Source organism: Myxococcus sp. RHSTA-1-4 (assembly GCF_020037125.1).
In the GTDB taxonomy this organism is placed as follows: Bacteria; Myxococcota; Myxococcia; order Myxococcales; family Myxococcaceae; genus Myxococcus.
This window is the reverse complement of the sequence record NZ_JAIQDG010000016.1, coordinates 113,745-169,475: the sequence shown is the minus strand read 5'-3', so window position 1 is coordinate 169,475 and position 55,731 is coordinate 113,745. Positions and strand designations below refer to the sequence as shown.

Genomic DNA, 55,731 nt, shown 5'->3' with positions numbered 1-55,731 from the left:
CCGCGCTGTCGTCCGCGTCGTACGCCTGCACGGCCTGCCGCCCCGCCTCGCGCAGCCAGGCGGCGTAGGACGCCGGTGACATAGCCTGGAGCACGCCGCGCATCTTGTAATGGCTGGTGCCGCAGTGCTGGAAGCAGGCCACCTCCCACGTCCCCTCACGCGCGGCCTGGAACCACGTCTGATTCACACGGCCCGGAATCGCATCCAGCTTCACGCGGAAGTGCGGCAGCGAGAAGCCGTGCACCACGTCCGTGGACACGAGCTGCACCCAGACGGGCACTCCCACGGGGACGCGCAGGTCGTTCCACGTCACCACGTCGTCCGGAGTGCCGAAGCGGCCGTCCTCGCCGGCATGGCGCGCTTCCCAGGACCACTGGTGCGCGTTGATTTCAATCCGCACCGTGCGCGGGTCTTCCGCGGGCACGTGGAAGTTCCACAGCACGTCCCGCAGGTAGCCCTCCGAGCCGAGCAGCAACGTCCCATCCACCACCACGAAGGCCCCCAGCGCGAGGCTCAGTACCCACGCTCGCGAACGCCGCGTTCCTCCGTCGGGCGCGGCCCGCTTCGCGCCGCGGAAGCGCCAGACCGCCAGCACCAGCCACCCGAGCACCACCGCCGCCAGCACCGCGTCGAAGCGGTGGCTCCATGCGAGCAGTGCGTCGATGCGATGCCCGTGCGCGCTCGCATCCTCGGGGAGCGCCAGCGTCCACGCTCCGGGCGGTGTGCCGGTGGAACCGGACGTGACAGGCTGTGCCTTCACTGTCGCTCCTCACGCGCCGCGCGCCGCACCGCCCAGATGCCCAGGCCCACGAGCAGGAACGGCGCGAGCACCAGCCCGCCCAGCAGCAGGACCGAGCGCACGGGCGACTCCGGTGCCCGCACCGCGCAGGCGGGACATGCGAGCACTTCCGCCGGGAGCAGGAAGAGGAACACCACGAGGAACGAGCCCCCTACGGGGAACGCCGTCCCGGCCCTCGCGGCCCGAGGGCGAAGGGCCATGTCACGGCCGGAGGTGGAGCGCTCGCCGGGCATTTCCACCTCCCGGCTAGCACGCGGCCCCGGTCCCCTCAAGACACGGACACTCGCGGCTCCCTGATGCGCAGGGGCTCGCGGAGTCGCCGCGCGGGCCCCGGAAGCCGCGGCGGCCAGTGAGCCGTGCTTCAGCGGGAGCCTCGCGGCTGCCGCTGCATGACTCGGGGCATGGAGGCGAGGTTCAAGCGGCTCGTTCGCGCGACGGAGGAGGGAATCGTACGATGCGCCTGGAAGCCGCCGCTGAATGCAGGGTGGTGCCGTACGTCCAGGACTCGAGGGAGCGCTCATGGCCAATGATGAAGGGAGGGACAGCATGCGCGGGTGGAGCCCTCTGCCGGTCATCCTGGGCTGCATCCTGCTGAGCACGGGAGCCTGGGGCCAACCCGCCGATGCGGGAGTTCCGAGCCCCCCTGAGTCCCTGGATGCCGGGCAGCCGTCCCCTGGAGCCCTGGGCGCATCCGGCGTTCCTGATGCCGGGCAGACGTCTCCTGGAGCCCTGGGCGCATCCGGGGCTCCGGATGCCGGGCAGACAGCTCCAGGCAGCTTGGTCCCTTCCGTGACTCCCGACGCCGGGCTGCTGAACCCAGGGCAGGTGCAGGTGACGCTGCATGGAGTGCCCGTCACGGTGACGGCGTCCTCGGTGTTGGTGGATGCGAAGGCGCCCGGCCGCTACGGGCCCGCCAACCTGCTGGACGAGGACCCCGGCACCCTCTGGGCGGAAGGAGCGAAGAGCACCGGGGCCGGGGAGTGGGTGGAGCTGAGCTTCCCACCGGATACGCCGGTGCATGCCTTCCTGGTGACGCCGGGCAACCCGAAGTCCGCGAAGCTCTACAAGGCCAACGCGCGTCCGAGGAAGGTCCGGTTGGACCTGAGGCTCCACGACGGGCGCAGGATGGGCTACGAGCTCGACTTCCCCCGCGACTTCCCGGCCGGTGGCGCCATCTACGTGAGCTACGAGCGCCAGTTCGCCGTGAAGTCAGCGCGGCTGACGGTGCTGACGGTGTGGCCCGGAAGCCGGTACCGGGACCTGTGCCTGGGCGGCTTCGTCCCGGTGTTCCGAGGCCCCTGGGAACGCTACCTGAAACCATTCCTGGGAGAGGGGCGCGAGCTGGCTCCCACCCTGGCGAAGTTCATGGAGGACCCAGGCGACGTTGTCGATCTCCTGCCACCGAAGACAAGCGGTGTGGCCGCCTGGTTGCGGACCTACCCGGAGGTTCCTCATAGCGGACGTGTGCCTTCGCCCGTGGAGGAGTTCGATCTGCTCAACGGCCCTTCACGTGAATGGAACCGCTACCGAAGGGACCTCGACAGGGCTGCTGCCGGTGCGTCGCACCAGAGTGAGCTGTTCCGTCTCCTTCCTGAACCCGATGGAAGGGGCTACGTGTTCGCCCCCATGGGCCCTCCCAAGGGGCCAGACTCCTACTCGAACTTCCGGGTCCACTGGGCACGGGTCGAGGACGCGTGGCGCGTGGTGGAATTGGACGTGACCTACCGGGAACAGACCGCCGACGACTAGGGGCCCCACTGTGTCTTCGGGCCCACGACTACCTACCCGGCGAGCCAGCAGCAACTTTCGGTGACTTGCCTTTGTTCGACGCCGACTTGGAAGGGGGCTTCTTCGCGGGCTTGGGCGCCAGAGGCGGCGCATCTTCGGGGAAGAGCGTATTCCAGTCGCGCTCGCCCAGCTTCGCCACGAACGACTCCATGTTGGCCCGCGTCGTCTCCGCCAGCATGTAGTCGAACGTGAAGCCGCACGTGCCGAAGTCACAGGGCTCAAGCCGGTCTTTGAAGAACGCATCACGCCTTCTTTTGATGTGTCTGGTGTGCTCGTCCTGCACCCAGGCGTCCCTGACCTCGGTGAGCTTCATTCGCAACTCCTCCAGGCCTTTGTCGAGAGCCCCCTTGAGCGTCTTCTCCAGCGCCTTCTCGAAGGCCTTCTTCTCCCTCGTCGGCTGGGGCGCTCCTCCTCCGGCTGCCGTCTTGACGTTCTCCTCGAACAGCAGTGCCTCGATCATCTTCTGGCGCGTAAAGCTCTTGAGCAGCTCGAAGTTGCTGGCGCTGTCGTAGCTCGGGTTGGGGAAGACCTTCTGGAAGACGCCTCGCACCTGTTTGTCGAAATCATCCTGAGTGACGCTCTCGTCGAGGAGTTTCGTGGCCGTCTCCACGAGCTTCGGGTCAGGGGCGGGCTGTGGAGTGACGGCCTTCGGGTCAGGTGCGGACGGCGTGGCGGCGTCCGTGCTGGTTGCCGGAGACAGAGCGGCGTCATCCGTGGCCGGCGTGGACTCGGCGGGTTCAAGCGGTGGCGGTGGAGCGAAGGCCTTCGTGACCGCGTCCCTGGCCTCTTCGGCGAAAGCAGTGGGAAGTTTGAGGAGGAAGGTGCTCATCATCGAGCCGATGCCCTTCTCGACATCCGCCACCGTGAGCTCCGCGCAACAGCTCGCCTGCCGTGACGGGCACTGGGCTCGCTTGGACAGCATGGCCAGCCGCAACAGGTCGCGGAAGTCCTGGGGCGAGCGGAAGACCTGGCACCCCTCGGAGAAGTCGTTCACCTCGCGGCCGCGCCGCCAGGAGCCTCTCTCTCCGTCCACCGAGCGGTGGATGTTGGTGCCGCTGGCGGTGCCGAAGGTGACAATCACTTCGTTCGCCGTCAGCCGCAGCGTCCTGGGCGGTGGTGGGGTAGGAGGAACCTCCGCCGGAGGGGGCGCGGCTGGAGCGGTGGTGGGAGCCGCGGTGGTGGGGGCCGTGGCTGACGGTGGCGACAGCGCCGGAGGGAGCGGCGGAGGCTTGAAGGCGAGCTGGAGGCCCCACTTCATCGGGGACGCGTCATCTTCCATCACCTCCAGGTGGGACACCGCGTTTCCTTCCACCTCGAAGTCCTGCGTCTCCGCGCCGCTGGCGTCCTCGAGCCGGATGAACCTCTCGGTGGCATTGATTTTCGGCTTCACCTTCGGGTTCCCGCTGACCAGCAGGTCGAGCGCCGCCCGAGCCTGTTGCTTACGGACTTCGGCGATCTCCGCCGCGTAGGTCTCGATTCTGTGGGCCGTGAGCTTGCTCGCCACGGCCTTGTTGAAGGCCACCTTCTCCTTGGAGGTCTTCCTCGGCATCGTCTTGCCGAGCTCCTCCTCGAACTTCTCGCGCAGCGTCTTCTGGGCCTCGGCGTCTTTCTCGGCGAAGGGGGCGCAGATGGCCGCATCCGTACGTGCTTCGTACGCGGCCTGCGCGGCGTTCAGGAAATCGGAGACGGGGTAGCGCCGCCGGGCGGGAATCGTGCCTCCGATGAACTGCAGCGCGGCGTACGAAGTGGGCGGGTTGAGCGAGCCCTTGTGGAGACCCACCCGGTAGTACCCGTTATAGATGCCGGGGGCGATGGCCCCCACGTCGTTCGGGAGCAGGGTGACGTTGTCGAAGTCAGGCAGCTTGCTGCCCTCGGCGTCCTTCAGGGAGGGCTTGTCCTTGTCGTAACCCGGCTCCGTGGTGATGGGGAAGACGAGCACCCGCCAGTGCTTGCACACCGGGCACGAGACATCCACGCCGGGAAGCGGCCAGTTCTTCGGGGGTGCCCAATCCTTCTCCAAGAGCACCGCGTCCACGTACGCCTGCGCGTCCTTCAGGTTCTCCGCGCGCAAGCCCTCGGCATCGAGGACGGTCTTCTCCCCCTCCTTCAGCAGGGCCGGGTCGTAGAGCACGACGAGCAGGTCATCGAACCGGTTGGAGAGGGAGCGCTCCCGGCGCAGGCCCACGAGCTGGAGTGTGAGCGGGTTCGTCCGCAGCAGCTCCAGCTCCTCGTCGTCCTGCAGGTGGAACTTCTGGTTGCCCGGGTCCACCTTCTTCTGCTTCCGCAGGCTCTCGCTCGCGAACTGCCTCAGCAGTCCCACCGCGCAGTCCGAGCACTGCGTCTCGCTCAGCGTCGCGTGGTGCGCCCGGTTCTCCGGCGCCGTCGCGACGGCCGCCTTCTTCTTGGGCTTGTCCTGCTTCGGAGCGTCCTTCGCTGCCTTCTTCTTGCTCGCCTTGGCTGCCATCGGTGCCTCTCGAACGGACGGGTTCAGCTCCCGTGCAGCTCCTCGAGTTTCCGGAGGGTCTCCGCGTCCAGGCGGCCGGTGACCTCCAGGCCGCTCTGGTGCTGGAAGGCGCGGATGGCGCTGCGCAGCTCCAGCGTCATCCTCCCCGTGGGCTCCAGCACATAGCCCAGGTTGATGAGCCGGGCCTCGGCACCGGAGACGCCGTCGTCCGGGGTGTCCTTCATGGGGCGCAGCGTCCCCAGCTCCAGCTCCCAGCACTGGCCCTCGCACTCCAGCTCCACCTGGCTCACGCTGAAGGGGACCATCTCCTCCAGGCAGCCCGCGTCATCCGTGTTCCCCTCGATGACCTCCTGCTCGAAGGTGAGCAGGTAGGACCTGCCGGAGAGCGGCGCCCCTTCCGCGTCCGTCAGCGCGAAGCGCAGGTATCGGCCCGGCGCCTTGACGGTGAACGTGTGGCTCCTGCCGGTGACGAGGTTCGGCTTCTGCTTCGGAGTGCCCTTGTCCGGGATGACGACGGTGTCCCCCGGGTAGAGCACATTCGGATTCGGGCGCTTCTGACGCAGCTCCGCGTTGTCCGGGTGCTCGTAGAGCCGCTTGAAGTCCGCGAAGCCATGGCGCCGCGCGATGAGCAGGAAGCACTCGCCCTGCTTCACGACGTGAGTGGTTGGCATCTCTTCCCCCTCCGGTGACATCCCCGGGCAGCTCCCCCGCTGCTCCAACGAATGCTAGCTCACGAGGGTGACCAGCAGGGAACGGGCCGTCTCGCCCCCCGGAAAGCGGGCTTCGGCATTTCTTCCCAGGCCCTGCCGCCGCACGGAGCACCGGGGCCCAAGAGCGGGCAGGAACCCACGCGCACGTCCGCCAGGCGCACCGGCCATGCGGAAGACCCGCGGGTCCAGTCCATGACCAGCTCCTCCCGGCCCGCCTGCCCTCAAAGCGGTCATGCGCCGCCTACATCTCTGGAGTAGCCAGGATGTCGCGGGAGAGCGGGCCGTGCTTGTGCCGCCCCCCGCCTTCCGTTACCTCGGGGCCCCATGACCGCCGAATCCACGCTCCCGGCCCGCCCGGCCCGTCTCACCCAGCGCCCCGGCTTCTGGGGCGGCCTCGCCGTGTTCATGCTCGGCATCGCGATCGCCTCCGGCGCCACCCTGCTGCGCGGCCGGAGCGAGCCGCTGCCCCAGCTCGGCGCCCTCCCGGAGTTCTCCTTCACGCGCCACGACGGCCAGCCCTTCGGCAGCGCGCAGCTCCGGGGGCGGCCCTACATCGCCAACTTCATCTTCACGCGCTGCCCCACCATCTGTCCCGCCTTCACGCGGAAGATGGCCGGCGTGCAGGAGCGCACCGCGCACTTCGGAACCGGGCTCCAGCTCGTCTCCTTCTCCGTGGACCCGAAGTACGACACGCCCGAGCGCCTCACCGAGTACGGCCAGCGCCACGGCGCCGACTTCGCCCGGTGGAGCTTCCTCACCGGCGACTACGAGCAGCTCAAGGACACCATCGTCCACGGATTCAAGATCAGCATGGGCCGCGAGGCCGGCGCCCCCGAGGATGACCTGCTCTCCATCTTCCACGGCACCCACTTCGTCCTCGTGGACCGGAACGGTCAGATTCGCGGCTACTACGACAGCGCGGACAGCGATTCCACCGATCGGCTCATCCGCGACACCGAGCGACTGGCTCGCGAGGAGCGCTGAGCGAAGCGGGGGCGGACTCGCGGACCCAGGCGTCCCGGCCAGCACCAGCGGAGCCTCCGTCTCACCGCGCACGGCTCCCCGGACGCACTCCCGGACCTGGGCGTCCGTCCCGCCAGCACCGGCGGCGTCCCACCGCCACACCGCGCCCCCGGGCATGGCAGGGGAGAGACGGGCGGCCTCGATCGCGCCCCGCTCAGCACCGGCGGCGCCCACCACCGCCTTGCCCCGCACACGCTCACGGAGTGCCGGAAGGGGCGAGGGGCGGCCTCGGTCGCGCCCGCTCAGCACCAGCGGCGCCCACCACCGCCTCACCACGCACTCGGCCCCCGGAACGCCGGGAGATTCGGGCGCTCCCGAGCGTGCCGCGACGTGCGAGAAGGCGTCCTCCCTCTCCGGGGTGTACCGCGCGCGCCACCCGGAACGCCGGGCGCCCCGAGTGAGTGCCGCGACGCGAACGGCGGCTGTCCTCTCCGGGGCTCACCACGCACGCATCCGCCGGGACGCCAGGCGCCCCGAGCGAGTGCCACGACGCGGACGGCGGCTGTCCTCTCCGGGGCTCACCACGCACGCATCCGCCGGGACGCCGGGCGCCCCGAGCGAGTGCGGCGACGCGGACGGCGACTGTCCGCTCCGGGCTCACCACGCACGCATCCGCCGGACCACCGGGCGCCCTCGAGCCCGTGCCGTGACGCGCGCGTACGGCGCCCGCCCTCCCGGGGACGACCGGGGCCGCCAGCCGCCGCGAGCCTCCGTGCCCCGCAACGCCGGAGGGCCGGCCCCGCACCTTCGCGGGAGACCGGCCCTCGGGCTTGCTGCTCTGTCGCGCCAGGGGCGCGAGCGCTCACTCCACGAAGCGGGCGTGGTTCTGCGCGATGATGTTCTGGAAGTTCTGGAGGCCGATCGGGTTGTTCGTGAACGCACCGACCTTGTCCGCCGCCGACTTCACGGACTGGGCAATCTTGGTGATGTCCTCCAGCTTGGGGGCCAGCTTCGCCAGGAAGCCGAGGCCGCCCAGGGGGCCGGAGCCCAGCAGGGACGACGCGCCCTGCTTGATGAGGTTCTCGGCGATGGGGCCCAGGAACTTGCCCACGAACGGGAGCTTGCCGACCTTCTCACCCACGAACTTCGCGATGGGGTCCGTCAGCGCGCTGATCGGCTTCTGCAGGAACTCCATCGCCTTGCCAGCGATGTTCGCGATGCCGCCAGCGACCTTGCTGACCGTGCTCGCGACCTTGCCAATCGTCTGGGTGACCTTGCTGAAAGCCTTGGCTACGCCGCCCATGGTAGTGCTCCTTCGATATCTGGAAGTTTGAGGAAGTTTTGTGCCGGAGATGAAGCTCAAAGGGATTCTCGGAAACCCGGCGGAATTGTTTCGTGCTGATTTATCAGCCGGAATTTTTTTCCCCGGCACATCCCCTCGGGCACCGAGTTACGCGCGGTTACCGCCGCCGCCGCCGCCCCGCTTGAGCTGATCCTGCAGGGCCTTCTGCGCGGCGGGGTCCTGCGGACCGGTGGGGGCCTGCCCCTGGGGCGCCGTCAGGGAGGGCTTGCCGGCGCTACCCGCGCCCCCCTGGGTGAATTTTGACGCCTCGAAGTCGGGAGGCGACCCGGGCAGCTCGCCCTTCATCCCTTTGATGAGGATGTTGGCGGCCTCCTCGGCGGACATGGGGGTGAAGCCGTTCTTGCGCAGCTCCTCGTCGGAGACGACGGCGACCTCGGCCTCCTTGTCCTTGTCCTGCGCGTACTTGAGGACCAGCTCCACGTAGTCCTCGAGCTCCATGCTCACGGCCTGGGCAATCTTCTTGGTCTCCGGGTCCTTGAGCAGCTCCGCGCGAACCACTTCGATGGGCCGCTTGAGACCCCGCTTCGGCTTGGCGGCGTTTTCCTGCGTCATGTCTCGCTCCGGGAAAGGGAGGAAAGGGCTATGAGCCGACTCTAGCTCAGATTTCCCGGCTCACACATTCCCCCCCTGGTCCGGGCCGGAAACCCGGGCCAGCGCGCGCTGATACATCTCCAGGTCCCCCGGAGAGAAGAGAACCACCGTCACCTTCTCGAGCTGGGGCAGCCGCGCCAGCGCCGCCTGGATTTCACGCAGGGCGATGGGCGCGGCCCGGTCGATGGGGAAGCCATACGCGCCGGTGGAGATGGAGGGGAAGGCCACCGAGCGCAGCCCGTTCGCTTCCACCAGGGCGAAGGCACTCTTGTAGCAGCGCGCCAGCACCGCCTCCTCGGCCTGATTCCCGCCCCGCCACACCGGGCCCACGGTGTGGATGACGTAGCGCGCGGGGAGCCGGTAGCCCTTCGTCAGCCTCGCCTGGCCCGGGGGACAGCCGCCCTGGGCGTGCAGGGTGCGGCACTCGGCCAGCAGTTCCGGGCCGGCGGCGCGGTGGATGGCGCCGTCCACGCCCCCGCCTCCCAGCAGCGAGCTGTTGGCGGCATTGACGATGGCGTCCGCGGCAACCTTCGTGATGTCTCCCTGGACCAGCTCCAGCTTCACGATTCCTCCTCGCGTGGATGCGGCGCTCCCTCGGACGGCACGCTGGCGCACCGGCTGACGGATGGCACCGGGCCCGCGGTGCCGCTTCACCCCGGTGGCCGGGTGACTACCTTTGACGGCAACCGCAGCACCCCCGGGAAGCGAGGAGCGACATGGACAGGTCCAAGCGTGGGCTGGTGGACACGGTGAAGCGAGTGGCCTTCCGGGCCGGCACCCGCGGCGCGCGGGCCCTGGTGGAGGGCGCGGTGTTGACCGCCCGCACCGTGGATGCCCTCCAGGCCCGGCTCTGCGGGACGCACGCCGCCCAGCACGCCACGGCGGCCCGGGGAGGCTCCGCCCCCTCCACCACGGAGCTGCGTCGCGCGGCCGTCCCCCCTCGCGGCGTCATCGAGAGCGGCCGGCCGATGAAGCCCGCCACCACGCGCCGCAAGTCACCGGCCCGCACCGCCTCCGCCGTGGAGACGACGGGCCGCAAGAGCCTCCCCTCTCGGGCCCCCGCCGCGAAGCGGGGCACCCCGAGGACACCCCCGGTCAAGGTGAAGCGCGGCCAGAAGCACCGCCACTGAGCCCGGCTTCAGCGCGCCACGTTCCTCGACGCCGCCGCCTTGCGCGAGATGGAGGCGACCGTCTTCCGCTTCGGGGCGATGCGCGTCACCGTCCCGGGCTTGCGCGAGTCGAGCGCCGCGCGCGCCTTCTCCTCGGCCGCCTTCGCCGCCGCGACCTTCGCCGCGAGCTGCTCGGCCTGCACGGCCCAGCGCCGCTTCAGCAGCTCGCGCAGGCCGTCCTGCTGGAGGTCCACCTGCGCCTGGTGCAGGCGGTAGTGCAGGTCCTCGCGCAGCGTGCCGCGCGCCAGCGCCGCATCCGCCGCGCCGGACAGCCCCACCACCACCTTGGGCCGCTCCTCCTGCATCTGCAGGCAGCGCAGGATGGCGAACTGCGCCTCGCGCCCCAGCTTCGCCACGTCGGGGATGAACACCACCCCGTTGGGCTGCCGGAGCGCTCCGGGCAGGTCCGCCGCCTGCTTCACCTCCACCAGCTCCACGTCGAAGTTGCGGGCCGCCTCCTGGGCCCAGGAGCGGCGCTCATCCTCCGTACCGCCATGGATGAGCAGCGACGAACGGTTGCAGACGAGCTCTTCTTCACGATAACCGCGCGGTGTCACCGGATGACCCCCTGCTGTCTGGAAAATCGTGCTTGCAGGGGAGTCTAACGCCCCAGGGGGTCCTGCGTTCAACGGGCGAGGCGTCCCTTCGGGTCGGTCGGCTCGCGCCGCACCTGAAAGCCCTTTCATGTGGACACGGGTGCGCCACCCTCCAGGCAGGGCCCCCGCGCTCAGGTCGCGGGCACCACCATGACGGGCCGGCGGCAGCGCGCCACCAAATCACGGGCCACCGTGCCCTTGAGGGCGTCCGGCTCCCGTGAGGGCTCCGGCGGGAGGCCCATGCACACCAGGTCCACCCCCTCGCGCTCGGTGGCCTGGCAGATGGCCAGCGTCACGTCGTCTCCGGAGACGCCCTCCACGCTCCAGCGCACCGCCTGCGCGCCCTCGTCGTGCGGCACCAGCCCCCAGAGCCGCTGGAGCACGCCGTCTCTCGCACGCGCGGGCTCGGGCAGCACGCCGTAGTGGTCCTGGAAGCCCACATCGCTCACCTTGCGACGGTGGACATGGAGCAGGTGCACGCGGCCGCCGGGCCCCACCAGCGAGCGCGCCTGGGAGATGGCCCGCGCGCTGGCCTCGGAGAAGTCCACCGGCACCAGCACGCTGCGAGGGGGCGTGGCCGGGCGCGGCTCGCGCAGCGAGGGCGGCACGCACACCACGGATTGCTCCGCGTGCCGTAACACGCCCGCGGACACCGAGCCGTGCCACAGCCGCCCCAGCCCGCCGCGCGCGTGCGTGCCCACCACCAGCAGGTCCACCCGGCGCGCGTGCGCCACGTGCAGCAGGTGGTCCGAGGGCCGTCCGAAGCCCGGCTCCAGCACCACCTCCACGCCGCCCTCGCCCATCAAGTCACCAACATGCTCGCGCACCTCGCGATGCAGCACCCGCTCCACCGCCGGGTCCAGCACCTCCATGCCCCGCACCGACGAGTCCAGCACCTCCACGTGCACGGGGGTGTGGATGCCCAGCCGCTCCCGCTCCTCCAGCGGCGAGCACACGTAGGTGGCCAGCACGTCGCACGGGCCCACCCGGCGCAGCTCGCGCAGGAACGTCACCGCGGCATCGGTGGTGACCGAGCGCGGGTCCACGCCCACCATCACCAGCAACCGCCGCCGGCCGCGCACCCAGTCCACCAGCGCCGTCTCGCGCCGCACCGCCAGCACCGGGGCGCAGCCGTGCCGCGCCAGCCGCTCGGGCATGGAGGCCCGCCGCCACGCCGAGGTGCGCCAGCTCCCCGACGCCACCACCACCCACCGCGCGTGCTGGCACTCGTCCTCGCTGAGCACCTCGTCCGCCGAGGCGGCGGGGCGCGGGAGCGGCCGCACCACTCCCGCGACGGGCCTCAGCCGCTCGCTCTCCCCTTCCAGGTACCGGGGGAAGGCAGACGGCGGGACGCCCGCCTCGCCGGCGAGGGGCTCACCTTCCACGACGCCCAGCAGGAGCAGGGGCTCGCCCAGCTTCCCGGCCAGGGTCGCCGCCACGTTCGCCGCCTCCTGGGACTCGGGGGAGAGGTTCGTTGCGCAGACGATGGCCATGGCCGCCCTCCTTCGACGGGTGGACGCGTCACCCGTGAGAGAACAGATGGACATCGCACCGCCAGGCGGCGGGCCCCTCCTTCACGCTGGCCTGCTCCAGGGCCCGCCATCCGGCACGGACTGGCTCGCTCCCTCGCTCGCCGGCCCGGGGGCGGCCGTCACTTCACCGGCGCCGCTGCGTGGCCGTCGGTGTTGGTGTGGTCCTGCTCCTCGCCGCTGCCGCCCCGGTCGTCGCTCTTGCCGAGGGTGGCCAGGAAGAAGCGCTCGCCGTTGCTGGTGTAGCGGTACGGCCGCCCCCACGGGTCCACCGGCAGGGACGGCAGGTACTTCGGCACCAGCAGCTCCCGCAGGTCCGCCTCTTCCGGGAGCGTGTTCCCGTCCGCGCGGTAGCGCTCCAGCGCGTCCTGCAACACCGCGAAGTCCTGGTGGATGCGCTCGGTGTGCACGGCCTTCGAGCGCGTGAAGGCCGCCACGAGCACCGCCACGATGAGAGCCAGCGCGAAGACCAGCCCCACCCAGAGGATGGGGGAGCGGCGGGAGGGCGGAGGCAGGGTGTCGGCGGTGGAGCTCATGGGCCCGGCCTTATAACGCGCGGTACAGCGGAACGGGCTGCTGCTTTCCCTTCAGCCGCACCGGGGGCAGGTCCTCGAAGGCCGTCTCGTTGGCGTTCACCAGCTCGCGGGTGCGCTCGCCTACCAGGATTTCGCCCGGCCCGGCCAGCGCGCACAGCCGCGCGGCCACGTTCACCGCGTCGCCGATGCAGGTGTACTCGGCGCGCACGGTGCTGCCGATGTTGCCGGCCACCACCACGCCCGAGTTGATGCCGACGCCCAGCTCCAGCACCAGCGGCCGGCCCTCGCGCCCGTTGGCGGCCCACTCCGCCTCGGCCTCGATGCGCAGGTCCGCCATGGCGTCCATCATCATCTTCGCGCACTGGAGCGCGCGCAGCGCGTCGTCCGTGCGGGCCACCGGCGCGCCGAACACCGCCATCAGCCCGTCGCCCAGGAACTTGTCGAGCGTGCCGCCGCAGGTCAGCACCGCGTCCGACAGCCGCCCGAGCACCTGGTTGAGCACACCCACCACCTGCTCCGGCGGCAGGCTGTCCGCGAGCCCGGTGAAGTTGCGGATGTCGGCGAAGAGCAGCGTCACCTCGCGCTTCTCGCCGGTGAGCACCACCGCGTCCGCGCTCTTGAGGATTTCGTCCACCACCGCGTCGGAGGTGTAGCGCGCGAACAGCTTGCGCATGCGCTCCGTCTCGTCGGTGCGCCGCACCACGCTCTCGATGCGCGCCGCCAGCTCGTCCATGGACGCGGACTTGTTGACGTAGTCGTCCGCGCCGGCGCGCAGGCCGCGCACGCGCTCGGCCTCGCGGTCATTGGCGGTGAGGATGATGACGGGCACGCCGCGGCTGGGGCCCTCCTTCAGCCGGCGGCACAGCTCCACGCCGTCCAGGCCGGGCATCTCCAAATCACTGAGGACGATGGCCGGCTGCAGGCGGCCCATGCCCTCCAGCGCCTCGAACGGGTCCTGGAAGCAGAGGACCTCGTAGCCCAGCGCCACCAGGCCCTCCTGCACGAAGGCGCAGGCCAGGGGGCTGTCGTCCACCACCACCACGCGGCGGCGGCCGTCAACGAAGGGACGCGGAGCCTCCTGGCGCCCGGCGATGCGGTTCTGCAGGCTGAGGCCTTCGTAGATCTGCTTGTAGGTGCAGTGGCCGAGCTCCACGAGGATTTCGCCCAGCTTGCGGCCGTCGCGGCGCTGGCGGGCGAGCGCCTCCTCGAGCTGCGCGAGCGTCACGTACTTGAGCCCCACCAGCAGCTCGCCCAGCGCGGGCTGCAAGGGGCTCTTGTCCTGGTGAAGCCCGAGCGCCTCGCCCAGCGCGTCCTGAATCTGCTCCCGCGTGACGTAGCCCAGGGAGATGAGGGCCTCGCCCACCCGCTGACCGGTGAGGGCCTGGAGGGCAAGGGCCTCCTGCACCTGGCTGGGCGTGACGATGCCCAGCTTGAGCAGCAGGTCACCGAACAGGGGGCTCGAAGCACTCATGGAGGTGGATCATACATGACATGGGCGGTCAGCGGCCCGGCATCCTCGGCCCGGCCCGGGGCGCCCTGCCGGGGGGAGGAGGAAGGAGCAGTTCCACGCGCCGGTTGGCCTCGCGTCCGAGGGAGGTCTCATTGGAGGCGATGGGGCGCTCCGGCCCGTACCCCCGGGCATCCAGCCGGTCCGCGGGGACGCCCTGGCCCACGAGGTACTCACGCACCGCCTCCGCCCGGGCCTGGGACAGCGCGCGGTTGGCGTCCGCGTCGCCGCGGTTGTCGGTGTGGCTCTCGATGAGGACCGGGGTCAGCTCCGGGTGGACCAGGAGCACCCGGGCCACGTTGTCCAGCAGCGGGAGCGAGCGCGCCTGGAGGGTGGCCGCTCCGGGCTCGAACACGAGGCGCTCGCGGAGCTCCAGCCGGTCCGGACGGATGATGACGAGCTGCGGCTGCCGGGGCGGGCACCCCTGGTTGTCCCGCGGGCCCGGTTCGCGGGGACAGTTGTCCCGGTGGTCCGCGACGGAGTCCCCATCCCTGTCGCGCTCGGGGCAGCCGCGCAGGGAGGGAAAGCCCTCCTCGCGGGGGCAGGCGTCGTCCGCGTCGGGGACGCCGTCATGGTCCTCGTCCTGCTCGGGGCAGCCGTCACGGGAGGCCGGGCCGGCGTCCTCGGGACACTTGTCCGCCGCGCCCTCCAGGCCGTCCCGGTCCAGGTCCTGCACGGGGCAGCCCTGCCGCTCCGGGACGCCGGCCACGCGGGGGCAGGCATCCCTCGCGTCCTCCACGCCGTCCTCATCCACGTCGCGCATGGGGCAGCCCTCGCGGGACGCGGGGCCGGCGTGGCGCGGGCACTTGTCGGCGGAGTCGTCCACGCCGTCACCGTCGGTGTCCTTCGGAGGGCAGCCGCGCGTCCTCGCGGTGCCGCGCGTGCCTGGGCAGGCGTCGTCGGCGTTGAGCACGCCGTCACCGTCATCATCGAGCGTGGGCCGGTCCTCGGGGGCGTGGCGGCACGCGGGCGCGAGCGCCCCCAGCACGGTGGCGAGGAGGGCGAAGCGAAGGAGGGCGTGCGTCATGACGGAGGCAACAGAGCGCAGGGGACACGACGTGTCCAGGAGGTGGGTGGTGGAGGTCAGCGGACCGCCACCTCGCGGAAGGTGACTCCGTCCAGCTGCAGCCGCTTCACGGCGTCCACGAAGCGCTCGGTGGCGATGATGACCGCGGACCAATCGGCCAACCGGAACAGGTCGAGTTCCGTGGGCAGTGTCGTGGCGTCGAGGATGTACGGGCGCGGGAGGCTGTGGTTCTTCGCGCCGCACCGCTTACACGTCCTTGCGTCCTCGGGCAGGCAGTCCGGGTGGAACTCACCGCGAAGCTCCAGGTGCGGCTCCAGCAGCTCGGGTGGGTTCTTTCCCCGGAAGCGGACTTCCAGGGGGCAGCCATGGAGCCCGCGGATGCCCGCCTCCTGCAACCGCTCCAGGGCCTCCCTGCGCATGTGAACGAAGCTGGGGTCATGCATGAAGAGCTGCCCGAAGGTGCCCGAGGCCTTTCCGACCATCGGCCCCAGCGCCATTCCTGGCATCAGCACTGCTCCGGGAGGAAGCAATGGGCGGAGCTGCTCGCTCAGGCGGAGGTACTCGTCGAGAGGCTGGGGCGGCCGGTATGCGTACTCGTGTACGTTCGGCAGTGCCGTCAGGTCCACACAGGGATGGCGCAGCGTCTCATTGCCAAAGACTCCGGGTCCACAACCCGGGCAGTCGAGCACCGCTGGCAGATACCACTTGTAGATACCGCTCAGGCGGCCCGTGTAGGACACCGACCAGTCGGCTTTCAGCTCGTAGAATTTCAAGCGCCACCCACGAGGCAATGCATCATCGGAAGTGCCGGTAATAGGGCACGACGGGTCCGGTCAACTCGAAGCGGTAGATGAGGGCTCCGGCGTGGCGGAAGATCTCCTCGCGCGGCACGTTCCTCAGCTGATTGGACCGGATGAACTCTCTCCACGCCTCATTCCACAAGCCCCCGGAAGGCCCTCCGCCGTGGATGCGTCGATGGACGTATTCCGGGATGAGCAGGGTGTACTCGTGAATGTTGATGCCACGTCCCTTGAACCACTGGGCCAGTTCCTCCGCCTGGGGGAAGATGTGATGCTTCTGCAGGCGCGGCGCCGGCAGCAACGCGAAGGGCACGCGTGGCGGAGGCGGGCGCGGTTGCGACGCCGCGTACCACTGAAACGTCATCACCGGCTCGGCGCCTCGGCGCACCGCGGGGGACCACCGCCACACGCGCCCCGGCCGGACCGGCCCCATTGGCAGCCCCGGCCGCATGAGCAGCACCGGCTCCACCTCCAGCCCGGAGCGCTGGGGTGCCTCCTCCGGAACCTCCACGTCCTCGCACCGGAAGAAGCCGCACAGGCGCTCCTCGCACGCCAGCACGACGCACGAATCCTCGCCCGGCGCCTCACACCCCTCCGCGGGCGCTGCTTCCTCCCAGGCCCTCAGCGCGGGATGCGACGTGGAACACGCGGTCAACAGCCACGCGGCAATCAGCAGGGCCAGTCCAGGGACTCGTCTCATGGGCCCTGGGCTCTCCCTGATGCACCGTGGGCAACGAAGTGAAAAGCCGGCCCCGGACACGCCGAACCTTCTTCAGCGCACCTCGATGGTGCGAGTCAGCCAATCAGTGCCGCCGCGCTCGTCCCGCGCGACCACGTAGAACGTGACCTGCTGGGGCTCGGAGGGCGTGGTGTACTCGGTGCCGGACTCACCGGACTCCCCCTCCACGGGCTGCACCGAGCGGAAGAACTCCACCTCGCCCGAACCCGTGGCATGCCAGGCGAACGTGACACGCTCCGTCACCTCGCCCTGCGCTCCCACGTACGTCTCCTGGCTCCCCTCGGCCAGCACCGGCGTGAGCGCCACCTCCGTGCCCGCGGGCAGCGGCCCCGCGAGGGACTCGCCCTGGTGCAACACATCAGCCAGCCGGGGATTCTGGTTCGGCGTGTCGGTGAGCCGCGCCGTCATGCGGCGCAGGCCTCGCTCTCCGCCCTCGGGCGTGCCGCTGCCGTCGCTCACCTCGTAGCCTACGTAGAAGGACACGCCGGCCTCCAGGCGCGCACGTACCGCCGGGTCGCCCGTGTCGCCGCCCACCACCTGCTCCAGCAGCGCCCGCACCGAGGGGTCCTCCGGCGAGAGCTGTCCCTCCGGTAGCTCCACACCGTCCTTCCCAGGGCACTGGAAGTCCGCCGCGTACACGTTGCCCGGCCGGCACAAGGCGTACGTCACCGTGAGCGGCCGTGCATCCGGCGCCACCGCGAGCGCCTCCAGCCGCACCGCCAGCGGCGCCCCTCCCTCGGGCGGAATCACCAGCTCCGCCGGCGTGCCGCGCACGGCCAGCACGCGCACGCGCGTCACCTGACTCTGCTTCTCCAGTTCGTTGCCACACCCGGAGACCATCAGCCCCACCGCCAGCACGGCGGCGCGAGCCCTCGCGAACCCCTGGAGCATGCCCATGGCTAGAAGCTCCCCTTGACGCCCAGCACGGGCAGGATGGGCAGCCCGCGGAAGTACTCCCGCTGGCTGTAGTTGTAGCTGTAGGTGACTCCCTCGAAGGCCGCGCGGTTGTACGCATTGGTCAGGTCGAGGAAGAGATTCAGGCTCCAACGCTCGTAGACCCACGTCTTGTCCACGCGCACGTCGAGCTGGTGGAAGGCCGGCAGCCGCTCGCTGTTCACCGCGCCATAGAACGGCACGTAGATGTCGGCCAGGTCGTCACGCACCGAGCCCACCACCGGCGTGGTGGGGTTGCCCGACGCGTACCGGAAGCGCGCGCCCAGCTCCCAGCCGCCCGGCAGCTTGTAGGAGCCCACCAGCGTCAGCACGTGCGTCTGGTCGTTGTCGAACAGGCGCGACGCCGCCCCGGGCCGGTCCACGCGCTCCGAGCGGCTCACCGTGTACGCCAGCCACCCGAAGAGCCGGTCCGTCAGCGCGCGGCGCACCAGCAGCTCCGCGCCGTACACCGTGCCACGCCCGTCATTCGCGAGCCGCTCCGGCACGAGCTGCCCGCCCCGCTCCACCGTGCGGCTGGAGGTGACCACCAGCCGGCTGAGCCGGTTGTAGAAGCCCTCCGCCGACACGAACCACTCCGGTGACGGCTTCCACTCCGCGCCCAGGCTCGACTGCAGGCTACGCTCGGCGAGCAGCTCCGGGTTGCCCACCTCGAGGATGGGCTCTCCCTGCGTGGGGAACACGTGGTACAGGCCCGTGCCGCCCTTCAGCGTCCACTGCTCGTTGAGCGCGTAGCGCGCGGCGAGCCTCGGGCTGAACACCCGCCGTGGGTCCGCCTGGTCCGTGTAGACGTAGGACTCCGAGCGCAGGCCCGGCACCACCAGCAGCTCCGGCAGCGGCTTCAGCCGGGCCTCCACCCACGTGGCCGGGTAGTACTGCGTGGCGCGCTTGCTCTGGATGCGCGTGTACTCCCGCACCGCGTCGGGCAGCTCCGGCTGACCCTCGCGAGAAATCGTGGTGGAGGTCTCCGACGTCAGCTGCGCGCGCTGCGCGGAGATGTCCAGGCCACCGGCCAGTGTCACCGCGTCGGACAGCGGGTACTCGGCGGTGGTGCGCAGCGTCCCCTCGCGGTAGCGCAGGTCGATGCCCCCCACGCCGGGCGGGTTCACCAGGACGATGCCCCAGCCGTACATGCCAATCGTGTCCAGGCGCAGCTTCTCGCCCCGGTAGCGGTGGCGCAGCCTGAGCTGCGTGAAGCCCGTCCGCAGGCGGAAGTCACCGGACGCCGTCGGGTCGTCATCGGACGGGCGCTCGAAGACGAGCCCCAGCTGGTCATCCGAGGTGAGCGTGAGGAAGTCGAGCGTGTGCCGGGACGAGGCGCGCCACTCCACGCGGGCCTGGGCGTCGTAGTAGCGCGGCGCCACCCGGAAGCCGTCGGTGACCTCCTCCGGCGCCAGTCCCAGCACCCCGTCGATGTAGCTGCGCCGGCCCGCGACGGCGACGCTCACGTCCTTCGCCACCGGCGCCTCCAGCACCATGTTCGCCTCGATGAGGCTCACCGAGGCGGTACCGCCGAAGCGGTCCGTGCGCGGAGCGCGGCTCTTCACGTCGATGATGCCGCCAATCGCGTTGCCGTACGCGGCCGGGAAGTTGCCGGGCAGGTAGTCCAGCGACTCCAGCAGGTCGGAGTTGTAGACGCTGTTGAGCCCGCCGAAGTGATACAGCAGCGGGATTCGCACCCCGTCCAGGTAGACGCCCGACTGCTGCGGCCCCGTGCCGCGGATGACGATGTCCCCACCGTTGAAGGCAGGCCGCGCGATGCCGGGCAGGTTCTGCACCACCTTCAGCGTGTCACCCTGGGTGCCGGGCACGCGCTGCACCTCGGCCACCTGCAAGGTGGTGCGAGTCACCTCCTTGCGCTCACGCTCGCTGCGCACCACCGTCTCGAAGGGGCTGAAGATGCGCTTCTGGACGTAGTACGTGGCGCGCGTCTCCTCGCCCTCGGCCACCGTCTCCTTCGTCTCGAAGCGCTGGTAGCCGGCGAGCACCACCAGCACCTCATGGGTGCCCTCGGGCACGCCGCGCAGGGAGAAGCGCCCCTCCCCGTCCGTCGTCGCGGACAGCCCCAGCGAGGGCAGCGCCACCTCCGCGCCCACCAACGGCTTGCGAGTGCCCCGCTCCAGCGCGAGCCCGCTGAAGTTGACCGGCGCCTCCGGCACGCCGCCGTCCGCGCCCGGCGCCTCGGCCACCGGCTCCTCGCGCCAGACGAACTGGTACGCATAGGTGATGCGCACCGGCGCGGGGACACCGTCCACCTCCGCGGGCTCGAACTCGAACTGGCGGACCGCGGCGACAGCCGCCTCGTCGAAACCGTTGCCGGCGGGCTCCACCACCTGAACGTCCGTGACGGCGCCGGTGTCGGAGATGTCCACCTGGAGGACCACCGTGCCGGAGAGCTGTTGCCGGAGTGCCTCGGGCGGATAGGGCGCCTCCACCTGCCGCTTCAGCTCCGGGGCCCGGGTGAGCACGCCGGTGGCGGCCCCCGCGTCGGCCGGGCCCGCGTCCGGGGCCCCCTGCGCCAGCACCACCGCCGGTGCGAGCAGCAGCACCAGCAGGGCGAAACGGCGCCGGCCCCATTCTCCAACCCGGGTGATTGATTCTATCAAGGTGTGCCTCCAGGCCTTTTCAGCCCGTTTCGAGGCACAGGACGGCTGAGCGGAAATTCCGTTACCGGCCCGCCGAATCAGGGCCGGATATCTTCATCCATCCGGTTCCAGAAACCTCCCCGCCCCTACTTCCGAGGCACCTTCACCCCGCGCGCGCCCTTCTTCTTCACGGAGGGTGCCCTCCGGCGCCGGGTCCGGGAGCGAGGCACCGGGCGCCCACCGTCCACCGCGTAGGCCCTGAGGAACCGCTCGACGTGGTCGTCGAGGAACCTGTCGAGCGCGAGCGGCCGGCACCGCGAGCCCTCCAGCCCGTGCTGGTGGAGCAGGGCGAACATGAACGGCGTCACCAGCTCCAGCGCCGCATGGCGGAGGTCACAGGGGAGCAGCTCGCCCTTCGCCACATGGAGGGCGATGCGCGCCTCCGCGGACTGGAGCGTGGGGTCCAGCACCTCGTTGAGGTAGGACGCGCCCACCTTCGGGTCCACCAGCCCGGCCGTCAGCCCCAGGGTGTGCATGGGCCCCAGGCCGCGAGACCAGCCGCCCTGGAAGTACTCCAGGAACCAGCGCAGCGAGGCGCGCACGCCTCCCCGGTCGGCCGTGGCGCCCTCGGAGATGTAGCGCTCGCCCACCTCGCGCAGGGCGGTGAAGACGGCCTGGAGCAGCTCCTCGCGCGTCTTGAAGTAGTGCCGCAGCGTCGCGGGGTTGAGCCCGGCGCTGGCCGCCAGCTCCCGGAAGCTGGCCGTCGCGCCCCCCACGCTCAGCAGGCGCTGCTGGAGCAACCGCAGGATGGAGCGCCGGGTCTCCTCATGGTCGTGGTTGCGGCTCCCCTTCGGCCTCGGCATCGCCGCCGACTTAACGGCCCCATGCCCCGGGCCGCAAGTCCCGTTTCTTCACCGCGCGGGTGGAAATATGGACACACCTATGCCGCCCCGGACGCCGCCTCCACGAGCGGCAGCTCCACGGTGAAGGTGGAGCCCTGGCCCGGCTGGCTCTCCAGGCGGATGCAGCCGCCGTGGGCCTCGATGATGCGCCGGGTAATCCACAGCCCCAGGCCCAGCCCCTTGAAGTGCTGCACCGACGCCGAGCGCTCGAAGCGCTCGAAGATGCGCTCCTGCTCCTCCGGCGCCACGCCGATGCCCTCGTCCCGCACCGCCAGCACCGCCATCGGTCCCCGCGCGCCCACCGTCACCAGCACCGGGCGGCCCGCGCCGTACTTCGCCGCGTTGGACAGCAGGTTCACCAGCACCTGCTCCAGCCGCAGCCGGTCCCACTGCCCCATCACCCGCGCATCCGTCTCCAGCCGCACCTCGCTCCCCGCGCGCGCCAGCTCCTCGGACATGCGCGCCGTCACCTCGCGCGTCAGCGCCGCCAGGTCCACCTCCTCGCGCTGGAGGCTCAGCCTCCCGGCGCTGATGCGCGACACGTCCAGCAGGTCGTCGATGAGCAGCCCCAGCCGCTGGCTCGCCCGCGCCGCCTTCTCCGCGCGCTCCGCCAGCCCGTTGGCCGCCATGGCCTCCTTCGCCATGCGCGCCAGCAGGTGAATCTGGAGCTGGAGCGCGTTGAGCGGCGACTTCAGCTCATGGCCCGCCACCGACAGCAGCTCGTCGCGCGCCTTCACCGCCTGGGTGGCCGCGCCGTACAGCCGTGCGTCCTCGATGGCCAGCGCCGCCCGGGCCGCCAGGCTCTCCAGCAGCGCGCGCTCCTCCAGGGTGTACTCGCGCCCCTGCGCCTCGCGCATCACCCCCAGCGTGCCCAGCACCCGGCCCCGTGCGCCCAGGGGGACGATGATGAGGCCGTGCGGTCCGTAGCGCTCCAGGAACGAAACGACCTCCGGCACCCGCTCGCCGTGCAGCTCCTCCGCCTTCAGCCGGGGCACGAAGAGCGTCTGCCCGGTGGCGGCCACGCGCCCCGACAGCCCCTCGCCCAGCCTCGGCGGGTCGCGTTGCAGGGACTCCTCCAGCATCACGCGCGCGCCGGGGTTCGGGTGGTGGAGAGACACCACGTTCAGGTGCTCCCGGTCCTCGGAGAGGAGTTGGAGCACGCACGCGTCCCCAATCGCCTCCGACACCTTGCTCGCCAGCACGTCCAGCACCGTGGGCAAATCCAACCCCGCCTCGGCGATGAGCTGGCTGACCTGCACCAGCACGTGGAGCCGCGCCGCGCCGCGCCGGCTCTCCTCCTCCGCCGCGCGGGCCTTGCGGAACAGCCACGCGTTGTCGATGGCCAGCGCCGCCCGCCCCGCCAGCTCCTCCGCCAGCGCCAGGTCCGCGTCGTCGAACGGCGGCCGCTCCTCGTTCCGCACGAAGGTAAGCGCCCCCTGCGTGCGGTGGCGCGCCACCAGCGGCGTCACGATGAGCGAGCCCCCGCCGGGCCCCGCGTCCGTCCCCCGCGGGCGGGTCACCATCCGCGAGCGCCCCGTGGCCAGCACTTCCGCCAGCAGCGAGGCATGCACCGGCCCCAGGACCTCCCCCTCCCCTCCAGCCCCCGGCTTCGAGTGCATCCACTCCGAGTCCCGCGGCGCCTCACGCGAGTCGGCGTGCAGCACCACCAGCCGGCGCACCACGCCGTCCTCGTACGCATCCACGGTGCACCCGTCCGCGAAGCTACCCAACGAGAGCCGCGCCACGCCGGCCACCGTCTCCTCCCACTCCAGCGAGCTGGCCACCAGGGCGCTCGCATCCACCAGCAGCCGCAGGCGCTGTCCCGCCGCCTCCGCCTGGAGCCGCGCGGTGCGCTCACGCTCGTACAGCCGCGAGCGCTCCAGCGCCTGGCCACACTGCCGCGCCAGCCCGGCGATGGACGCGCGCTCCAGCGCGGAGAAGCGCTTCGCCTCCGCGAAGCCGAAGCCCAGCGTTCCGAAGACACGCCCCTCCACGTACAGCGGCAACACCACCAGGGACTGCACCCGCCCCGAGGCCACCAGGGCCGTGAGGCGCGGGTAGCGCGCCCGCACCTCGTCCGCGCTCTCCAGCCACACCGGCGCGCCCGCGCGGACCGCGTCGTAGCCCGGCAGGTCCTTCCCGCCCCTGGGCAGCACGCGCATGGACGCCACCACCTCCTCGGGCACGCCCACCGACGCCGTCAGCTCCACCGCCGTCCCGGCCGGGTCCACCAGGTGCACCATGCCGGCCACCGCCCCCACGGCGGGCAGGCCCAAATCCAGCACCACGCGCGCCACCTCGTCGCGGGTGAGCGCGCGGCCGAAGGCCTCCGTCACCGCCTGGAAGCGGCCGAGGCGCAGCACCTCGCCCTCCTCCACCTCCGCCCGCGCGAGCAGCACGGACTGGCGGGTGGTCTCCGCCATGCGCTCGCGCTCCAGCGCCAGCGCGGCCAGCCGCGAGTAGAGGCTGAAGCGCTTGATGTCCTCGTCCGCCGGTTGCCGCGCCTCGCGGAACAGCACCGCCAGCACCCCGGCGGCTCCCCGGCCCGAGGAGAAGAAGATGGGCAGCGACAGCAGGGCCCTCGCGTCCAGTTGCTGGAGCACCTCGGGCTCGTCCGCCAGCAGCGCGTCCCGCCGCAGCTCCACCGCGACGTACGGCGCCGGCGTGTCGGAAGGCCCCGGCGCGGACGCCAGCAGCCGCTGCGCGCAGATGGTGGCGGCCTCCTCGGGCACGCCGGGAGTGACGAGCGTGCGCAGGCGTCCCGCCTCGCCCCACCAGGACACGAAGGCCCCGGGCGCGCCCAGCGTGGCCGCCGATTGACGCACCAGTTCCTCCAGCACCGCCACCACGGGCGGCGCCGCCGCGAGCCGCTCCAGGGCCCGCGACATGCGGTCCACCGCGGCCACCAGGCTGCTCTCGGGCACCTTCATGCCCCACTCCCCCCGGCACGGGCCGTCTACGCCCCTGCCTCACATACCAGTCTCCCACGTCTGGGGATTCGGGGAAACCCGGGGCACCCTCCCTGGGGGCACAACGTGCGCCACCAACGCTCAGTGCTCGAACACCTTGAAGAAGGCGAAGAAGATTTCGAGCACGATGAGCAGGATGATGATGGCCTCGAGCGTGTGGGAGCGGTCGATGTCCACGTCGCCCTTGAGCAGGCCATACGTCTGGGCGAGGAGCTGCTGCTTCCGGGTGACGGAGTCCTGCCAGGCGGGGATGCGCATGCGGCGCACGGCGCCCTCGTAGACCTTGGCCAGGTAGAAGTCGCCGATGATTTTGAGGCTGTTCTCCACGCGCTCGATGAACTCGTTGAGGTCCACCAGCGTGGCCAGCGTCTGCCGCGTCAGGTTGCGGTAGGGGCTGCGGAAGAGGCGCACCCAGCCCTGGCGCTTGGCCTGCACCTCCTCGTGGATGCGGGTGATGTGCGCGTCGAGCCGCTGGTCGTAGTAGCGGAACTCCAGGAGCTGCGCGTTGGCGATCTCCAGCAGGTCCGGGATGTCCCTGGAGCCCGAGGGCTCGTAGACGAAGGCGCTGTTCCAGTCGATGACGACCAGGTCGTTGACGGTGTAGCTGAAGCGCGTCTTGGTGACGGACTCGCTCTCGGCGGAGGCCAGGGGAACGGCGCCGTTCTCTCCCAGCAGGAGCCGGGCGATGTCCGCCTGGGCGAGCAGCGCCTCCGCGCTCGGATTACCGCGGATGCTCTCCGCGAAGATGATGGTGTAGCTCTCGTTCTGGTCCCACAGGTGCGGCTCCTGCACCGCGGGGGCGATGGTGCGGCGCACGCCCTCGACGAGCTCCAGGGCGAGGTCCTCCAGCGCCTGGCTGTCGTACAGCTCGTCGGCCACGCGGGTGAGGTGCTCGAAGGAGGTGCCGGGGACGACGGGGACGCGGAGGATGATGGAGGCGGCGCCGTGGTCGAACAGGCGCGCGGTGGCGTCCACGGTGACGGGCCCGTCCTTCAGGGCCAGCGGGCGGCGGCCCAGCTCATAGGCCAGCGGCGGGTTGGGGAGCTGGAGGTACTGGCTGTTCTCGCGGGACAGCTTCAGCCGGCGCGAGTCCTCGGTGAGCGCCCTGCGCGCGCGCTCGAGGTCGATTTCCTCAGCGATGTCGAAGGTGCGGTAGCAGAGGAAATGGGCCTTGTCGAAGAGCAGGGGAGCCGCGGCATCCATGGTCCGGGCAGCGTATCCCGCTCAGTTCCTCCAGAGGACGCGAAGTTCCAGGGCAAGCACCTCGAAGGGTTCGGCACGGACGGTGGCCCCACCCGTATGAATGCCGAGTGGAACATAGTGTGAACCCTCCAGCCGGAAGACCTCCAAGGTACGGAGCCTCGGGTCCACGAGCCATACGTGCCGCACGCCCTCGCGGGCATAGACGGTCAACTTCCGGTCACGGTCCAATGACGCGGTGGAAGGCGAGAGCACCTCACAAAGCCAATCCGGTGCGACCTTCACACCGACACCTGGCGGCACGTCTGGCATGCGCTCGCGCCGCCATCCCGCGAGGTCGGGTACGAGCACGTCGTCCCCCAGATGCAGCTCGGGCTCGAAGACGAAGTGCCAGCCACCGGGTCCACCGCCCCCGCCGCGGTCGAAGGGGCCGTACAGCTCTCCATGGAGCTTGGAGGCGGCCCATCCATGCGCCATCACCGGCCGGGGGCTCGCATACAGCACCCCGCCGATGAGCTCCCCTATCTTGTCGGGAGGGAGGGCCTCCAGGTCTGCATAGGTGGCGGGCTTCTGGGTCATTTGCGGGACGAGCAACCTGCGAGGTAGTCTCATGACCGGAGATTCTCACTCCGGTCCGACATCGCAAGCCGCTGCCGGGGCCGATGTTACAGGAGCGAAGGGCCGGAGGAGCCGGTCCCCTTCACTCGTGCCCGCAACCCGTCACTCCTCGGGCTCGTGCGGGGGATAGACGACGGGCTTGCCGGGGCCGGGGCTGTCATCCGGCAGGTGGCCGATGTGCCCCGGCGTGGGAATGGGCCGGTCTCCCGCCTCGCGTTTGAGAGGTGCCTCGTCCTCGGGAAGCCGTGGGTCCTTCTTGGGGACTTCGCGCTCGGCCATGGTTCGCTCCTCCCGTGAGGGAATGAAGGATGTGGGTCCCTTCAAGCTAGGGAGCGGCGCCGGAATGGGCAGGCCACGCGGGCGGCACGCCGGGCAGGCAGGCGGGCCGGAGCGAGGACGTCAGGCAGGCCCCTTCGAGGCGACGGCGTTGCGCTCCATCGGCCGGGAGGACCAGTGCTCCTCGATGGCCTGGACGAACTCGGGGCGGACGAGCTTCGCGCGGGCGAGCAGCCAGTCGCCCTCGTCACGCCGCAGATACACGCCCTCCATGGGCGCCCGGGTGAGGGAGGAAGCTCCGAGCAGCTTCTTCACCTCGTCCAGCGAGAAGTGCCCCCTCGCCACGACAGGCACCCGCGCGAGCCCGAGCGACTCCGTCAGCGCATCCCGCCGCGCGGACGACCAGAAGCGCCCCTCCTGCTTGTCGTAGACGTCGAAGGCGAGGAACCAGTCCGGCAGCGCGTCGTAGTGGACGCTGTGGACGGCGAAGCACCACTCGCCAAAGAGCATCAGGCGCCGCCCCAGGGCGTCGACGAGCTGCTGGCGCCGGGCCTCCAGCCATGGCCACAGCGGCTGGAACTGGGGCGATGCGCGGGTGCCCAGGAATGAGCCGCGGTTCTGCGCGCGCAGCTCGCCGCCCGGCCCCACGGAGATGCCCAGGTTGGCGCCGTCCACCTTCTCCTCGACGAGCACCTCGCCACCGAGGAACTCACGTACCTCCGGCGGGGAGAGCACCTTGTCGTGGCGCACGGGCGCGGAGGAGAGCCAGTCCAGGTGCGGTGTATGGGGGAACTTGAAGAAGTCGTCCGTCATCACTGCCCGCCCTTGCGCTCGTGAATCTGCTCGATGTCCTTCGGGCAGAGGAACCGGACCTGCACACCACTCTGGTGGAGGGCCTCGCGCAGGCCCCACCACTTGCTGTCCGTGGCCTGCAGGATGACAGGGCGCTCGGGGTGGGCGCAGCTCACCGCGACGAACTTCCGGTCGGATGGGTCGAAGCCGGCGAGCGACTCGTCACGCGGGAACTCCTCGAAGTCGCGCGGGTCCTCCTGGCGCGGCGTCAGCCGGACCTTGGAGCAGCGCTGCGGGTTCGCGTGGTTCGTCAGCACCCACTTGAGGAAGCGGTCCCCGATGCCCGGCTGCCCATCGGACGACAGCTTGTGCCTGTACTCGTTGATGATGTGCCAGTGCTCGTCCAGGACGAGGTGCCCCGTCATCACCGACTGAAGCGCCTGCACGCAGGCCAGCACGCAACCCGGGCTCGGGTCGTCCGTCTTGTTGGCCGTGAGCGGGACGTTGGTATCAACGACGGTAGGAAGAACAGGAGCCCTCATCGCCTTCCCTGCTCCAGCTTGCGCTTCATCGCGGCCTCGGTCATCGCGACGAGGTCCCCCATCTCGTCACCGAAGAAGTTCTCCGGCCAGTTGGTGATGTTGCCGTCCTCGTCGAGCTTCAGCTCCTCGATGCGGGAGCCCTCGGGCCCTGGCGAGCAGAAGTAGAGCGCGGCGTCCTCGCGCTTCAGGCGCCCTTCCGCGATGCGCCGCTGGATGCGGCGGAGCAGGTGCTCGGAGTGACTTTCGATGAGCAACTGGATGTCGCGCGGCTGCCCGTTCTCCTCCGCATGAATCGCCTCGATGAAGAGGTCCCCCAGCTCGTTCTGCGCGCGCGGGTGGAGGTGGAGCTCGGGTTGCTCGAAGATGAGCGTGGAGCCCGCGTCCGCGTAGAAGCACTGGACCAATACAGGCAGCACCTGCGAGATGCCGAACCCGACATCCACCAGGCTCACGTTCCTGGGGCTCCCGGGAGTCCTCACGAGCAGCTCATACTCCTTGCGGTGCTGTGCCACGAGCCTGGCCTCGAAGGACTCGAGCAGCCCCATCTTGAGCAGGTGCGTCGAGATGACCTCCAGGAACGGGAGCGGCCGAGCCCCCTTCAGGACCAGGAGGCGCTCCTGAGCAGCCAGCAGGGCCGAGACGGTCCGCTCCCCCTCGTCGCCCACACCCTCGGGGGCTTCGCCAGACCAGGAGTAGCTGCGCGAGGGCTTGCGCCGGAGGGGGCCCAGGTACTCCAGCGCGTTCAACTGCTGCTCCAGGCCATAGACGAGGTCGTAGGCCAGCTCGGTTCCCTTGTAGTGCAGTTCGATTTCATCGGGGAACCGGTGGAAATGAACGGGCGCGGGCAGACGCGCGGCCTCACGCTCGAAGCGGCGGGGGAGCAGCGCGGGTGGAGCGACGAGCTCATGGCCCGCTTCCTTCCCAGTCCCCCAGCGGCGCATCCCCACCAGGCCCGGCCTGCCCGGCTCGGCCTCGAAGGAGTATGCGAACTCCCTGACTTCGAGGCGCCCGGACCGCGCACCGTCATCCGCGATGGCCGCCCGGAAGGACACCTCTTGCGGGACTGAGTCCCTGAAGCCCGGTTCGGACAACTTCCGGTTCCGGTCCAACTGGTATCCCAGCTCGAACGCGAGCGTCGCCGCCGGGTCATGGTTGAACACCATCTCCGGCCAGACACCCAGGTCCACAATCGAGTCCGTGTCCCCGAGGTGCAGCACGCGGCGCCGGTCGCGAGACTGGGCCGTCTGCTTCAGCATCAACAGGAGCTGATGGAAGCTCGTCTTCCCGGAGCTGTTCGTTCCGAAGAAGACGGTGAGCGGCGCGAGACGGATGTCTCCTGTGTCCTTCCACGCCTTGAAGTTCTGGATGCGGAGCCGCGTGAGCATGCGCCCTCCTTCTACCGCACCACCGCGCCCGCCGGGCGGGCGGCCAGCCGGCCACGGGGAGCCGGTTGAATGCCCGCCCTCCGCCGGACGTCATCACCGCGTTCCCCTCGCTCCGGGGGGTGCGCGCCTCTAGAGTGCGGAGCCTCTCCTTCGAAAGGACGGAATCATGGTTCAGCAGCGCGTTGTGCGTCGTCTGGGTCTCCTCTCAGGACTCGCGGTGGCGGTGTTGCTGGCATGTTCTCCCGCCAGCGCGAAGGCCCCTCGAGGCGACGCGGGCACTCCCGCGGCCCAGGACGCGGGCACGGCCTCCGACACCACCGCCTCCACCGGTGGAAGCTGCACCGGCAAGGCCACCTTCTGCGGTGTCTACGGGCAGACGTTCTGCAGCAGCCAGCCGGGGTGCTCCTACTCCTTCGCCACCAAGACCTGCACGGGCCTGGCGCCCAAGTGCGAGACGGCCACCAACCAGGCCTTCTGCAAGAAAATCAAGGGCTGCAAGTGGAAGTGAGTCACGGCCCCCGGTGACGGGCCGTGGGCGGCGACAGCTCCGTGCGCACGTCCCACAGCTCCGGGAAGAAGCGCAGGTCCAACGCCTTGCGCAGGAAGCTCACGCCGGACGAGCCGCCCGTGCCCTGCTTGAAGCCGATGATGCGCATCACCGTCATCATGTGACGGTAGCGCCAGAGCTGGAACCGCTCCTCCGTGTCCACCAGCTTCTCGCACATCTCATACGCGTCCCAGTGCGCGTCGGTGTCCTCGTAGATGCGGCGGAACACCTCCACCACCTCGGGGCTCTTCTGGTACGGCTGGCGCCAGTCGCGCTGCACGTGGCTCTGCGGCACCTTGTGCCCCATGCGGGCCAGGTGGCGCAGGAACTCGTCGTAGAGGCTGGGGGACTCCAGGAGCCGCTCCAGCTCGCCGTGGATGGCCGGCACGTGGCGGAAGGGCCCCAGCGCCTGCGCGTCCTTGTTGCCCAGCAGGAACTCCACCGCGCGGTACTGGAAGCTCTGGAAGCCCGACGCACTGCCGAGCGTCTCCCGGAACTCCAGGTACTCATTCGGCGTGAGCGTCTCCAGCACGCTCCACTGCTCGAAGAGCATCCGCTGGATGTGCGCCACCCGGGCAAAAATCTTGAACGAGGGCTCCAGCCGGTCCGCCTGCACATAGCGGATGCAGGCGCTCAGCTCGTGGATGAGGAGCTTCATCCACAACTCGCTCGTCTGGTGCTGGATGATGAACAGCAGCTCGTCGTGGTGGGGCGGCTGCGAGCGCGTCACCTGCGCCGACAGCAACCGGTCGAGCTGAAGATAGTCGCCGTACGTGGTCCTTCCGGCCAGGTCGGTGATGATTCCAGGCTCCAGGTCTCGTTTGTTCATGGGCCCGGGCATACATGCTTCTGCGAGTCCCCGCGAGCAAGTGTCTCTCGCACGGACATACCCCGAACCCACTCCCCGCGAGACGGCATGGGAGCTCGGTAGACGGGGGCGCGGTCACATCCTGCCCGGGCCGGGGCAGCGTAACCGCCAGGCTAGCCCGCGCTACCCGCCTGGGCGGCCGCCGCCAGCGCCTTGGACGCGGCGCGTCCACGCGGCAGCTTGATGTCCTCGACGGAGTCCGGCTCGGCGTAGTCCTTCCAGGCGGAGGGCCGGCGGTTGGTCTTCTCCAGCATCCGGAGCTTCTGGTAGTGGGCCGCGCAGTAGCCCTTGGTGCGGCTGGGCTTGCCGCAGCCGATGATGGCGCACGCACGCGAGCCCTCGGTGCCCGCCGCCGGCTTGCGGCCCCGGCGCTTGCCACCCACCGCGGCGGCGCTCACCGCGGCGCGCGCGGGAGGACGGCCCGGACCCCGACGGCCCGCCTTGGCCGCCGCCGGCGCGTTCGCGCCGAACAGGGGCCCCACCACCTCGGCCAGCGGCGCCAGCCGCTCGGCCACACTGCGAAGCGCGTCCAGGTCCGCCGTGCCCGCCTCCAGACGCGAAACCACGTCACGGAGGGGCCGGAGCTGCGCATCGATTTCGTTGCGGATCATGTCCCGAAACGCTTTGTCCACGGACATTCTTGATTCCTCACTAGGGGAAACGGGGGGATGTCAATGCTCCCATACCCATACCTTGCAGCAAAGGACTTGTCTAAAGGAAGTGATAAAAGTTGTGACTGAGAACGTCCGAGCAGCCCTTTTGTCGCAGGTCTCACCTGTTTCCCGGAGCTGCGGGAGGGGGTACGTCAGCCGTCCCAGCGCAGGGTCTCCAAGAGGGGACCCCGGCCCGGAACGTGGAAGACCTGGGCTCGCGCGAGCAGCTCCTCACGGGTGACCGATAAATCACGCCGGACGTCATCCCTTTGCTGGGCATCCAGCGCCATCACCAACCGTGGCAGGATGGCGCTTTCCTCCTCTTGGAAATGCGCCACGACCAGGTCTTCCAGCGCGAAGAGGTGTGCCAGCCATTCCGGGTGGCCGGGCGGCAGTTCTTCCAGCTCGTCCATCAGCTCGCGCATGGTGAGGTGGTCTTCGGCCTCTTCCCGGGCCCGGGCGCGCCCCTCCACCTGCATGAGCAGGGGATAGAAGCAGCGCTCCTCCAGCCGCGAGTGCAACCGAAGCAGCTCCAGCGCCTCCGCCACCTGCCCGCGCGGCGCCTCGATGCCGGAGTCCGCCAGCCGCTCGAAGCGCTCCTCCAGCTCCCGATGCTGCTCGATGAGGATGTCGAACGGGCTGCTCATAACCCAACGTTCGACATGGACAGGGAAGCAGACAACCGGAGCGTGCCTTCCATCAGCCATTAACTTCACTCACGGTGGGGGCTGTCTCTACCGGCCGCTCGGTAGGCGGAGGGCTTCCCGGCGGCGGGCGCCTGCCAGGTGGCCCGCCAGCGCAAAGGGGCGCGGGTGGCGGAGCGCGGGGGCGTCGCCATCTTTCTTCCCCGTGGAAGCCTCGCTCGCCAGCCTGCGCCAGGCCGTGTTCCGCTTCGCCGAGAAGAGCGCGGCGCTGTCGGCCCGGTACCACCGCGCGAAGCTGGTGGGCGCCGAGCACCTGCCGCTGGCCGGGCCGGTGCTGCTGGTGGGCAACCACGGCGTATGGGGCTACGAGACGCCCGCCTTCTTCCACCTGCTTCACCGGGCCACGGGCCGCCATCCCGTGGGACTGGCCGAGCGGGGCTTCTTCCGCATTCCGCTGGTGCGCACCGTGCTGCCCTGGCTGGGCGGAGTCGAGGGCACGCGGGAGAACGCGCTGGCGGCGCTGGGAGCCGGGGCGCTCGTCGTCTGCTACCCCGGCGGGGCGCGGGAGACGTTCAAGCGCAGCCATGGGCGCTACCGGCTGCGCTGGGAGCGGGCGCTGGGCTTCGCGCGGCTCGCGGCGCGCGCGGGCGTGCCGGTGGTGCCCTTCGCGGGCTTCGGCGTGGACGACACCTTCTTCTGGCCGCCGGGCGAGGAGCGGCTGTGCCTCCGCCTGGCGGACGGGGACAAGTACCGGATGCCGCTGGTGATGGGGCTGGGGCCACTGCCCCTCCCCGTGCAGCTCACCTTCGCGCTGGGCGCGCCGCACGAGCCGCCGCCTCCGGACGCGCCCGAGTCCCGCCTGCGCGCCTTCAAGGACCGTGTGGCCGCCAGTGTCCGGTGGCTGTTGGTGAGGGCCTGCCATGTTTGATGTTTCTTCGCCCCCCGCGGTGGCGCACCACCGCCCGCCGCTCGTCCCGCATGTGGAGGACATCCAGTCCGGCTACGAGCACGTGCTCCACGAGGAGCGCTTCGTCCGCGGCACGCCGGTGCGCCTGTTCACCTTCCCCGGCGGCAACATGGACGCGTCACGCACCGTGGTGTGCCTGCCGGGACTGGGCGCCAGCGGGCGCTCCTTCGCGCCCATGGGGCCGCTCGCGGACGCGCTGCGCCTGCTCTTGTGGACGCCGCCCCTGCGCACTCCGGCCACGCACACGCCGCTGCAGTGGAACCTGGCCGTGCTGAACCATGACGAGGCACGGCTGCCGGAGCGCTTCGCGCTGGTGGGCTCCTCGTACGGCAGCCTGCTCTCCATCGCCTACACGCTGGCGCACCCGGAGCGGGTGAAGGCGCTGGTGCTCGTCTCGCCCGTGGCCAGCGTGCGCCGCATCCGCCGGCTGGCGCTGACGCTGTCCACCCTGGTGCGCTCTCCGCGGCCGCTGGCATATGTCTTCGCGCCCACGGTGGCGAGGGTGCTGGGTGGCCCGCACCTGCCTCCGGAGGGGCGCGCGGAATTCGTCCGCGAGGCGCGGCGGCTGTCCTCCATGGAGCTGCTGCGCCGCCTGCGCGACGTGCTGGCGGCGGACTTCATGCACCGGCTCCACGAGATTCGGGTGCCCACGCTCATCATCCAGGGCGGCAGGGACCTGCTGGTGCCCACGTACGCCGCGCGGGACGTGGCCGAGCACATTCCCGGAGCCCGCATGGAGGTGCTCCGGGAGGCCAGCCACCTGCCGTACATGAGCCACTCGCAGTCCTTCAATACCTTCGTCGGAGACTTCCTGCTGAGGCACGCGGTCTGACGCCGCGCCACCACACACGCCATGACCGCCGCCGACCACCTGTCCCGCTCCGCCCTGCTGTACCTGTCCCGCCGGGAAGGCCTGAAGGACCTGGCCACGCGCATGCGCCCCTTCCGGAAGATGGCCTCGCGCTTCATCGCCGGTGAGACGCTGGAGGAGGCGGTGGACGCGGTGAAGGCGCTCACCGAGCGGGGGCTCATGGCCTCCTTCGACCACCTCAACGAGGCGGTGAAGACGCCGGAGGAGACGCGCGACGAGGTGCGCCACTACCAGCGGCTGCTGGCGCGCATCGACCAGGTGGGCGTGAAGGCCAACGTGTCGCTGAAGCTCACCCAGTGCGGGCTGCTGTTCGACAAGGCGCTGGCGCTGGAGAACGCGCGCGCGGTGGTGGCGGAGGCGGCGCGGCGGGACTCCTTCGTACGCATCGACATGGAGCACAGCGCGGTGACGCAGGTGACGCTGGATATCGTGCGTGAGCTGCACGCGGAGTTCGGCGAGCCGCACGTGGGCGCGGTGCTCCAGAGCTACCTGCGGCGCACGGAGGCGGACGCGCGGGCGCTCTGCTCGGAGCGGGTGCGCATCCGGCTGTGCAAGGGCGCGTACCTGGAGGGCCCGGACGTGGCCTTCCCGGACAAGGAGGACGTGGACGCCAACTTCGTGCGCTGCATGAAGGTGCTGCTCGACAGCGGCGTTTATCACGGTATCGCGACACATGATGAGCGCATGATTGACGCCACGCTGGAGTACGCGGCGAAGCTGGGGCTGCCGCGCGGCGCGTTCGAGTTCCAGATGCTCTACGGCATCCGGCGCGACTTGCAGGAGCGGCTCGCGAAGGACGGCCACCCGGTGCGCATCTACGTTCCGTATGGGCGGCACTGGTACCCGTATTTCATGCGCCGGCTGGCCGAGCGTCCAGCCAACCTCTGGTTCGTCCTGCGCAACCTCGTGCGCGGGTAGCTTCGAGGCACGGAGCGGGTATCCTGCGCTCCACCAATGACTGTCGCGAAATCGCTCTTCCTCTGCGGCGCCGTGTGGGTGGCCACCGGCTGTGCGTCGTCCCGTCCCGCGGCGGCTCCGGAGCCCGCGGAGCCCGCGCACGGACAGCTCAGCTCGCTGAGCGTGGCCTCGAGCCAGGACGCGGAGTTCTGCGAGCACCGCGTGCCCCGGGAGACGTGCACCCGGTGCAACCCGCACCTCGTGGAGAAGTTCAAGGCGGCGAGGGACTGGTGCGGCGAGCACGCCGTGCCGGAGTCCCAGTGCTACGCGTGCCACCCGGACCTGTCCTTCGAGCCGCTGCCGGCGCTCGCGGAGGGCGCGGACCTGCGCAGGCTGTCCGAGGCGGGCGAGGACGTGCCGGAGCTGGGCGCGCACGCGGTGCGGGGCAAGGTGACGGTGTTCGACTTCTACGCGGACTGGTGCCCGCCGTGCCGGAAGGTGGACGCGCACATGTACGGGCTGCTGAACGGGCGCGCGGACGTGGCGTACCGGAAGCTGAACGTCGTCTCGTGGGACACGCCGCTGGCGAAGCGCTACCTGGGCGGGGTGCCCAACCTGCCGTTCGTCGTCGTGTACGGGAAGGATGGGCGCGAGGTGGCGCGGGTGACGGGATTGGACCTGGCCGCGCTGGACAAGGCCATCGCCGAGGGAAGCTCGCGATGAAGTGGCTGGCGGTGGCGGCGGGGCTGCTCGCACTGGCGGTGCCGGGCCGGGCCTCCGCGTGCGCGGGTTGAAGCAATCCCAACCTCCCGGTCGGGGGGAATGCACAGACGGGGTTGAAGGCGGGCCAGACGGCGGTGTCGCTGGGCCTGATGGCCACGTCCGTGCGCGTGGTGCACGAGTCGTACTGTCCGGACATCGGCCCCATCTGCGCCGAGCGGGATGAGCCGCCGCAGTTGCATGACCAGCGCTTCTCCCTGGGCGAGCTGCGCGCGCGGGTGGAGTACGGGCTGACGGAGACGTGGGGGCTGGAGGTGCAGTTCCCCATCCGGCTGAACCACACGACGGTGCAGTTCCGGAGGCTGGACGGGACGCCGGTGTCGCTCGACTACGTGAACATCCACCACCGGAACGAGACGCTGTTCGGGCTGGCGGACCCGTGGGTGCGGGCGCGGTATGCCCTCGGGCTGGGAGACGTGTCGCTGGTGGCGCGGGCAGGGCTCACGGTGCCGCTGGGCGGCACGGTGGAGAACCCGTTCGCGCTGGGCGACGCGGGGCAGGAGCACCAGCACGTGCAGTTCGGCACGGGGACGGTGCAGCCGCTGCTGGCGCTGGAGGCGGAGCGGCGGTGGGACGGCGGGTGGAGCGCTCGGGCCTGGGGGCAGGCGCAGCTCTCGCTGGCGGAGAACCGGTTCGGATACCGGAACGGTCACCGGTTCGCGGTGGGCGTCTCGGGCGAGGTGCCCGTGGTGGGAGCGCTGCGGCTGAGCGTGGGCGCGGACCTGGCCAACGAGCAGCCGGAGCGGTGGGACGGGCGCGTGCAGCAGGATGGGAACCTGGGCCGCACGGACGTGCTCATGGGCGGCGGGCTGGCGTACCCCGTGGGCCGCGTGCAGCTGGGGCTGACGGTGCGCGTGCCGGTGTACCAGCACATCATCGGCCACCACGGACAGCTCACGTATCCGGGGCTGCTGGGGCTCACGGCGGAGACGGTGTTCGGGGAATGACTCCGCGCCCTCAGGGGCCGAGCAGTCGCGCGAGTTTCGCTACCGAGTCGAACAGACCTTGCTGGCGCAACACCCCCAGAAGCTCCACGGCCGTCCTGCGAGGGTTCTTGAGGGCGGCGGCCTGCTCCTGAACCACCCGGACCACGGCGGGTTCATCCAGGTCGAGAAGGTTCCGCACGAAATCATCCGGGTGCTGCGCCTCGATGTCGAATCGAGCCAGCACCTTCGATGGGAAGTCCCTCAAGTTGAAGGTGACGATGACCTGGGCACCGCACCGGATGGCGGCGGCGAGCACGTGCCGGTCATCGGGGTCCGGAAGCCCTGTCACCCCCTCGATGAGGGAGTCGTAGCCCTGCACCCGCCAGTTCGGAATGGCCAGCTCCAGAAGTTGGCGGCTGCGCGCCAGTAGCTCCGGCTTCAAGTCGGGGCGTTGCGTGGAGATGTTCCGAAAGCACTCGTCGAGAATCTGTCCGGTCCACTTCGCTTGAAAGAGGCCTGTCAGCGCAAGGCGGACGAGCAGGTCGCGGAGCGGAGGTGGGAAGAGGACACAAGCGTCGTAGACCGCGATGAAGGCCATGGCGGCTGGAGCCTAGACCCTACCTCTGACGTCCTCCTCTACCCAGGCAACCAGGGCCCGGCGGTGGGGTTGCACTTGCTGCGAATATTGCGGATATTTCGTTTGTTCGGGCCACGAGCGCCCTCCATCAGGAGAAGTCACATGGGAGTCGGAGTGGACCTTCGGGGGGTTGCCTCCCCCGGCGAAGAAGGCGCGCGGGAGGCAGCCCGTGCCGCGCGGATGCTCGCCCCGCTTCTGCGGAAGACCCGGAAGCGGCAGGCATCCCGATTCAGCATCCAGCCAGAGGGGGAGTCGCACGCCGAGAGCGTCACGATCCCACGCGAGGCGTTCGAGCTGTTCGTCCGCATCCTGGAGCAGATGGCGCAGGGACATGCGGTGACCATCGTCCCCATCCATGCGGAGCTGACCACCCAGGAGGCCGCGAACCTGCTGAACGTCTCGCGGCCCTACCTCATCGGCCTGCTCGACCAGGGAGCGATTCCCTTCCATCGCGTCGGCACACACCGGCGCATCCGGTTCGAGGACCTGCTCGCCTACAAGCGCCAGGATGATGCGCGCCGGAAGAAGGTCGTGGATGCGCTGACGGAGGAGGCAGAGAAACTCGGGCTGGGCTACTGATGACGAGAGCGGAATGCCGGGGGGCAGCCTGGCTCCCTGCTCTCCCTTGAGGGCATCCGGGTCCATGCCCCACCTTTCCGTGGATGACCACGCATGGAAGAGCCGCCATGAGGGCGCGGGGCTGTGAGCATGGGCGCGATGTTCCCCCAGGCACTGATTGCCGGAGTCACCGGCACCGTGGCGCTCCGCGCCTTCGTGGCGCTGCGCAACCGGGTGCTCGGCAGGCCACCTCCATATGCCGCGCGCCACATCGCCGCGCGACTCGCACGCTCCGCGCTTCACCGGGAGCTGTCCCCCGTCCAGGCCCGCCGCTGGGGTGATGCCATGCGCGCCATCTACGGGCCAATGCTGGGCGTCGGCTGGGCCCTCGCGCGGGAAGCCGCGCCCGAGGGGCCCCTCCCACCCGGCGTCCTGCTCGGCCTGGGCGTGCTCGCCCTGGAGCTGTCGACCTTCCCCATGTTGCGCGCTACGGCGTCACTCCGGACCTGGAGCACCACCGAGCACGCCTGGCTCGTGGCGCAGACCGCCGTGTTCGGTCTCGTCACGGAGGCCGCGTTCGCCTCCTTCGTGCGCTGAACCTGGGCTGGCACGACCGGAACATTCAGGCACCAGTGCTGCCGGGTCGGCTCCACCCCATTCAGCATGAAGGAGAGCTCCGCATGACCGGGGCTTGCCCACGCTGCGGGCACGACAGGCAGGACATGACGCCCTCGTGCAATGAGCCGGCCATGGGCCGAGGCCGCCCACAGCATCTACCGGGCAACATGGGCCGAACGCTCAAGGGAGTAGGCTGCCTCCCTCGGCCCCCGAGGTCACAGCCGCCCCGCTCCCATGACCAGCTCGGAGCGGGGCGACAGTGGAATGAACGCTCATTCCACGCCCGTGTTCACCGGAGCGACGCACAGGTGGAATGAACGTTCATTCCACTCTGCGAACCACCTCTGCCCAGACTTTCCAGACCCCGGCTGCCCCCGGGTCGCCCACGCCCACTTCGGAAGTCCTTGCCGCCGAACGCCAGGTGGGTGGTGACGCGAGCCCTCGCGGTGGCGGACGCCCCCCGTCACCTGGGTTCGCCCAACCTCGCGAAACGCATCCGCGTCCTGAGCCAGTACTTATCTGGCAACCCGTCCTGTCCAGAGTAAGAGACACAGGAAGCAATCCGGGAGGGGAGCGTGACGGCATCACGCAGTGACTTCATCGAACCGCGGCCCGAGGCCATGCCACTGAAGTTCGATGAGCTGACCGATGAGCAGCGCAGGGCTGGAGAGCGGGCGGCACACCTGCTCAGAGGCATGGCCCGGGAGCGGGTGGAGCGCCCGCATCTGAAGTCGGAAGCGCACCCGTACCTCCCGACCATCTACCGCGAGAACCGCACCAACCGGGTCGTGCTGCTCGACGGCGCGCGCGGCTCGGGAAAGTCGGCCCTGCTCGTCACGCTCCTGGACGCCTACGGCAGGGCGCTGACCGAGAACGCCGTTCCCGCCGGATATGAGAGCTGGCTCACGCCCGCCGACCACATCGTTCCGGTGGGATTGGTGGACTTGCAGCCGCTGCCTCACTCCACCCACCTGCTGTTCCACCTGGTGGCCAACCTGGAGCGGGTGGTCGAGTCGATGGAAACGCCCCTGGAGCACCCCAGGCTGGGACAGGCCGCGTGGCATCCGGGGGGCGAGCATGAGTCCAGCGCCCGGAAGAGCTGGCGGACCTTTGCCCGGACCGCCGCGTCCGGCTGGGAAGACAACCTGCGTGAGCGCCAGGGGAAGCTGGACGCAGAGGCCTTCGCCGTGGAGGTCGAACAGGGGGAACTGCGCCGCCTGGATGTCGCCAGCGTCTTTCGGGAGTTCATGGACGCGCTCGTGAAGGAGTACCCCGTCAAGAACGGATGGAAACCCGACGCGCACCCGCTGTTCCTGCTCGCCGTCGATGACGCCGACATGAATCCAGCACTCGCGGGATCGCTGCTGGAGTTGGTGCGCAAGCTCTGGCATCCGCGGCTGGCGTTCATGCTGACCGGGGATACCGAGCTGTTCCTCAGCACACTCGGTTCACCTCCCCCGAAATCTCCCCGGAAGCCGACCATCGTGATGGGGCCCGTGTCGACCCAGGACCCTGACCCGGAGCAGCGACGGCGCCTCGCCCTGGACGTCTATGCGAAGGCCATTCCGCTGGCGCACCGCTGTGAACTCCCGGCGATTGCCCCCGCCCAGAGATTGGTGAAGGGGCCTCGCCTCGAATCGGTTCTCGGCTCCTTCCAGGTGCTCAAGAAGCAATCCCGTCCTCCGGGACGCACCACCGGGACGCTCACGGATTACTTCCCACCCGAGTCCCAGGTGCTCGAAGCATTACCGGACCGGATGCGCTCGCTGTGGGACGTAGCCACGGAGCTGAAATCCAGCGAGAAGACTCTACTCTCTGTTGAAGAAGCGGTCGTCTTCATCTGGCAAACGGCGGTGAGGGACGCACGCGTCCCCAGCGCATTGAGGCAGGAGTTGGAGCCCCTGGTGCGGCTCGAGGGCAAGCGCCCCCGATTGAAGGTGGACCCCGGTCTCGAAGTCACCTGGAGGTTGGAGACAGCTTCCAAGGTGGAGGTTCCCGGGGCGCGCATCACCTTTGAACGGCCAGCTCGCGCCGAAGTGGCCACTGGCGGTCGTGCAAACAAGCTGCCGGCACAGGTGACGGCGGCGTACATGCTGGCCGCGGACGTGCTCGCGGATGCTGGCGGAGGCACGAAAACGGACCTGCTTCCGAGCGGACTTTCCACACCGCTCCTCGCCCACGTCACCTTCCCCCAGCGCTCCGTCGAAGGGCCAGACACCCTCGCCTGGCCTCTCCCGGATTGGAGTTCGTTCCTCGACATCGACCTGCTCCGTGCGGAGTGGGACACCGCGCTCATCTTCTCCGTTCCGCCAGACCCGCACGTCGTGGAGCGGATGGCGAAGGCATTCCTCAGCGTGGTGCTGAAGGTTGGCGGCGAGGAGACGGCTCCCTCCGGGCCCGACACTGAAGACCCCTCTTCATGGACCGCCATCGCCGACAAGCTCGCACGCATAGCCCAACTTGAACCCGGCACGGAACGCCAGCATGCCCTGGTGGAATGGGCTCTCGGCCGCGCGGGGCTGTTGAGCGCTCCTGAGTCCATGCTTCCTCCTGAGGCGGCCAATGCCCTGCTGAAAGCGATGCTGGCTGCGTTCAAGGGGAGGTGGAGACAGGCGCGTCAGGCACTCCGGACCGCGCGACGTGACCGGGTCGCACGGAGCTTCGCACATGAACGCAACCAAGCACTCCAAGCCGCGCGCATCGAGGCATTCGTCCTAAGCATCGACGAGCAGTTCCCCACCCATGAGTTCCGGCTTTGGGTTGAAGGAGAGGACGCAACGCCGAATCGAAATGAGGTCGTGAACAACTTCCGCGAAACACTCAGGAACATCCGCCTTCCGTTCCTGGAAGGCGTCTTGGGCGAGGGCACCCACAACCCTTCCTTGGGTTCATACGTGACCTCTCTTCGCACGGAGTGGTTGGGGCAGGCGCCCGTCCCCATGCTCCAACGGATGAGAGAGCAGGTGGAGCCCTTCACGCGAATCACTGATGCGGGCGCCCCCGCGCTGGCCCGGCTGTGGAAAGTGGCTTGCGACACGGTAGGTGACTCAGCACTGGCGGACGCCCTCACCCTTACCGAAGGTCGGTTGCGCATCGCGGAATCACTTCAGCGGCAACTGAACCAGAAGAGGGAGCAGATATTGGCGGAGGACTCCGTTCTTTCGTTCAGGATTCCGAAGCAACTCACGGCCAGCGTGCACCTATTACAGGGCACTTCGCAGCCATTCCTACGAATGCTGTCGGGCAGCCCTGGTGCCACTCACGCCATGGAAGCACTGCTCCGCATGGCTTATGACCACGAACAGGATCTCAGCGAGAATTCCGACGAGTCCTTGATGTCCCCCATTGGCTGGAGAGGGGTCGAACTCCGATTCAAGAAAGGTCCCCGCCTCCACCCATGGCCTGTTCCCAGGTGGCCGGCACTATTCGAGTGGGAGGCCCTGGAGCAGAGCTGGCTGGAGGCCGTACGATTCGCGCAATCAGCAACCGCCGACAGGGATACCTCTGCGGACCTTCGCATCATGGATGCATTGGCGTATTGGCTCTTCTCCGTGTGCCAAGGACTGCAAGCTCGTGGAGGCATCTACCAGAATCTGAAGCTGAGGACATCGACGCAGGACTGGCGAGCGCTGCTCCAGCCCCCTCACACTCCCAAGGGCATGAGCGTGCAGCGGGCAGCTCTCTACAATGGATGGCGCAACTCCCTCTGGTCCATGGCCACTCCCGAAGCTGGACTGTCGCCTTCAGCAGCCGCCGCCATTTTGGACGCCCTCTCAACACCGCAGTCAGATGAGGACGAGGATCGGACTGCTCGAAACTGGAGAGAGTTCCGCGAGGGGCAGCCCCGGTGGCGCAGGAACCGCTTGCTGAGTATGGGTATTTCAGAGGCTCTGGTGGATGAGTTCCTCATGAATATCGACAACACCTTCCCCGACCATCCCTGGGTCAAGGTCTTCGGCAAATGGGATGCCCCCAGCCCACTTCCCCTCTGATTGAGCCACGAGGCACAGGCATTCATGCCCCACGAGGTTCCCCACTCGCGCCTGCTCGCCGAAGCCGAGGCCTGGCCGCTGTGCTCGAACGCGGCGTTGCGTCATCGCACCACGCGGCTGGGGCGTGCAGCCGTGGGGATATTGGACGCTCCGACGGCCTCTCTCGCCTCGGAGCTGGAAGCCCACCTGCGCCTGCGCTCCGGCGGGCGCTCCCTCTCGAGTCTCTCCGCGCTGAGAGACCGAGCCTGGTTCGGAGCAGAGCCCGGTAACACCACGGCGGTCGCGCTCGCGGACTATGCAGTCCAGCTCGCGCAGCGCTACCTCGTGCGCGCCGGCACCCGGGTGGCGCTCCGCCGCGACAACCACACCTCCACCACCGACATCGCGGACCGCGCCGCCCACTGGCGCTGGCTGGGGCTACGCCTGCCCGCCGACCTGCTCGTCGCGGCGCTCCATGCCCCAAACGGCACGGCGCCTCCTGGCGACGACGTGGCGCTCGCCACCGCCCACCTGGAGCGACTCCTCCAGCGCCCCGTCGCGGAGACGCACCTCCACGTCGGAGCCGCCTTCGGCTTCCCGCTGCTGTGGACCACCTGGATGAGCTGGCTGTGCCGCAGCGGGCCAGAGCTGGACAAACTCCAGGTCGATGCGGGCTCCCCCTTCGGAAACGGAGAAGGACTCCGAAGCAGGCTGCTCACCGCTGCGGTCGCCCGCGTCCTGTTCGCGGCGTTCCTCTGGAAGAAGGAGCGCGGTGCCTTCCCGGGAGGCTTCGCGGGCTTCGAGGCCCAAGAGCTCCCCGCCCTCTGCGCGCGCCTGCGCTGGCCCTCCGGCGCAACCGACTGTCTGCGCCTGTGCTCCCGAGTCCTCGCCTTCCTGCATGGCACCGTCGAGCACATCCCCTTCGCCTACACCCGCCGGCTGTACGCCCTCCTGACGAACGCGGGCTCCCACACGCCACCGGACACACTCGACGGCCTGCGCGAGACGGACCCGCTCGCGGCATGGCTGCGACCCGCCCCTGGTGGGGCCTGCCCGGAGACGCTCTTCACCGTCCGCGCGCTGCACTACCTGTTGCATACAGGCCGAGGGGACACCCGCTTCGCCGAGCTCTTCTGGCAGTACGAGCGCATCCGTGGCCTCGTCCACGCCCACCTCATCCAGGAGCCCGGCACCTCCGGCCTGGACTGGTTCGGCCGCCACTACCGCCGGCTCTCTCCTCTCCGCGGCCCGCTGGAGGAGCTGCGCTTCCAGGCGGCGGTGCACCACCAGTCAAGAGGCCTCGCCCTGGCGGCGCTCGAAACGCGCACGGCGCCTCCCTCGTCCTGGACAGAGGTCCGCGACGAGGTGCGCCGCCTCGCCTGCGCGGGCGTCGGAATGACACCGCGTCCGGCCGGCGCCCCTGCTCCGGAACTCGGGCTCATCTTCCACTTCATCAAGGAGCGCGAGCACAAGCTCGGCTTGCGTCGCCACCTCCACGCGGACCCGAGCGGAGACCCCGCCGGCTTCCGCTTCGGCGTGTGGTTCCGCCATCGGCGCCGGGAGGCCCTCGCCCTCCAGACGGCCCTTTTCCACCACCCGGAGCTGCTCCTGCTGACCCGCGGCCTGGACGTGGCCAGCACGGAGCTCGCCATCCCCACCTGGGCCGTGGCGCCCCTGCTATCCATCCTTCGGGAGACCTCGGTCGACATCTCCGCCGCGCTCGCTCGCAAGCAGCCCACGTGGCAGACGGGCCCCCTGCGGTTGACCTGTCACGCGGGGGAGGAGTTCTCACGCCTCGTGGAGGGACTGCGCCGCATCCATGAGCTGAAGGAAGCAGGGCTGCTCCAGAATGGGGACAGGCTCGGGCATGGCCTGGCGCTGGGAACCGACCCACGCCGCTGGGCCACTGCGTCCGGAGTCGTCGTCCAGCCCGCCGAGGAGCGGCTGGAGGACCTGCTCTGGGAGCTGGACCGATACGGCTCGGGAGAAGTGGGCGCCCCCGCGCGCCGCATCGAGCGTGTACGCACGGAAGCCCTGACGCTGGCTCGCCGCATCTACAGCGCGGAAGCGCACGTCGACCTGGACACCCTGCGAGAGGCTCGACGCCTGCGGCATCAGCCCGAGGTCCTCCAGTGGTTGGGCTTTCCCGACCGCCGGACCGTGCATTCGCTCAAGGGGCCGGAACACCTCGTCCTGGCATACCTCACGGACGTCGGCCTCTTCCGCCGGGGACAGGAGCTGGTGGAGGTCCGCGCGGACGAAGGGGAGGTGGTCTTCCTCCAGGAGGTCCAGCACTGGCTGTGCTCCCAGCTCGCGCGGCTCGAGGTCACCGTGGAGGCCAACCCTTCGAGCAACCTGCTGATCGCGGACCTGCTTGGAGTGGACGACCACCCGGTGCTCCGGATGGCGGGCTACTCACCTCAAGCCAGCGAACCTCCCGGCCAGGAAGCACGAGAACCACGGGACGCCTCGTCGGAGCTGATGATCTCCATCAACTCCGACGACCCCATCACCTTCGCCACCTGCCTGGCGGACGAGTACGCCTACTTCTATTTCGCCCTCCTCCGCCGGCAGGTCCCCTCGTCGGAAGCTCTCGCATGGCTGGACACCCTCCGGGAGCACGGGATGCGGTCGCGCTTCACCCAGCCCGCAAGTGCCGATGAGCGCAGTCTCGAGTACGTCCTGGGCCCCGCCTTCCAACGATGCCTCGGCAAGTCCACCCGCTCGCGACGGGCCACGCGCTCGCGAACCTGAAGCACATCCAACGCGGCTTCGGCTTGCCCGCGAGCACAGACACCACCACCGCGGCGTGACTCAACGAACAGTCACCCCGTCCGCAAGTGCCGTTCGGTCAGGGGATTGCTCCCCGCGGCGTCTCTACCTCTGAAGAGCCCTGTCCGACGCTTCCTTTGCCCCCAGGGCTCGAATCACCCGGGCACGTCCCGCTCGGCGGAGGTGTGTCATGTCCCCGCGTCCCTTCCAGTGTCCTTCCATGGCACGGGCCCTCCCGGGCGCGGTGCTGCTCCTCGCCCTCGTCACGGGCTGCGCGAGCACACCTCCGGGCACGGGAGGCTCCGGTGCCGGCGACCTGGACCCCGAGCGACCACCTCACATCGACACGCAGGCGGGCCGCGAGGAGGCCGCCCGGGTCGCCGCGCGCGTCTGGGCCCTGGCCAGCAGCGTGCGCGACATGGACTCCCAGCTCCGGTTCACCTTCTGGTCCGAGCAGGGCGCGCTCACCCTCGTGGGCTTCGTGGCCGAGAACCGGGGCGGGCGGCAGGGCAAGCCCGCCACCGACGCCGCGGGCACACAAAGCAAGGTGACGGCGGCGCTCGTGGCGGCCATGAAGCACCCCGCTCGCGAGGTGTCGCTGACGCTGCGGCGGAGCGAGTCCTCCTGGCAGGTCGACTCGAGCGACTTCATCCAGTCGTTCCGTCCCACCGGCGCCCGGACGCTGCCCCTTCGCCAGGGAGCGCTCTCGCCCCGGCAGACCTCCGACGACATCGCCGCGGGCATCCGGGAGTTGCTCGGCGCCGTGCAGGTGCCCACGGACGGAACCGTGGGCGTGGACCTCGAGGCGCGCGTGCGCAACGGGCGCATGGTGGGCCTGGAGCTGACGCGCTCGCACGTCATCCGCTCGGGCCGTGGGCACACGCTCCGGCAGGTCTCCCCGCACGTCGCGACCGAGGTGGCCAACCTCCTCCTCCTCTACGCCCCCTGCACGCGGGAGCGCTCCATCCATCTCGGCCTGCGGCTGTCCCACCGGGGCAACGCGACGGCCGCGAGTGGCGGCGTGGAGGAGACGCGGGTGGACCTCGCCGCCACCACGGAGGATGAGGGCGTCGCGCTCCGGCTGCCTCAATGAGCCACCCGCCGGAATGCGCGCTGGCCCTCACGGCGGGCCGGTGGGCCCCTGCTCCCCTGCTCGCGCCCTTGCCCGGGCAGGGTTACCTTTCATGGATGGCGCTGCCCCTCGAAGCGTACGCCCTCATCGGAGACACCCAGAGCGCCGCCCTGGTGGGCCGCGACGGCTCCATCGACTGGCTGTGCTGGCCCCGCTTCGACTCGGAGGCCTGCTTCGCCGCGCTGCTCGGCAACATGGAGCACGGCCGCTGGCGCGTCGCCCCCCGCCTTCCCGTGCGCGACGTGCGCCGCCGCTACCAGCCCGACACCCTCATCCTGGAGACGGAGCTGCACACGGACACCGGCACCGTGCGCCTCTTCGACTTCATGCCCGTGCGCTCCAACTCACCGGAGCTCATCCGCATCGTGGAGGGCGTCTCCGGAGAGGTGCCGATGCGCATGGAGCTGGCGCCCCGCTTCGGCTACGGCGACCGGACCCCGTGGCTCAACGTGTCCCCCGGCGGCGCCACCACCAAGGCCGGCCCGGACGCCCTCTTCCTGCACGCGGACCTGCCGCTGCGCGCGGAGAACTCGGGCGTGGTGGCGGACTTCGTCCTCCGCCAGGGCGAGCGCGTGCCGCTCATCCTCTCCTGGTACCCGTCGCACCTGTCACCTCCCGGGCGCCCGGACCCCATCGCCGCGCTGGTGGAGACCCAGCGGTGGTGGCACCAGTGGGTCGGCCAGTGCACCTTCACGGGCTGCTGGCGCCCCCAGGTGGTGCGCTCTCTCATCACCCTCAAGGCGCTCACCTACTCGCCCACGGGCGGCCTCGTCGCCGCGCCCACCACGTCCCTGCCCGAGCGCCTGGGCGGCGTCCGCAACTGGGACTACCGCTACTGCTGGCTGCGCGACGCCACCCTCACCCTCCTCGCCCTGCTCAACGCCGGCTACACGCAGGAGGCCCTCGCGTGGCGCGACTGGCTGCTGCGCGCGGTGGCCGGCGAGCCGGACGAGCTGCAAATCATGTATGGCCTCGCCGGAGAGCGCCGCCTCACCGAGGTGGAGCTGCCCTGGCTCCCGGGCTACGAGGACTCGCGCCCGGTGCGCATCGGCAACGCCGCAGCGGGCCAGCTCCAGCTCGACGTCTTCGGGGAGATTTTCGACTGCTTCTACCAGGCCCGCCTGCGCGGCATGCCGCCGCACCCGGAGGGCTGGGACGTGGCCGTCCACCTGCTTCGCTGCCTGGAAAAGCGCTGGCTCGAGCCGGACGAGGGCATCTGGGAGGTGCGCGGAGGCCGGCAGCACTTCACCCACTCGAAGGTGATGGCGTGGGTGGCGCTGGACCGGGCGGTGAAGGCCGCCGCGCTGCGGGGCGTGGGCGGCGAGCAGATGGCGCACTGGACGGCGCTGAGAGACCGGATGCACGCGGAGGTCTGCGAGCGCGGGTACGACGCCCGCCGCAACACCTTCACCCAGACTTTCGGGGGCGCCGCGCTGGACGCGAGCCTGCTCATGATTCCCCTGGTGGGCTTCCTCCCGCCGGAGGACCCGCGCGTCCGGGGCACCGTGGAGGCCGTGCAGCGCGAGCTGTGCCACGACGGGCTGGTGCGCCGCTACCACACGCACGAGACGCGGGACGGCCTGCCCCCGGGCGAAGGCGTCTTCGTGGCCTGCAGCTTCTGGCTGGCGGACGCGCTGATGTTGCTGGGCCGCGAACACGAGGCCCGCGAGCTGTTCGAGCGCCTGCTGGGGCTGAGCAACGACGTGGGCCTGCTGTCCGAGGAGTACGAGCCCCGGGCCCGCCGCATGGTGGGCAACTTCCCGCAGGCCTTCAGCCACCTGGCCCTGGTGAGCACCGCGCAGAACCTCTCCTGCGGCGCGGCCCCCGGCGAGCGGCACCGGGGCTGCTGGCGGTGCCACTGAGCACGAAATGACAGGCCCCGGCGCGCGACGGAGACCTCACCGTCACGCCCGGGGCCCGGGCTTCACTTCACATCCACGTCTTAGAAGTGGCCGCCGACGGTGGTGAAGACGCCGAACACGACGCCGACGTCATCGCCGATGCCCAGCTCCAGGCGGGGCCCGCCGCCCACGAAGAAGTTGGAGCCGAGGTGGAAGAGGAAGGGCGCGTACGCGTCGAACACCAGCGTGGAGTCGGTGGGCAGGACGTTGCCCAGGGGCAGCAGCTCCTCGTCCCCGAGGTTCAGCGACAGGCCGAGCTTCGGCCACACCGACACCCGGTCACCGATGGGGATGTTGTAGCCGCCGCGCACGTTCAGGCCGATGGCCGTGGCGTCCGCGTCGCCGAAGAGGGCGCGAATGCGAAGCGCGGTACCGACAGAGAGGTTCTGCTTGATGAAGTAGTCCGCGCTCGGCTCCAGGGTGAAGAAGCCGGCGTCGGAATTACCGTACGTGGCGTAGCCCAGGCTCGCGGAAGCATCCGCGCTGATGACAATCCGCCCGGGGCTGCCGAAACCGCCGCCCGTCTCCTGCGCACCCGCGTTCAGCGACACCATGAGCCCGGCCACCGCGGCCAGGAACTGCCACTTGTTTGCCTGCATGAAGCGTCCCTCCGTTGCGTAAGCCCGGCCTACCATCCCGGGCGCTCGGCGGCCCTTCTAGCCAAAGGACAAGGCGAAACACCCTTTTTTCGTCCCCCCTGTGCGCAATACCGCGTCAACGGATTACACGGGCGCGCTCCCGCCCCCCGGGCCACCTCCGCCCGCCTGCGCCAGCCGGCCCGCGGTGGCCGTGAATCGCCGCCACTTCGGCGTCGCTCGCGGCCCCGGGCGTGCCCGTCATGGGTGTGATTCCCATCAATTCCCGCCCGCCCGGCAGTGGCCCGGCTGGGAGGCCGGGGCCGCCGCATGTCATCCTTGGCAAAGGACCCCATCGGAACCACCGGTTGGAGGACCATGCCTCGTGTACGCCCTCCCGCGGCGGCGGGCTCCTTCTATCCCGCCAGTCCTTCCGACCTGGCCGCCCAGGTGGACGGGTGGCTCGATGACGCCGCCGTGTCAGCCGATGACAGGTCCGCGGCGCTCATCGTCCCACATGCCGGCTATGCGTACTCAGGGCCGGTAGCGGCCAGCGCCTACGCCACGTTGCGGGGGCCAGCGGACAGGACGTCCCGCGTGCTGCTCATGGGGCCGTGCCACTTCCTCCCGCTGCGCGGGCTGGTCTGGCCGGACGTGGACGTGCTCTGCACGCCCCTGGGCGAGGTGCCGCTGGACGAGGACCTGCGCCAGCGCGCGTCGGCGTTCCGGCAGGTGACGGCATCCACCCGGGCCCACAAGGCGGAGTACGCGCTGGAGGTACAGCTCCCCTTCCTGCAGCGTGTGCTGGGGCGCTTCAGCGTGCTGCCCCTGCTGGTGGGCACCGCGCACGCCGAGGAGGTGGCGGAGGTACTCGACGCGCTGTGGGACTCCGACGTGCTGCCGGTCGTCACCTCGGACCTGTCGCACTACCTGCCCTACGAGGACGCCCGGGCCGTGGACCGGAATACCGCGGAGCGGGTGCTCGCGCTCGACAGCTCGCTGGACGCGGGGAGCGCCTGCGGCGCGGCGGCCATCTGCGGGTTGTTGCTGGCGGCCCGGAAGCGGGACCTCCAGCCCCGGCTGCTGGACCTGCGCAGTTCGGGCGACACCGGGGGCGCGCGTACCGAGGTGGTGGGCTACGGCGCCTTCGCCTTCTATCTGTCCACCGGGGCCCGCTCCTGAGCCGTCCCGAGCCTCAGTCTTCCCAGGCCAGGGTGTACTCGCTGTCGAGCAGCGTGGTCTGCCAGCCGCGCACCTGGATGTCCTGGGCGCCCACGGCCTGCAAGGCGCCTTCGAGCATTCCCTCGTTGTAGGCGACGGGCGTGAAGATGCGCCGCATGTGGATGCGGCCGGAGCGGAGGCCCGTCCACTCCACCTGCAGCTCGCCGAAGTTGATGGCCATGCGGTAGGCCTCGGGGAGCATCTCCACCAGCCGCTTCGGCTCTCCGCCCACCTGCTGCCGCACCTCGGCGCCGAACATGGAGTTGAGGAAGGCGAGCGTGCCCTGCACCCCGAGCTGCCGCATGGCCTCCTCGAAGCCGCCGAGCTGCGGCGCCAGCAGCCGGGTGGCCGCGAAGAACAGGCGCATGAAGGGCGGGACGGGGTACAGCTCCGAGGGGTCCATGTCCGCCGGGAAGTCCCCGCCCTCGATGATGCGCGAGACGGCCTGCTCGCCACCGAGGAACCGGACGGTGTCGAGGACGGCGGCGAAGTGCATGCCGCGAATCCCCTCCGAGGGCTCCACGAGGGCCAGCCGCGAGGACAGCTCTCGCTCCACGTCCTCCGGCGTGTCCCACTTGCCGCGTTCCATGGTCATCCCCTGACGCATATCGCCCGGAATGTTCGCACGGCTTCCCCTCCCGCGCGAAATCCTGGAGGCCCGGCCCACGCCCCAGGCGCAGCGGGTCTGCTCCTGTCAGCCCGATGCAACACGTCCGGTGGAGCCATGCGCTCCGAGTGTGTGACTCCGCGCGTCGTCCAACAACATCTCAGGGCGCGGGCTGGACGGGCACCGCCTGCGCCTCGCGCCGCAGCCGCGCGTCGAGCACGAAGGTCCCGAACGGAACCAGCGAAGCGACGAAGGCTCCCACCGCGCGCACCAGCGACCAGCGGCAGGCGATGGCGGCCTCCATGAGGGCGAAGAGGTAGAGCACGAAGAGCAGCCCGTGCGCCCAGCCCACGTACCTCACCGCCAGCGGCATGCCCGCGGCGTACTTCAGCGGCATCGCGATGAAGAGGAGCACGACGAAGGACAGGCCCTCCGCCAGGGCCACGGCTCGGAAACGTCCAAGGGGGGTCTTCAGCATCTCGGCCCCTGGTTTCGCACCTCCGGCCCCCCGGGTCCATGCGTCCAGGTGACGCACCCTCGAGAGGCGGGAGCTCCGCTGGGACGGAGGGGCTCGCACGTCCTCTGTCCGGGGAGCCGGCCGGGCTGTTTCCCCGCCTGCGACGCGGGCGCGCGGGCGTGGCGCGTGGCCCGAGGCTCGCGGCGGAGCGTGGCGCCCGCCGTTAGCGTTGCTCCTTTCGGAGCCTGTTCGCGCGCGGAGACTGCCGCCAGCGCCGGGCCGGAGGAGGACATCGACATGAGCACCGCGTTTCCCGCTCGCTGGTGGCACAAGCTGGAGGACGGGCGTGTGCAGTGCGACCTGTGCCCTCGCGACTGCAAGCTGAACGAGGGACAGCGCGGCTTCTGCTTCGTGCGCCAGCGCGTGGGCGAGGGCATGGTGCTGGACACGTATGGGCGCTCGTCTGGTTTCTGCGTGGACCCCATCGAGAAGAAGCCGCTGAACCACTTCCACCCGGGCAGCAGCGTGCTGTCGTTCGGCACGGCTGGCTGCAACCTGGGCTGCCGCTTCTGCCAGAACTGGGACATCTCCAAGTCGCGAGAGCAGGACACGCTGGCGGACGAGGCCTCGCCCGAGGCCATTGCCCGGTACGCGGTGCGGACGGGCTGCCGGAGCGTGGCCTTCACGTACAACGACCCGGTCATCTTCGCCGAGTACGCCATGGACGTCGCGGATGCGTGCCACGCGGTGGGCGTGGAGACGGTGGCCGTGACGGCGGGCTACATCCACGCGCAGCCGCGCCGGGAGCTCTACGCGAAGATGGACGCGGCCAACGTGGACCTGAAGGCCTTCTCCGAGGACTTCTACCACCGCGTCACCTTCGCCCACCTGCGACCGGTGCTGGACACGCTGGAGTACCTGAAGCACGAGACGCGCGTCTGGTTCGAGGTGACGACGCTGCTCATCCCCGGGCACAACGACTCGGAGGCGGAGGTGACGCGGCTGTCGGAGTGGATGATGGACCGGCTGGGCCCGGACGTGCCGCTGCACTTCACCGCGTTCCACCCCGACTTCAAGATGCGCGACGTGCCGCCCACGCCACCGGCGACGCTGCGCCGCTCCCGGGAGATTGCCCGGCGCGCGGGGCTGCGCCACGTGTACACGGGCAACGTGCACGACAGCGAGGGCGGCACCACGCTGTGCGGCGGGTGCGGCACGGCGCTCATCGTCCGAGACTGGTACGAGCTGCTGTCCTACCGCGTGACGCCGGAGGGACGGTGTCCCGACTGTGGCGCGGAGGTGGCCGGGCGGTTCGACGCGGAGCCGGGCGGGTTCGGAGCACGTCGGATTCCGGTGCGGATTGCGCTGGGCACGGCGGGGTCCTGAGCGGCGCTCACCTCGCGGGCAGCGAGACACCGTGCCGCGCGAGGTCCTCCGGCGTGTTCACGTTCACCAGGGAGCGCAGCGCCGGGTCCACGGCGCGCAGTGCGCTCTCGGGCAACAGCCGCGCGCGGAAGCGTGACAGGAGCTGGCGCAGGGACGGGTCCTCCACCAGCGACTGTCCCCACGCGGGCCCGAGCGCCCCCCGGTACGCCGCCAGCAACGGCTCCAGCTTCCCCGCCACCTCGAAGCACACCGCGTCCACGTCGTCCCCCCGCGCCCCCAGCAACACACGCAGCGCCTCCGGCTCGACGAAGGGCATGTCGCACGCCACCGCCAACACCCACGGCGTGCGCGCGGCCACCAGCGCCGCGTGGACTCCCCCGGGCGCTCCCTTTTCCCGCACCGCGTCCGCCACCGTGCGCAGCCCGAAGCGCGAATAGGGCTCGGACGCGTTCGCCACCAGCAGCACGTCCCCGAAGCGCGGCGCCAGCGACAGCAACCGCTCCAGCACCGTGCGCCCCTCCACCTCCAGCAGCCCCTTGGGCACACCGGACAACCGCCGGCCCTGGCCTCCCGCGAGGATGGCCAGCGTCACGTCCGGGTACTCCATGCCGTCTCTCACAGGGTCCATGGCTCGCGCTCCATTCCCCGCGTCTCCCGGAGCACGAAGCCCCGGGCCCGCGTGACTGTGTACCGGAGTGCACGCTGTCCGTGCCCTCCCCTGCACGACTCCCCCCTCGCGGAACGGCGAGACGGGCGTTTGGCCCCGTGGTGGGGGGCCACCCCCGAAGGGCACGTCCGTTGCTGAATCCCGGCTCCATGAACGATACACCCCAGCCCGTCCAACCGAGGAACCGCCCGTCAGGCCTCGGCTTCTGCATCGTGGCGACACTGGTCGCCTTCCTGGCTCCCCCGCTGGTGGGCTTCATCGTGGACAGGGGCAGCGACTCGCACGGTCCGCTGGGCGCGCTCTTCACGGTGATGGGCGGCATCGCGGGGCTCGTCCTGGGGCCGGTGGTCCTGGTCATCTGCGCCATCGCCCTGGTCATCCAGCACGCCACCCGACCCAGGAACACCTGATGCTCCCCCCCGACCGGGAAGTAGGGAAGCGGACGGCCGCCATCGCCCCGTGGACAACCGCCAGGGTCCACCGCGTAGGCTGCGCGCACCCGGATGCCGCTCACACCCCTCTCCACCGCCCGGCAGGCCGCGCTCGACGCCATCACCCCCGCGGCCCCCGAGCGCGTGTCCCTCCTCGCCGCCCACGGCCGCTTCCTCGCGGCCGCCGTCACCGCTTCGCGCTCGCTGCCCGGCTGCGACACCTCCGCGATGGACGGCTGGGCCGTGCGCGCCGAGGAGACCCGGGGCGCCAACCGCGACCACCCCGCGCGCCTGCGCATCGTCGACACCGTCTACGCCGGCACCCTCCCCTCGCGCACCCTCCAGCCCGGCGAGGCCGCCCGCATCTTCACCGGCGCGCCCCTCCCCTCCGGCGCCAACGCCGTCGTCCGCCAGGAGGCCGCGCGCGCGCACGACGACGGCCAGCACGTGGACGTCTTCATCACCGTCTCCCCCGGCAACGACTTCGTGCGCGCGGGAGAAGAGGTCGTCGCCGGCACGCCGCTGCTCGCCCCCGGTCAGCCCGTGAGCGCCGCGGTGCTCGGCGTGCTCGCCTCCCAGGGGGAGACGGCGGCCTGGGTGCGTCCCGCGCCGCGCGTGGCGGTGCTCGCCACCGGTGACGAGCTCGTCACGCCCGGCCAGCCCGCCCTGCCCCACCAGGTCTACGAGAGCAACCTCGTCCTCGTGGCCGCGCTCGCCCGCGAGGCCGGCGCCGACGTGCGCCACCTCGCCCGCGCGCGAGACGACGAGGCCGAGCTGCGCGACACCCTCTCCCGCCTCGCCCCCCAGGTGGACGTCCTCATCACCACGGGCGGCGCCTCCGTGGGGGACAAGGACCATGTGAAGCGCGTGCTCACCGCGCTCGGGGCCCGCTTCGTCGTGGACGGCGTCGCCCTCAAGCCCGGCAAGCCCGTGGCCGTGGCCCGCCTCGGCGACACCGCCGTCGTCGTGCTGCCCGGCAACCCCGGCGCGGCCACCGTCGCCTTCGACCAGCTCGCGCGCCCGATGCTCCTCAAGCGCCAGGGCGTGCTCGAGACGCGCCGCCGCGTCCGCGCCCGCCTCTCCACGTCCCGCCACAAGCAGGCCGGCCTCACCTACCTCATCACCACCACGCTGGAGCCTCGCGGCGACGGCGAGCCCGTCGCGCGCCTTCGCATCCAGGGCGCCGGACAGATTCTGCGGAACGTCCACGGCGAGGGCTGGGCCCTGCTCCCTCCGGGCCGCGCCGACTTCGCCGAGGGCGACCTCGTGGACGTGGAGCTGTTCCACGGGGCCACCTACGCCGCGGTGGACGCCGGCCCCGGTGGCTCCGCATGAGCGCCGTGCCCGCCGTCAGCATCGTGGGCTGGTCCGGCTCCGGGAAGACGACGCTGCTCACGAAGCTCGTCCCGGAGCTGGCCTCGCGCGGCCTGCGCGTGGCGGTGGTGAAGCACTCGTCGGACGCGCACCCGCTGCACCGCCCGGGCAGCGACACCGCCCGCTTCCAGGAGGCCGGCGCCGTCCTCACCGGCTTCGCCACCCCCGCCGGCGTGCAGCTCACCACCGGCGAGGCCCCCGCCGACGCGCTGCCGCCGATGCTCGCCCGCCTCGCCGGCACCGTGGACCTGGTCCTCGTGGAGGGCTGGAAGGACGGACCGCTGCCCAAGCTCGAGGTGTGGCACGAAGGACTCGGCCCACCGCTCGCTCCGGCCCATCCCGAGGTCATCGCAATTCTCGCGCGCTCCCCTCCGGCTTCGGGGCTTTTCCCGCAAAACGTGCGTGTGCTCGATGCCGGCGACATCCGCGCCGTCGCGGACCTGCTCCTCACCCGGTGGAAGTCCGGCCGTGGTGCCGGGAGTCACGCGCCACCCACCGAAGCGCGCGGGGTGGTGCGGCGTCCCGTGCAACGCTGGGACGGCTCCGCGCTCGCTTCCGCCGAGGAGGACGACCTCGCGGTGGAGGAGCCGCTGGAGATTCGCGTCAGCGGCGACCCGGTGGCCGTCACCATGCGCACCCCCGGACACGACCGCGAGCTGGCCACCGGCTTCCTCTTCTCGGAGGGCATCCTCCAGAGCGTGGACGACCTGGGCGGGCTCGCGCACTGCGGCCGCCCCGGCGAGGAGGGCTGGGGCAACGTGCTGGAGGTGACACCCGCGCCCGGCGCCGTGCTGGACGTGGAGCGGGTGCGCGCCGCCCGCCGCGGCACCCTCACCACCTCCGCCTGTGGCGTGTGCGGCCGCCGCGGCGTGGAGGACCTGCTCGCCGTGTGCCCGCCCGTGCCGCCCGGGCCCCAGCTCCGGCCCGAGGTCATCACCCGCGCCACCGCACGGTTGCGAGACGTGCAGCGAAACTTCGCCCGCACCGGCGGAGTACACGCCGCCGCCGCGCTCGACTCCGACGGCCACCTCCTGGCCGCCTTCGAGGACGTGGGCCGCCACAACGCCGTGGACAAGGTGGTGGGCGCGCTCGTCCTCGAAGGCACCGTACGGGGAGTGCGAGTCAGCCGCGCCCCCCTGACACGTCAGCCCGCGCTTCTCTGCGTCAGCGGACGCGTCAGCTTCGAAATCGTCCAGAAGGCGGCCATGGCCCGAATCCCTGTCGTGGCGGGAGTTTCCGCGGCCAGCTCCCTCGCGGTGGAGCTGGCGCTGCGTTCCGGAATGACGCTGGCCACGTTCGTCCGGAACGGGCACTTCAACGTCCACACGCATCCGGAGCGCCTCTCGCTCCGATAACCCCTCGAAACCTCTGTTTCACCCGCCCCCGGGGCCGCGCGTTTCATCGCCATGAGAGAACTGAAGTCAGACCGGCACCGTAGATGCAGTCTCCTGGCGCGGAGTGCAGCCACAG

General features: G+C 70.4%; 52 protein-coding genes (1 of these 52 cut by a window edge). 20 read left to right on the top strand and 32 right to left on the bottom strand.

Going from position 1 to position 55,731, the window contains the following annotated elements; all coding sequences use genetic code 11:
* Together K8638_RS22360 and K8638_RS22355 are read right to left on the bottom strand one after the other, a co-directional pair.
* Window positions 1–760: the 5' portion of a cytochrome C oxidase subunit II gene (locus K8638_RS22360; protein ID WP_223756611.1), read on the bottom strand. The gene continues 32 nt to the left of window position 1, outside the view; 760 of the gene's 792 nt are visible here — the first part of the coding sequence; it begins with the start codon at window positions 758–760; its stop codon lies beyond the left edge, outside the window.
* Window positions 757–1,032, bottom strand: a complete 276-nt coding sequence (locus K8638_RS22355) for a hypothetical protein (RefSeq protein ID WP_223756610.1) — start codon at window positions 1,030–1,032, stop codon at window positions 757–759. Before K8638_RS22355 ends, K8638_RS22360 begins: the two co-directional genes overlap by 4 nt.
* A 556-nt stretch (window positions 1,033–1,588) precedes the next feature.
* Here K8638_RS22355 and K8638_RS22350 point away from each other — a divergent pair.
* Window positions 1,589–2,548 carry a discoidin domain-containing protein gene (locus tag K8638_RS22350; RefSeq protein ID WP_223756609.1) on the top strand — a complete coding sequence of 320 codons (960 nt, stop codon included), beginning with the start codon at window positions 1,589–1,591 and terminating at the stop codon, window positions 2,546–2,548.
* A gap of 28 nt (window positions 2,549–2,576) precedes the next feature.
* On the opposite strand, the gene K8638_RS22345 is transcribed toward K8638_RS22350, so the two are convergent.
* On the bottom strand, window positions 2,577–5,051 hold the full coding sequence (locus K8638_RS22345) for a hypothetical protein (protein WP_223756608.1): 2,475 nt from the start codon (window positions 5,049–5,051) through the stop codon (window positions 2,577–2,579).
* A 23-nt stretch (window positions 5,052–5,074) separates the two neighbouring features.
* Complete coding sequence (locus tag K8638_RS22340) at window positions 5,075–5,722, bottom strand: peptidoglycan-binding protein (RefSeq protein ID WP_223756607.1); 648 nt, start codon at window positions 5,720–5,722, stop codon at window positions 5,075–5,077.
* Window positions 5,723–6,085: 363 nt separating this feature from the next.
* On the opposite strand from K8638_RS22340, the gene K8638_RS22335 reads away from it, so the two are divergent.
* A complete protein-coding gene (locus K8638_RS22335) occupies window positions 6,086–6,745 on the top strand; it encodes an SCO family protein (protein ID WP_223756606.1) in 660 nt (219 codons plus the stop codon).
* An 841-nt stretch (window positions 6,746–7,586) separates the two neighbouring features.
* Here the strand turns inward: K8638_RS22335 and K8638_RS22330 are convergent.
* From K8638_RS22330 to K8638_RS22320, 3 genes are all read right to left on the bottom strand, one after another.
* Complete coding sequence (locus K8638_RS22330; protein ID WP_223756605.1) at window positions 7,587–8,027, bottom strand: hypothetical protein; 441 nt, start codon at window positions 8,025–8,027, stop codon at window positions 7,587–7,589.
* A 147-nt stretch (window positions 8,028–8,174) separates the two neighbouring features.
* Window positions 8,175–8,639 carry a hypothetical protein gene (locus K8638_RS22325; RefSeq protein WP_223756604.1) on the bottom strand — a complete coding sequence of 155 codons (465 nt, stop codon included), beginning with the start codon at window positions 8,637–8,639 and terminating at the stop codon, window positions 8,175–8,177.
* Between the two features lie 60 nt (window positions 8,640–8,699).
* The gene (locus K8638_RS22320; protein WP_223756603.1) at window positions 8,700–9,242 is read right to left on the bottom strand and encodes an O-acetyl-ADP-ribose deacetylase; all 543 of its coding nucleotides are present in this window, start codon (window positions 9,240–9,242) and stop codon (window positions 8,700–8,702) included.
* A gap of 152 nt (window positions 9,243–9,394) precedes the next feature.
* On the opposite strand from K8638_RS22320, the gene K8638_RS22315 reads away from it, so the two are divergent.
* A complete protein-coding gene (locus K8638_RS22315) occupies window positions 9,395–9,808 on the top strand; it encodes a hypothetical protein (protein WP_223756602.1) in 414 nt (137 codons plus the stop codon).
* Window positions 9,809–9,816: 8 nt separating this feature from the next.
* Here the strand turns inward: K8638_RS22315 and K8638_RS22310 are convergent, their stop codons facing one another.
* The 17 genes from K8638_RS22310 to K8638_RS22230 all read right to left on the bottom strand — a co-directional run bounded on the left by K8638_RS22310 (window position 9,817) and on the right by K8638_RS22230 (window position 28,801).
* The gene (locus K8638_RS22310) at window positions 9,817–10,404 is read right to left on the bottom strand and encodes a Fis family transcriptional regulator (RefSeq protein ID WP_223756601.1); all 588 of its coding nucleotides are present in this window, start codon (window positions 10,402–10,404) and stop codon (window positions 9,817–9,819) included.
* A gap of 170 nt (window positions 10,405–10,574) precedes the next feature.
* Window positions 10,575–11,936 carry a universal stress protein gene (locus K8638_RS22305; RefSeq protein ID WP_223756600.1) on the bottom strand — a complete coding sequence of 454 codons (1,362 nt, stop codon included), beginning with the start codon at window positions 11,934–11,936 and terminating at the stop codon, window positions 10,575–10,577.
* Window positions 11,937–12,094: 158 nt separating this feature from the next.
* Window positions 12,095–12,508 carry a type II secretion system protein GspG gene (locus tag K8638_RS22300; RefSeq protein ID WP_223756599.1) on the bottom strand — a complete coding sequence of 138 codons (414 nt, stop codon included), beginning with the start codon at window positions 12,506–12,508 and terminating at the stop codon, window positions 12,095–12,097.
* Window positions 12,509–12,518: 10 nt separating this feature from the next.
* Window positions 12,519–13,979 (bottom strand): adenylate/guanylate cyclase domain-containing protein, encoded by a 1,461-nt coding sequence (locus tag K8638_RS22295; RefSeq protein WP_223756598.1) that lies wholly within the window; start codon window positions 13,977–13,979, stop codon window positions 12,519–12,521.
* A 28-nt stretch (window positions 13,980–14,007) separates the two neighbouring features.
* Window positions 14,008–15,042: an OmpA family protein gene (locus K8638_RS22290; RefSeq protein WP_223756597.1), complete on the bottom strand. Its 1,035-nt coding sequence runs from the start codon at window positions 15,040–15,042 to the stop codon at window positions 14,008–14,010.
* Between the two features lie 56 nt (window positions 15,043–15,098).
* Window positions 15,099–15,815, bottom strand: a complete 717-nt coding sequence (locus K8638_RS22285) for a double-CXXCG motif protein (RefSeq protein ID WP_223756596.1) — start codon at window positions 15,813–15,815, stop codon at window positions 15,099–15,101.
* A 22-nt stretch (window positions 15,816–15,837) separates the two neighbouring features.
* Window positions 15,838–16,542: a TIGR02269 family lipoprotein gene (locus K8638_RS22280; RefSeq protein WP_223756595.1), complete on the bottom strand. Its 705-nt coding sequence runs from the start codon at window positions 16,540–16,542 to the stop codon at window positions 15,838–15,840.
* A 72-nt stretch (window positions 16,543–16,614) separates the two neighbouring features.
* Window positions 16,615–17,478, bottom strand: a complete 864-nt coding sequence (locus tag K8638_RS22275) for a hypothetical protein (protein ID WP_223756594.1) — start codon at window positions 17,476–17,478, stop codon at window positions 16,615–16,617.
* 2 nt (window positions 17,479–17,480) lie between these two features.
* Window positions 17,481–20,138 carry a TonB-dependent receptor domain-containing protein gene (locus K8638_RS22270; RefSeq protein ID WP_370644078.1) on the bottom strand — a complete coding sequence of 886 codons (2,658 nt, stop codon included), beginning with the start codon at window positions 20,136–20,138 and terminating at the stop codon, window positions 17,481–17,483.
* A gap of 125 nt (window positions 20,139–20,263) precedes the next feature.
* Window positions 20,264–20,980: a TetR/AcrR family transcriptional regulator gene (locus tag K8638_RS22265; RefSeq protein WP_223756593.1), complete on the bottom strand. Its 717-nt coding sequence runs from the start codon at window positions 20,978–20,980 to the stop codon at window positions 20,264–20,266.
* 77 nt (window positions 20,981–21,057) lie between these two features.
* A complete protein-coding gene (locus K8638_RS22260) occupies window positions 21,058–23,949 on the bottom strand; it encodes a GAF domain-containing protein (RefSeq protein ID WP_223756592.1) in 2,892 nt (963 codons plus the stop codon).
* A 120-nt stretch (window positions 23,950–24,069) separates the two neighbouring features.
* Window positions 24,070–25,191, bottom strand: coding sequence for a hypothetical protein (locus K8638_RS22255; RefSeq protein WP_223756591.1), 1,122 nt, complete (start codon window positions 25,189–25,191; stop codon window positions 24,070–24,072).
* 21 nt (window positions 25,192–25,212) lie between these two features.
* The gene (locus K8638_RS22250) at window positions 25,213–25,767 is read right to left on the bottom strand and encodes a Uma2 family endonuclease (RefSeq protein ID WP_223756590.1); all 555 of its coding nucleotides are present in this window, start codon (window positions 25,765–25,767) and stop codon (window positions 25,213–25,215) included.
* 141 nt (window positions 25,768–25,908) lie between these two features.
* Window positions 25,909–26,085: a hypothetical protein gene (locus tag K8638_RS22245; protein ID WP_223756589.1), complete on the bottom strand. Its 177-nt coding sequence runs from the start codon at window positions 26,083–26,085 to the stop codon at window positions 25,909–25,911.
* A 120-nt stretch (window positions 26,086–26,205) separates the two neighbouring features.
* Entirely contained in the window at window positions 26,206–26,895 is a 690-nt protein-coding gene (locus K8638_RS22240) for an RNA ligase family protein (protein ID WP_223756588.1), read from the bottom strand.
* Window positions 26,895–27,416, bottom strand: a complete 522-nt coding sequence (locus K8638_RS22235; protein WP_223756587.1) for a hypothetical protein — start codon at window positions 27,414–27,416, stop codon at window positions 26,895–26,897. The genes K8638_RS22240 and K8638_RS22235 overlap by 1 nt, the downstream gene beginning before the upstream one ends.
* Entirely contained in the window at window positions 27,413–28,801 is a 1,389-nt protein-coding gene (locus K8638_RS22230) for a DUF3696 domain-containing protein (protein ID WP_223756586.1), read from the bottom strand. Before K8638_RS22230 ends, K8638_RS22235 begins: the two co-directional genes overlap by 4 nt.
* Window positions 28,802–28,985: 184 nt before the next feature.
* Here K8638_RS22230 and K8638_RS22225 point away from each other — a divergent pair, with 184 nt between their 5' ends.
* Window positions 28,986–29,309, top strand: coding sequence for a hypothetical protein (locus K8638_RS22225; protein WP_223756585.1), 324 nt, complete (start codon window positions 28,986–28,988; stop codon window positions 29,307–29,309).
* A gap of 1 nt (window position 29,310) precedes the next feature.
* Here K8638_RS22225 and K8638_RS22220 read toward each other — a convergent pair whose 3' ends face one another.
* The 3 genes from K8638_RS22220 to K8638_RS22210 all read right to left on the bottom strand — a co-directional run bounded on the left by K8638_RS22220 (window position 29,311) and on the right by K8638_RS22210 (window position 31,516).
* Entirely contained in the window at window positions 29,311–30,189 is an 879-nt protein-coding gene (locus K8638_RS22220) for a tryptophan 2,3-dioxygenase (RefSeq protein WP_223756584.1), read from the bottom strand.
* A gap of 140 nt (window positions 30,190–30,329) precedes the next feature.
* Complete coding sequence (locus K8638_RS22215; protein WP_223756583.1) at window positions 30,330–30,854, bottom strand: cell wall protein; 525 nt, start codon at window positions 30,852–30,854, stop codon at window positions 30,330–30,332.
* Between the two features lie 167 nt (window positions 30,855–31,021).
* Window positions 31,022–31,516, bottom strand: a complete 495-nt coding sequence (locus K8638_RS22210; protein ID WP_223756582.1) for a hemerythrin domain-containing protein — start codon at window positions 31,514–31,516, stop codon at window positions 31,022–31,024.
* Between the two features lie 202 nt (window positions 31,517–31,718).
* Between K8638_RS22210 and K8638_RS22205 the strand changes: the two genes are divergently transcribed.
* The 5 genes from K8638_RS22205 (at window position 31,719) to K8638_RS22185 (ending at window position 35,975) form a co-directional block, all read left to right on the top strand.
* Window positions 31,719–32,441, top strand: a complete 723-nt coding sequence (locus tag K8638_RS22205) for a lysophospholipid acyltransferase family protein (protein WP_223756581.1) — start codon at window positions 31,719–31,721, stop codon at window positions 32,439–32,441.
* Window positions 32,434–33,312: an alpha/beta fold hydrolase gene (locus tag K8638_RS22200; RefSeq protein WP_223756580.1), complete on the top strand. Its 879-nt coding sequence runs from the start codon at window positions 32,434–32,436 to the stop codon at window positions 33,310–33,312. The genes K8638_RS22205 and K8638_RS22200 overlap by 8 nt, the downstream gene beginning before the upstream one ends.
* 21 nt (window positions 33,313–33,333) lie before the next feature.
* Entirely contained in the window at window positions 33,334–34,269 is a 936-nt protein-coding gene (locus K8638_RS22195) for a proline dehydrogenase family protein (protein WP_223756579.1), read from the top strand.
* A gap of 36 nt (window positions 34,270–34,305) precedes the next feature.
* Window positions 34,306–34,971, top strand: coding sequence for a thioredoxin family protein (locus K8638_RS22190; protein ID WP_223756578.1), 666 nt, complete (start codon window positions 34,306–34,308; stop codon window positions 34,969–34,971).
* 113 nt (window positions 34,972–35,084) lie between these two features.
* A complete protein-coding gene (locus K8638_RS22185; protein WP_223756577.1) occupies window positions 35,085–35,975 on the top strand; it encodes a hypothetical protein in 891 nt (296 codons plus the stop codon).
* A 10-nt stretch (window positions 35,976–35,985) separates the two neighbouring features.
* Here the strand turns inward: K8638_RS22185 and K8638_RS22180 are convergent, their stop codons facing one another.
* A complete protein-coding gene (locus K8638_RS22180) occupies window positions 35,986–36,552 on the bottom strand; it encodes a PIN domain-containing protein (RefSeq protein WP_223756576.1) in 567 nt (188 codons plus the stop codon).
* Window positions 36,553–36,693: 141 nt separating this feature from the next.
* On the opposite strand from K8638_RS22180, the gene K8638_RS22175 reads away from it, so the two are divergent.
* From K8638_RS22175 to K8638_RS22150, 6 genes are all read left to right on the top strand, one after another.
* Entirely contained in the window at window positions 36,694–37,170 is a 477-nt protein-coding gene (locus K8638_RS22175) for a helix-turn-helix domain-containing protein (RefSeq protein WP_223756575.1), read from the top strand.
* Between the two features lie 138 nt (window positions 37,171–37,308).
* Complete coding sequence (locus K8638_RS22170) at window positions 37,309–37,746, top strand: hypothetical protein (RefSeq protein WP_223756574.1); 438 nt, start codon at window positions 37,309–37,311, stop codon at window positions 37,744–37,746.
* Window positions 37,747–38,342: 596 nt separating this feature from the next.
* On the top strand, window positions 38,343–41,759 hold the full coding sequence (locus tag K8638_RS22165; RefSeq protein ID WP_223756573.1) for a hypothetical protein: 3,417 nt from the start codon (window positions 38,343–38,345) through the stop codon (window positions 41,757–41,759).
* A 24-nt stretch (window positions 41,760–41,783) separates the two neighbouring features.
* Window positions 41,784–44,492 (top strand): hypothetical protein, encoded by a 2,709-nt coding sequence (locus K8638_RS22160; protein WP_223756572.1) that lies wholly within the window; start codon window positions 41,784–41,786, stop codon window positions 44,490–44,492.
* Between the two features lie 208 nt (window positions 44,493–44,700).
* A complete protein-coding gene (locus K8638_RS22155; protein ID WP_223756571.1) occupies window positions 44,701–45,603 on the top strand; it encodes a hypothetical protein in 903 nt (300 codons plus the stop codon).
* Window positions 45,604–45,698: 95 nt separating this feature from the next.
* Complete coding sequence (locus K8638_RS22150) at window positions 45,699–47,504, top strand: glycoside hydrolase family 15 protein (RefSeq protein WP_223756570.1); 1,806 nt, start codon at window positions 45,699–45,701, stop codon at window positions 47,502–47,504.
* Between the two features lie 80 nt (window positions 47,505–47,584).
* Here K8638_RS22150 and K8638_RS22145 read toward each other — a convergent pair whose 3' ends face one another.
* Window positions 47,585–48,142 carry a hypothetical protein gene (locus tag K8638_RS22145; protein WP_223756569.1) on the bottom strand — a complete coding sequence of 186 codons (558 nt, stop codon included), beginning with the start codon at window positions 48,140–48,142 and terminating at the stop codon, window positions 47,585–47,587.
* Between the two features lie 354 nt (window positions 48,143–48,496).
* On the opposite strand from K8638_RS22145, the gene amrB reads away from it, so the two are divergent.
* Window positions 48,497–49,300 carry an AmmeMemoRadiSam system protein B gene (gene amrB, locus K8638_RS22140; protein WP_223756568.1) on the top strand — a complete coding sequence of 268 codons (804 nt, stop codon included), beginning with the start codon at window positions 48,497–48,499 and terminating at the stop codon, window positions 49,298–49,300.
* Between the two features lie 13 nt (window positions 49,301–49,313).
* On the opposite strand, the gene K8638_RS22135 is transcribed toward amrB, so the two are convergent.
* Window positions 49,314–49,928 carry a TIGR02265 family protein gene (locus K8638_RS22135; RefSeq protein ID WP_223756567.1) on the bottom strand — a complete coding sequence of 205 codons (615 nt, stop codon included), beginning with the start codon at window positions 49,926–49,928 and terminating at the stop codon, window positions 49,314–49,316.
* Between the two features lie 178 nt (window positions 49,929–50,106).
* The gene (locus K8638_RS22130; RefSeq protein WP_223756566.1) at window positions 50,107–50,424 is read right to left on the bottom strand and encodes a DUF3817 domain-containing protein; all 318 of its coding nucleotides are present in this window, start codon (window positions 50,422–50,424) and stop codon (window positions 50,107–50,109) included.
* Window positions 50,425–50,700: 276 nt separating this feature from the next.
* Here K8638_RS22130 and amrS point away from each other — a divergent pair, with 276 nt between their 5' ends.
* Complete coding sequence (amrS, locus tag K8638_RS22125; protein WP_223756565.1) at window positions 50,701–51,789, top strand: AmmeMemoRadiSam system radical SAM enzyme; 1,089 nt, start codon at window positions 50,701–50,703, stop codon at window positions 51,787–51,789.
* 7 nt (window positions 51,790–51,796) lie between these two features.
* On the opposite strand, the gene K8638_RS22120 is transcribed toward amrS, so the two are convergent.
* Entirely contained in the window at window positions 51,797–52,417 is a 621-nt protein-coding gene (locus tag K8638_RS22120) for a molybdenum cofactor guanylyltransferase (protein ID WP_223756564.1), read from the bottom strand.
* 188 nt (window positions 52,418–52,605) lie between these two features.
* Here K8638_RS22120 and K8638_RS22115 point away from each other — a divergent pair, with 188 nt between their 5' ends.
* The 3 genes from K8638_RS22115 to fdhD all read left to right on the top strand — a co-directional run bounded on the left by K8638_RS22115 (window position 52,606) and on the right by fdhD (window position 55,616).
* Entirely contained in the window at window positions 52,606–52,866 is a 261-nt protein-coding gene (locus tag K8638_RS22115; RefSeq protein WP_223756563.1) for a hypothetical protein, read from the top strand.
* A 93-nt stretch (window positions 52,867–52,959) separates the two neighbouring features.
* Window positions 52,960–54,222 (top strand): gephyrin-like molybdotransferase Glp, encoded by a 1,263-nt coding sequence (gene glp, locus K8638_RS22110; RefSeq protein WP_223756562.1) that lies wholly within the window; start codon window positions 52,960–52,962, stop codon window positions 54,220–54,222.
* The gene (gene fdhD, locus K8638_RS22105; RefSeq protein ID WP_223756561.1) at window positions 54,219–55,616 is read left to right on the top strand and encodes a formate dehydrogenase accessory sulfurtransferase FdhD; all 1,398 of its coding nucleotides are present in this window, start codon (window positions 54,219–54,221) and stop codon (window positions 55,614–55,616) included. Before glp ends, fdhD begins: the two co-directional genes overlap by 4 nt.
* The last annotated feature ends 115 nt before the right edge of the window (window positions 55,617–55,731 follow it).

What these genes read in the sequence shown, in the direction of transcription:
- K8638_RS22340 (WP_223756607.1), bottom strand. Translation starts at nt 5,722, where the DNA reads ATGCCAACCACTCACGTCGTGAAGCAGGGCGAGTGCTTCCTGCTCATC.
- K8638_RS22230 (WP_223756586.1), bottom strand. Translation starts at nt 28,801, where the DNA reads ATGCTCACGCGGCTCCGCATCCAGAACTTCAAGGCGTGGAAGGACACA.
- K8638_RS22265 (WP_223756593.1), bottom strand. Translation starts at nt 20,980, where the DNA reads ATGCCGAGGCCGAAGGGGAGCCGCAACCACGACCATGAGGAGACCCGG.
- K8638_RS22255 (WP_223756591.1), bottom strand. Translation starts at nt 25,191, where the DNA reads ATGGATGCCGCGGCTCCCCTGCTCTTCGACAAGGCCCATTTCCTCTGC.
- K8638_RS22145 (WP_223756569.1), bottom strand. Translation starts at nt 48,142, where the DNA reads ATGCAGGCAAACAAGTGGCAGTTCCTGGCCGCGGTGGCCGGGCTCATG.
- K8638_RS22355 (WP_223756610.1), bottom strand. Translation starts at nt 1,032, where the DNA reads ATGCCCGGCGAGCGCTCCACCTCCGGCCGTGACATGGCCCTTCGCCCT.
- glp (WP_223756562.1), top strand. Translation starts at nt 52,960, where the DNA reads ATGCCGCTCACACCCCTCTCCACCGCCCGGCAGGCCGCGCTCGACGCC.
- amrB (WP_223756568.1), top strand. Translation starts at nt 48,497, where the DNA reads ATGCCTCGTGTACGCCCTCCCGCGGCGGCGGGCTCCTTCTATCCCGCC.
- K8638_RS22305 (WP_223756600.1), bottom strand. Translation starts at nt 11,936, where the DNA reads ATGGCCATCGTCTGCGCAACGAACCTCTCCCCCGAGTCCCAGGAGGCG.
- K8638_RS22155 (WP_223756571.1), top strand. Translation starts at nt 44,701, where the DNA reads ATGTCCCCGCGTCCCTTCCAGTGTCCTTCCATGGCACGGGCCCTCCCG.
- K8638_RS22315 (WP_223756602.1), top strand. Translation starts at nt 9,395, where the DNA reads ATGGACAGGTCCAAGCGTGGGCTGGTGGACACGGTGAAGCGAGTGGCC.
- K8638_RS22280 (WP_223756595.1), bottom strand. Translation starts at nt 16,542, where the DNA reads ATGAGACGAGTCCCTGGACTGGCCCTGCTGATTGCCGCGTGGCTGTTG.
- K8638_RS22160 (WP_223756572.1), top strand. Translation starts at nt 41,784, where the DNA reads ATGCCCCACGAGGTTCCCCACTCGCGCCTGCTCGCCGAAGCCGAGGCC.
- K8638_RS22190 (WP_223756578.1), top strand. Translation starts at nt 34,306, where the DNA reads ATGACTGTCGCGAAATCGCTCTTCCTCTGCGGCGCCGTGTGGGTGGCC.
- K8638_RS22325 (WP_223756604.1), bottom strand. Translation starts at nt 8,639, where the DNA reads ATGACGCAGGAAAACGCCGCCAAGCCGAAGCGGGGTCTCAAGCGGCCC.
- K8638_RS22115 (WP_223756563.1), top strand. Translation starts at nt 52,606, where the DNA reads ATGAACGATACACCCCAGCCCGTCCAACCGAGGAACCGCCCGTCAGGC.
- amrS (WP_223756565.1), top strand. Translation starts at nt 50,701, where the DNA reads ATGAGCACCGCGTTTCCCGCTCGCTGGTGGCACAAGCTGGAGGACGGG.
- fdhD (WP_223756561.1), top strand. Translation starts at nt 54,219, where the DNA reads ATGAGCGCCGTGCCCGCCGTCAGCATCGTGGGCTGGTCCGGCTCCGGG.
- K8638_RS22330 (WP_223756605.1), bottom strand. Translation starts at nt 8,027, where the DNA reads ATGGGCGGCGTAGCCAAGGCTTTCAGCAAGGTCACCCAGACGATTGGC.
- K8638_RS22240 (WP_223756588.1), bottom strand. Translation starts at nt 26,895, where the DNA reads ATGACGGACGACTTCTTCAAGTTCCCCCATACACCGCACCTGGACTGG.
- K8638_RS22335 (WP_223756606.1), top strand. Translation starts at nt 6,086, where the DNA reads ATGACCGCCGAATCCACGCTCCCGGCCCGCCCGGCCCGTCTCACCCAG.
- K8638_RS22245 (WP_223756589.1), bottom strand. Translation starts at nt 26,085, where the DNA reads ATGGCCGAGCGCGAAGTCCCCAAGAAGGACCCACGGCTTCCCGAGGAC.
- K8638_RS22275 (WP_223756594.1), bottom strand. Translation starts at nt 17,478, where the DNA reads ATGGGCATGCTCCAGGGGTTCGCGAGGGCTCGCGCCGCCGTGCTGGCG.
- K8638_RS22215 (WP_223756583.1), bottom strand. Translation starts at nt 30,854, where the DNA reads ATGTCCGTGGACAAAGCGTTTCGGGACATGATCCGCAACGAAATCGAT.
- K8638_RS22295 (WP_223756598.1), bottom strand. Translation starts at nt 13,979, where the DNA reads ATGAGTGCTTCGAGCCCCCTGTTCGGTGACCTGCTGCTCAAGCTGGGC.
- K8638_RS22200 (WP_223756580.1), top strand. Translation starts at nt 32,434, where the DNA reads ATGTTTGATGTTTCTTCGCCCCCCGCGGTGGCGCACCACCGCCCGCCG.
- K8638_RS22195 (WP_223756579.1), top strand. Translation starts at nt 33,334, where the DNA reads ATGACCGCCGCCGACCACCTGTCCCGCTCCGCCCTGCTGTACCTGTCC.
- K8638_RS22260 (WP_223756592.1), bottom strand. Translation starts at nt 23,949, where the DNA reads ATGAAGGTGCCCGAGAGCAGCCTGGTGGCCGCGGTGGACCGCATGTCG.
- K8638_RS22235 (WP_223756587.1), bottom strand. Translation starts at nt 27,416, where the DNA reads ATGAGGGCTCCTGTTCTTCCTACCGTCGTTGATACCAACGTCCCGCTC.
- K8638_RS22345 (WP_223756608.1), bottom strand. Translation starts at nt 5,051, where the DNA reads ATGGCAGCCAAGGCGAGCAAGAAGAAGGCAGCGAAGGACGCTCCGAAG.
- K8638_RS22180 (WP_223756576.1), bottom strand. Translation starts at nt 36,552, where the DNA reads ATGGCCTTCATCGCGGTCTACGACGCTTGTGTCCTCTTCCCACCTCCG.
- K8638_RS22300 (WP_223756599.1), bottom strand. Translation starts at nt 12,508, where the DNA reads ATGAGCTCCACCGCCGACACCCTGCCTCCGCCCTCCCGCCGCTCCCCC.
- K8638_RS22210 (WP_223756582.1), bottom strand. Translation starts at nt 31,516, where the DNA reads ATGAGCAGCCCGTTCGACATCCTCATCGAGCAGCATCGGGAGCTGGAG.
- K8638_RS22120 (WP_223756564.1), bottom strand. Translation starts at nt 52,417, where the DNA reads ATGGACCCTGTGAGAGACGGCATGGAGTACCCGGACGTGACGCTGGCC.
- K8638_RS22130 (WP_223756566.1), bottom strand. Translation starts at nt 50,424, where the DNA reads ATGCTGAAGACCCCCCTTGGACGTTTCCGAGCCGTGGCCCTGGCGGAG.
- K8638_RS22135 (WP_223756567.1), bottom strand. Translation starts at nt 49,928, where the DNA reads ATGGAACGCGGCAAGTGGGACACGCCGGAGGACGTGGAGCGAGAGCTG.
- K8638_RS22150 (WP_223756570.1), top strand. Translation starts at nt 45,699, where the DNA reads ATGGCGCTGCCCCTCGAAGCGTACGCCCTCATCGGAGACACCCAGAGC.
- K8638_RS22220 (WP_223756584.1), bottom strand. Translation starts at nt 30,189, where the DNA reads ATGCCCGGGCCCATGAACAAACGAGACCTGGAGCCTGGAATCATCACC.
- K8638_RS22290 (WP_223756597.1), bottom strand. Translation starts at nt 15,042, where the DNA reads ATGACGCACGCCCTCCTTCGCTTCGCCCTCCTCGCCACCGTGCTGGGG.
- K8638_RS22170 (WP_223756574.1), top strand. Translation starts at nt 37,309, where the DNA reads ATGTTCCCCCAGGCACTGATTGCCGGAGTCACCGGCACCGTGGCGCTC.
- K8638_RS22250 (WP_223756590.1), bottom strand. Translation starts at nt 25,767, where the DNA reads ATGACCCAGAAGCCCGCCACCTATGCAGACCTGGAGGCCCTCCCTCCC.
- K8638_RS22175 (WP_223756575.1), top strand. Translation starts at nt 36,694, where the DNA reads ATGGGAGTCGGAGTGGACCTTCGGGGGGTTGCCTCCCCCGGCGAAGAA.